Raw genomic sequence first — 57,671 nt, 5'->3', positions numbered from 1 at the left:
TAGGTGCCACTTTTGCCAGCGACGGCAAGGTCGATTTTGCCGTCGTCGTTTAAGTCCTCGGCAACGATCTGTAAACCACAGCCCACGTGACCTTCATCGATCGTGTGGCGGGTGAATTCACGTTTCTGTTTGTCCCAGGTGTAGTAGTACAGGCATGGCGGGTCGTTGCCGCCTGGGTCACGTCCGTTGTGTGCGTAGTAGCGTTTGCCGGAGATCAGTTCTGGTTGGCCGTCTCCGTTTAGATCGACCCAGTGCAGCGTGTGTGGTTGGCTGTAGCTATCGTCAATGTCATGCTGCTCGAACATCAATTTGCCAGTCGCTTTGTCCCGGCCGGTTTGTTCCCACCAGTACAGTCCATGGGCGTGACCGTTGCCGATAATGACGTCGCTATCGCCGTCTTGATCCAAGTCCGTGATGATCATTGGCAGCGAGCTATGTAGGTCCCAGTCAGCGTGGAAGGTCCAGGGCTGTGACCATGGGTTTTCGTCGGGTTGCTGATACCAACCTTGTCCAACCATCAGATCCAGTTTGCCATCATTGTTTAGGTCTCCGACAGCGACACCATGTCCGTTGCCGGAATCACCCAGCGCATGTCCCACCCAGGTTTCGGAGAGCTTGGCGGGTTTGATTTTGGAGTCCTTGTTGGCGGCGATTGCAGCCTGCAGTTTCTTATTGGCTTCTTGCGCGAGTTTCGAATCGCTGGGGACCTGACGATAAATCATCATCGGGGTGTTTTTCTTCCAGCTATTGACGATCCATTCTGGTTTACCATCTCCATCGATATCTTGTAGCAGCTGTCCCTCGTTTTGAGAGAAGCCGGTTTCAATGAGCGGTCGTTGCGGCCACTGCTTGCCCAGTCGCAAGGCTTCGCTGCCGGGGTTTTCGTACCAGTGCACTTGCGTTGGAATGAACGAGCCGGCGACGACATCAAGGCGTCCGTCCCCGTTAATGTCTAGCAGGTAGTCGCCGTTGCTTTGAATGTAGCCGTTCCAGTCTTCGATGGATCGCAGTGGGCGCCCGACCCAATCACCGCCTCGGAACCATTGGCGGCCCGCAACCAGGTCCTTTTTCCCGTCACCGTCCAGATCCCCTGCCGCGATTCCTTCATTGGCATCCAAGGCAAGCATTTTGACGCGAAAGGAAAGCGGGTGATTTCGAGCTTCGGGCTGCTGAGCTTGGCTGGGAATGGCAAGAGCGGTCGCAACAAATAGCAATGCCGCTGCAATGGTGCATCTCTGCATGCGGAATGTCCGGCAAGTAGAGGACGTCGTGTGGTGGGAAACCGACTGATTCATGAGCTAGGAGATTCCGGTGGGACACTGGGAGTGAGGTAGGGTTGGCCAAACCATTGTAATCAAATCAGGCTTGGGACGCACCGATGAGGGTGCGGTACCCTGGTTTGGTCAGGAAAGATCCTACGCGGGATTTGAACTGGAGGCCAAGACCGGCTTTGGGTTTCCACTGGGTGGACTAGAGGTCGATCGGCGTTGCGGTTGGATCAGCCTGGCGGCGGAAATGAATGCTCATTGACCATCAATGCCAGGCTGCCAGGGTTTCGTGCTGGTCGCGATTCCTGCCCATTCCGTACAGATTGCCGAGAACTGGAAGCCGTTTTAACAATCAGTGCGACATTCGGTGAAAAATCGAATTTTCACTCTACCGATGGCGCGTTGTTTTTCTAAAGTGGTGATTGGATTGCCGAAACATCCATCGGTGCACTTTTAGCCAAACGCTGCTCGATTCGCCCCAACCCCCACATCGTTCGACGTGTCATTGCTTAGAGATATTGATGGTGTAGCCTCCAATCGGAGTGAACCACTGCGCCGCAAGCAATCGAAGGACCAAGGTCCACAGGCCGCCAAATCGCGTCCTGAGGCGTCGTCCACCGCTGCCAGTCTTGCTGCACAGGATCTATTGTATGGTGAAGATCTGCAGGTCGGTGATTGTTGGACCACTGAGCCGCGTGAAATCTCCGCCGATGACGTCGTGCAGTTTGCCGGGCTAACGGGTGACCACACTTCGATTCATGATCCTGAAAGCTCCGATTCTCCCTTTGGTCGCCCCATCGTTCATGGCTTGCTAGGGCTAAGTGTCTTGGCTGGACTGGGCAGTACTTGTCCCAATGTTGCTACTTTGGCCTTCGTCGGAATTGGGAAGTGGAGTTTTGATGCTCCTCTGTTTCATGGCGAAAAAGTTCATGCCCATTGCCAAGTGATCAGCTTGGAAAGCCATGGCCGTCGAGCCGTCAAAGTCCTGTGGCTGCGGCAATTGATCAATGAAAGCGGCACCGTGGTGCAGCAGGGTGAATTTGAAACCCTGGTTGCGATGCGACATCGACGGTCGGGCAAGTCGCCCAATAAGCCGCGCTAACTGAGCCTGCACACGCTCTCTCTTTTTGACCGCGAACATGATTCGTGTCAGATGCGTCTAGATTCCTGTGGGTGGCCTGAAAACGCCGTTTTGGGGTCGGTTTTAGGCATCCCAGTGCTCAGTTTTATTGCTCCCTCTGCTCGGTTGAGCTCATGGTGAAAAAACAGAGGCCGTTGGTCGTCGACCGGTTCAGTGGGTAGGATGCCAGCTCTTCTAGGGTGCAGTAACCGCTACAGATCCTTTCATTAAACTGGTTCTATCTGGGGGGATGATCCTGTCAGGTGGCCGGTGGCGCCTCGGGGATGACAATCAAGGTATACTGTCACTGGTGAGAGACCATTCAAACAACGAGGCATTTTTAGTACGTGCGAGAACAACATACGGTCATTGATGACACTCCGGAACGCAGCGTTTTGGCTCGGCTTATTTTGCCACAGACGCATGTTCCAGAGGATCCCATTGAGGAATTACATGGGCTTGCCACGACCGCGGGAACGCAAGTGGTTGGCGAGCTCATTCAGCGCCGTGCCACCGTTGACCACGGAACCTATCTTGGCAAGGGGAAGGTTGAGGAGCTTCGTCTGTTGGTCGAAAAGACCCAAGCGGACGTGGTGATCTTTGAAAACGAACTCAACCCCGGACAGACGCGAAACTTGGAAAAAGCGATCGGTACCAAAGTGCTGGATCGAACCGAGTTGATTCTGGATATCTTTGCCGCTGGAGCTCGAACCTATGAGTCCCGCTTGGCCGTTGAACTGGCTCAGCTTGAGTACTCGTTGCCACGTTTGAAGCGTTTGTGGACTCACCTGTCGCGTCAGGCAATGGGCGTCGGCATGCGTGGTCCTGGTGAAAAGCAACTTGAAGTGGACCGCCGTCTGGCCCAAAAACGTATTCATGATTTGAAACAAGAGCTGGGCAAGGTTGAATCGCGTCGCGCCCGTCAAGTCGCTTCCCGAAAGGACGCGCCCACGGTTTCCTTGGTGGGCTATACCAACGCGGGCAAGAGCACCTTGATGAACGCGTTGACCGCTGCCGGTGTGCAGGCTGAAGACAAATTGTTTGCAACCTTGGACACCCGAACCCGACGCTGGCAGCTGCCTCATTGGGGAACGGTTCTGTTGAGTGATACGGTTGGATTCATTCGCGATCTGCCGCACTCGCTGGTGGCCAGTTTTAAAGCAACCTTGGAAGAGACCCGTTGTGCGGACTTGTTGTTGCATGTCGCTGATGCCAGCAGCCCCAACGTCTTTGATCAAATCAGTGCGGTCTATAAGGTGCTCAGTGAGCTTGAGATTGAAGAGAAAGACACGCTGCTGGTGCTGAACAAGATCGATGCGATCGATTCCCCGGCAATGTTGAATCGTGTTTTGGATCGCTATCCCAATGCGATTCCAGTCAGCGCTTGGGAAAGCAAAGGGCTGGGCTTGCTGACCGAAGCCGTTGGCGAAGCACTCAGTCGCGAGTTCCTGGAGCTACGAGTGACGATCGACCCGGCGGATGGCAAACTCTTGTCTTACTTGGCCGCGCGAGCCGAATTGATTTCGCAGCAGTTTAATTCTGATTCAGTCCTGTCACACATTCGAATCGCTGCGGCTGCGGTCGGACCCATTTATCAATCGGCCGTGAACGTTGAACAAATCCATCGAGGCACGGCGGGCGAAGAGACCGAAGAGTCCAGTGAACACACGCCCGCAATCAATGTGACTTCGCCAACGACCGAACAAGCCACGGACGTGGCTTAGGCTGTCCATACAAAGGTTAGAAAGCAGCGACGGTGCAAGCTTGGAATCCTAGCGGCAAACTAGCGGTAGTGACTGGTGCCAGTAGCGGCATCGGACGTTGCTTGACGACATTGCTGATACAGCAGGGGTGTCGTGTCATTGCGATTGCCCGGCGCCAAGAAAAGCTGCATTCGCTGGCTGATCAGCTCGCTGAATCCTCTGCCGAAGTAGCAGCGCTTTTGATTCCTCTGGTGGGCGATGTGACCAAGCCTGCCGATCGTCAGCGAGTGGTCGAGCGCATTGATGAGTTGGGCGGCCAGCTTGATCTGTTGGTCAACAACGCTGGCATCGGCGGCATCGGGCCGTTTCAAGAAGCCAGCCCGGAGCGTCTGCGGCAGATCATGGAAGTCAATTTCTTTGCCCCCGTCGAACTCTCACGTCTGCTGTTGCCCCGGTTATCGAGCGCTCAAGACGCAGTGCTATGTAACGTCGGCAGCGTGCTCGGCCACTGTGCGGTGCCTGACAAATCTGAATATTGCGCCAGCAAGTTTGCGATGCATGGTTGGACCGATTCGTTGCGAACTGAATTGGCGGGCAGTGGCGTGAGTGTGGTGCTTGTTAGCCCCAGTACCACGCGAAGCGAGTTCTTTGATTCCTTGGTCGAGACCGATTCCAAGATGGAATCAAAAAGTGTCGGCAGCTGGTCCGCCCAGCGAGTGGCTGGTGCTGCATTGGCTGCGATCAAGAAACGCAAACGTGAAGTCGTGTTAAGTGCTGGCGGCAAAGCCTTGGTCTATGCGGATCGCATCATTCCAGGAATCATCAGCCGCATTTTAAGCCGCAAGTAGCAGCGACATTCTGCCCGCTGAAACCAAGCCCATCGCGCAAACCTGCCCCAGTTAGCGCTTGCTAATCAACTCGAACGCAAGACTGGAAGGTCGACGGAATGGTTTGAGGGTGATCTGGGTTCGTAGGGTGCCGTGCTTGCACGCACCAATGAAATGGCATCGCAGAACTGGGCCGCAATAAAGTGGATGTTCCGCCTCCGCACCACCGGACTCGAAGATCTTTCATGCAGGGGTGCGTGCATGCACCCCTGCACCACACATTCAGCATGCCGCAGTGAAACACTGAGCAGCGGGGCCCCGTGTTCATGACTCGGACCGGCTGTTAGCGCATAAAAAAAGCGGCGCGAACGCCGCTTTTCCTTGAACTGATCACGACTAACCAATCATTGGGTTTTCGTCGTCGTTGGGTTCTTCAACACTTGGCGGTGCTGGGGAATCCTGAGGCAAGGCCTGCTCGGGAGCTGGCGGGGCGGGATGCTCCTCAACCGGTGCTGGCGAATCATAGCTTGGCTCCGCTGGCTCTGGTGTGGCTGGCGCTGGTGTGGCCGGCGTAGGAGCCTCTGGGGCAGGTGGATCATAACCAGGTTCGGTCATGGTCTGTCCCATCAGTTGTTCCAGCGAGGGAGCTTGTGGCTCGCCAAGGCCTGCCTGCGGTGGCAAGTCTTGTGGCGGAGCGGCTGTCATTCCCAGCGGATCCATTGGCAGTGGTGAACCGCCGCTTTGTGGTTCCGCATCGACAGGAACTCCGGAGCCCATCACTTCGTCACCACCTTCGAGCAGTGGGAAGGATTCTTCCAGGGTTGAAACACCTGGGCCAGCCAGTTCTTCCAAGGCTTCGCGTCGGTAATTGACTTCGGCTTCTTGGAACATTCGGAAACCGGTACCGGCAGGAATCAGGTGACCTAGGATCACGTTTTCCTTCAGGCCGACCAGTTTGTCGACTTTGCCTGCCAGTGCAGCTTCGGTCAAAACCTTGGTGGTTTCTTGGAACGATGCAGCGGAGATAAAGCTATTGGACTGAACCGCAGCCTTGGTGATACCGAGCAGTTGAGTACTGGCGGTGGCACGTTTTGGCCGCTTGCCCTTCATCGGTGTGCCGCCTTCGGCTTCGATCTTGGCATTGGTTTCTTCGAATAATTCCTTCGGAATGATCACGCCTTCGTTGTAATCACTGTCACCGGCCGCTGCGACCTTGATTGACTTGGTCAATTCTTGGTTGGCTTGGCGGAACTGGAATCGGTCGATCACCAGACCTGGCAGCAAGGTGGTGTCACCGGGCGATTCAACCTTCACTTTCCGCAACATGCGAGCGATGATGATTTCGCAGTGCTTATCGTTGATCTCAACCTTCTGTGATTGATAGACCTGTTGAATTTCGTGCAGCAAGTACTGCTGAACGGCTTCTTCACCACTGACACGCAGGATGTCGTGAGGAACCAGCGGTCCATCAACAAGGCTCTGTCCCGCTTTCACAAGGTCACCCGTGTGAACCAGGAAGTGCTTCCCGGTTGGGATCAAGTGTTCACGTTCGATGCCTGATTCGCTGCGAACAAGAACGGTTGTCTTGCCGCGTTTCTTCTCGGGCAAGATTTCGACTTCACCGTCCACTTCGGCGATAACGGCAGGATCTTTGGGCTTCCGAGCTTCAAAGATTTCCGTGACTCGAGGCAGACCACCGGTGATGTCCGAAACACCACCGCTGTCGCGTGGGATTTCAGCCAGCACGGTACCGGGATTGATGTCCTGGCCGTCCAAAACCGAGATTGACGCACGTTCGGGCAGGAACTGCACGTTCAGTGCTTTGCCGGTGTTGTCTTCAACAACGATTTGTGGGTGCAGGTCGCCTTTGTGTTCAACGACGATCATCCGCATTTGGCCACTGGCTTCTTTTTCAGTCCGGACGGTTTCGCCTTCGACGATGTCTTCAAAGCGAACTTTACCGGGGACTTCCGAAAGAATGGGGACCGAGTACGGGTTCCATTCGCAAAGCGTTTCACCTGGTTTGACTTGTTGGCCATCTTTCACCAACAGCATCGAACCGGTGGGGATGGGATAGCTTTCAAATTCACGACCGCGATCATCGACCAGGGCGATTTCGCCGTTACGAGTCAGGACGACCAAGCGACCTTCAGCGTTTTTAACCGCTCGAATTCGCGTCAAGCGAACTTCACCGGCCTTCTTGCTCTTGATGTCCGATTCTTGCATGGCTTTACTGACCGAGCCACCGATGTGGAAGGTCCGCATGGTCAGCTGAGTACCGGGTTCACCGATCGACTGAGCCGCGATGATCCCAACGGCCATGCCTTCTTCGACCATGGCACCGGTTGACATGTCCATGCCGTAGCAACGACGGCAGACACCCAGTGGAGCGTCGCAGGTCATTGGGGTTCGAACTTGCAGCTTTTCCAAGCCCATTTGTTCGATTTTGCGAGCGATTTCGGGAGTGATCATTTCGCTTTCAGAGACAATCACTTCGTCCGTCACGGGGTTGACGATCGACTTTCGGCTGACACGACCGTTGATCGAATCGGCCAGTCCGACTTCGACTTTTTCACCACGGTAAACGATCCCCTTGGTGATCCCTTGCGTGGTGCCGCAATCATCCATTGTGATCACAACGTTCTGTGCCACGTCGGCAAGCTTACGTGTCAGGTAACCACTGTCCGCAGTTTTCAACGCCGTATCTGCCAAGCCTTTCCGTGCACCGTGCGTTGAACTGAAGTATTCCAGTACTGACAGGCCTTCGCTGAAGTTGGCTTTAATGGGGGTCTCGATGATTTCACCGGTTGGCTTCGCCATCAGACCACGCATGCCGGCTAGCTGGCGAATCTGAGCGATACCACCACGAGCACCCGAGTGGCTCATCAAGAAGACGGGGTTGATGTACCATTCACCTTTACGGGTGTCGGACTCCATCGCCGCCATCATGTCTTCGGTGATCAGTTCACGCGCCTTGGTCCATTCGTCAAGGACCATGTTGTAGCGTTCGTCATCTGCCATTTGACCGCGGTCATAGGCCTTACGCAGTCGCATGACTTCTTTTTCAGCATCCTTGATGTAGTCCACCTTGGAATCTGGTGTGACCAAGTCGTCGGTGCCGAAGGACAAGCCACTGCGAGTGGACTCGCGGAAGCCCATCTGCATCATGTCATCGAGCAAGTGAATCGTGGGGCGACGGCCCAGTCGCTGATAGCAATCGCTAATCACCGCGGCCAAGTCACTACTACGCATGGCTCGGTTATAGAAGTCCATGCCGTCGGGAAGCATTTCGTTAAAGCGAACGCGTCCCGGCGTGGTTTCGATGATTTGTCCGTAAATGGAGTCTTCATCGGCTGGAGTTTTCAAGCGTTGGTGCCGTGGCAAACGCATCTTGATCTTGGCGTGCAAGTCGATCACGCCTTGAGCAAACGCGAATTCAACTTCGTCGTAACCGGAGAACACCATGCCTTCGCCTTTCTGGGCGGGCAGTTCGCAGGTCATGTAGTAACAACCCATCACGATGTCCTGCGAGGGACTCATAATGGGTTTCCCGTTAGACGGTGCAAAGACGTTGTTGGTGCTCATCATCAACGTGTGTGCTTCGACCTGTGCTTCGATCGAGAGCGGCAGGTGGACGGCCATTTGGTCACCGTCGAAGTCAGCGTTGAAGCCTTTGCAAACCAGTGGGTGCAAGTTGATGGCGTTGCCTTCGACCAAGGTGGGTTCGAAGGCTTGAATTCCCATCCGGTGCAAGGTTGGAGCACGGTTCAGCAGCACTGGGTGATTGGTGATCACCTGTTCGAGAATGTCCCAAACTTCCTCGTCCTTGCGCTCGAGCATCTTTTTGGCTGACTTGATCGTGTCGGCGTGACCGAGTTCTTTCAAGCGGCGGATGATGAAGGGCTGGTACAGTTCCAAGGCGATCTTTTTAGGCAAACCACATTGGTGCAGTTTCAGGCGAGGGCCAACGACGATGACTGAACGAGCGGAGTAATCGACTCGTTTGCCCAACAGGTTTTCACGGAAACGACCTTGTTTCCCTTTGATCATGTCGGTCAAAGATTTCAGTGGTCGGTTGGATGAACCGAGAACGGGACGCTTGCAGCGGTTGTTGTCAAACAACGCGTCGACGGACTGTTGCAACATCCGTTTTTCGTTACGGATGATGACTTCAGGAGCGTTCAGGTCGACCAGCTTACGCAACCGGTTGTTCCGGTTGATGATCCGGCGATACAGGTCATTCAAATCGCTGGTGGCGAAGTTACCGCTGTCTAGCAAGACCAGGGGACGCAGGTCGGGTGGGATCACAGGGATGACGTCCAGAACCATCCATTCGGGACGGTTGTCGCTATCACGGATCGATTCAACGATCTTCAAGCGATTGGTCAGGTCCTTTTTCTTTTGCTTGCTGCCGGTTTCTTCGAGCTCAATACGAAGTTCTTCGGAGAGCTGGACGAGGTCCAGTTTGTTCAGCAGTTTGCGAACGGCTTCAGCACCCATGTCGGCTTCAAACGAACCGGGGCCGTATTGCTGACGCGCGGCGCGGAACTCTTCTTCGGTCAGCAGTTGCTGAGCTTCCAGGTCCGTTTGACCGGGCTCGATCACCACGTAATCTTGGAAGTAAATCACTTTCTCAAGCGAACTGGTTTTCATGTTCAGCAGGTTGCCCAAGCGAGAGGGCATTGCTTTGAAGAACCAGATATGGACCACTGGAGCGGCCAGGTCGATGTGACCCATGCGTTTACGACGAACACGACTGTGAGTGACTTTGACGCCACATCGGTCACAGATCATGCCCTTGTATTTCATGCCGCGATATTTACCGCAGGCACACTCCCAGTCCTTTTCAGGGCCAAAAATTCGTTCGCAGAACAGTCCATCTTTCTCGGGGCGATAAGTCCGGTAGTTGATCGTTTCCGGCTTTTTGACTTCCCCAAATGACCAGCCTTTAATGTCCTGAGGTCTGGCCAGCGAAATCCGGACAGAGGCGTAATCGTTGATGCGATCATAGTTGCTGGTTTCGCCAATCGACATGATATGAAAGCCTTTAGCAGTTAGCGGTTAGCTAGTGATTCGTTGTTAATTCGCGAGGGATCGCCTGATCGTCGCGTCATTGGTTGTTTGCGTTTGTTCTGCGATCGTGGGTGTCGCGGATTTGATCGGTCTGGCTGACCGATCACGCTGACAGATCGCGGTGGTAAACGCAGCGTGGGCTGCTCAGCCACGGTGCCCGGCAAGTGGTTGGTGTTGCTTGCCGGGGCTTCGAATCAGTCTGCAACTAGATGGGTCGTTTCTCTAGTTGCATGTTCAGTGCCAGACCACGAATCTCGTTGGTCAAGACGTCGAAGCTGGCAGGGGTGCCGGCTTCCAGGGTGTTTTCGCCCTTGACCATTGATTCGTAGATCTTGGTACGCCCTTCGACATCGTCGCTCTTGACGGTCAGCAGTTCTTGCAGGATGTAAGCTGCACCGTAGGCTTCCAACGCCCAGACTTCCATTTCACCGAAGCGTTGGCCACCGAAGCGAGCTTTCCCGCCAAGTGGTTGCTGGGTGATCAATGAGTAAGGTCCGGTGCTACGTGCGTGAACCTTGTCATCAACCAAGTGGTGCAGTTTCAGCATGTAGATGTAACCGACGGTGGTTTCCTGTTCCATCGGAACCCCGGTGCGTCCATCGGTCAGGCGAACCTTCCCGTGACGTGGCAGGCCGGCTTCATCCAAGGCCCCGTTGATGTCCTCTTCACTGGCTCCATTGAACACAGGCGTGATGGATTGGAAGCCAAGTTTGGCTCCCGCCCAGCCGAGGTGAGTTTCCAGAATCTGACCCACATTCATCCGGCTGGGAACGCCCAGCGGGTTGAGCATGATTTGAATCGGAGTTCCATCGGGCAAGAACGGCATGTCAGCGATCGGCAGGATCTTTGAGATCACACCTTTGTTACCGTGACGACCGGCCATCTTGTCACCGACACTGATGGTTCGCTTGGTCGCAACGTACACCTTGGCCATCTGCAGCACGCCGCTGCGGAGTTCGTCACCACGCTTCATGCTGTTGAGCTTGCGATCACGTTGATCGATGGCAGTTTGAACATTGATCCATTGGCTGGCATAAACGTTGCGAACGGCATCCTGTTTGGCTTCGTCGCTGACCTGATCGATGATGTGATCGATACGGAACGTCGAAGCTCGTTCGGCAACAAACTTTGGATCTTGACCGTCAGCCAAAGGCGTGCCGGTGCTGTCGTTGAGTTTCTTGCCAGCGGCTTCATCGAGATCGCGGACCAGTGCTTCAAAGGTGCTGGCGATTTCGGCATTGCCGACTGATTCAACTTCTTTGAGCTCTCGTTCGAAATCTTTCCGATCTTCTTCGGACAAGCTCATGCGACGCGAGAACTTGTGAGTGTCGATGACGATGCCTTCGATGCCCGATGGCACTTCCAGCGAGTCATTCTTGACGTCTTCACCGGCCCGGCCAAAGATCGCGTGCAACAGTTTCTCTTCGGGAGTCAGTTCAGTCTTGCTTTTGGGGCTGACCTTACCGACCAAAATGTCGCCTGGTTTGACATACGTTCCGACTTGAACGATCCCGTTGTCATCCAAGTTACGCAGCGCTTTTTCGCTGACGTTTGGAATGTCCCGAGTGAACTCTTCGCGGCCGAGTTTGGTTTCGCGAACTTCAACATCGAAATCTTCGATGTGAATCGAGGTGTAGGTGTCGTTGCGAACGAGTTCTTCACTGATGATGATCGCATCTTCGTAGTTGAAGCCGTCGAACGACATGAAGCCTACCAGGACGTTTCGTCCCAGGGCCAGTTCGCCGTTCACGGTTGCAGCACCATCAGCGATGATTTGCCCTTCGCTGACTTCATCACCGGGGCGGACCAGTGGTTTCTGGTTTTGGCAGGTGCGTTCGTTGAGGCCCTGGTACTTTTTCAGTTCGTAGTGATCGCTGCCAACCTCAATGCGTGAGGAGTCAACATAGGTTACGGTTCCGGAGCGACGAGCGCGAATGACCATCGCACTGTTGCGAGCCACTTCGCGTTCCATTCCGGTGCCAACAATCGGTGGTTCTGCGACCAGCAACGGGACCGCTTGACGCTGCATGTTCGAACCCATCAACGCACGGTTTGCATCATCGTGCTCCAAGAAGGGGATCAGACCTGCGGAGACACCCACCATCTGGCTGGGCGCCACGTCCATGTAGTTCACCTGCGTTGGCTGAACGATCTGGAAGTCGCTTCGTACGCGAGCAATCATATTGGGGCCAGGGACCAGTGCTCCGTCCTTGACCTCGGTATCTGCCGGTGCGACGTAGGCGTCGTTTTCTTCGTCTGCACGCAACCAAACAACGTCTTGAGTGACTTTGCCTTCTTTCACGCAGCGATATGGCGTGATCAGGAATCCGTAGTCATCAACGCCGGCGTAAATGGCCAGCGAGCTAATCAGACCGATGTTCGTGCCTTCAGGTGTCTCAATCGGGCAGATTCGGCCGTAGTGAGAAATGTGAACGTCACGCACTTCAAAGCCCGCACGCTTCCGGTTCAGACCACCAGGGCCCAGTGCGGAGAGGCGGCGTTCGTGAGTCAGTTGGCTCAGCGGATTGGTCTGGTCAACCACCTGCGAAAGTTCGCCACGACCGAAGAAGAAATCGATTGCTGCTGAAACGCTCTTGGGGTTGATCAGCGAACGTGGCGTCATGTCTTGAGCATCTTTCACGCTCATCCGTTCTTGAACGGTCCGACGCAGTTTCAAAAAGCCTTTGCGAAGTTCTTCACTGGCCAGTTCATCGATGGTACGCAAGCGACGGTTGCCCAAGTGGTCAATGTCGTCGATTTCAGCGTCGCTTTCGGGATCAAACAATTCGATCAGATAGCGGATGGATTCGATGATGTCATCGGGACGAAGCGTCATCACGGATTCGTCGACGTTTAGACCGAGTTTTCGGTTCAGCCGGAAGCGTCCCACTTTGCCCAAGCGGTAGCGATTGTCGTCGTAGAATTTCTCTTCGAACAACAAACGTGCTTTTTCCAGTTGTGGCGGGTTACCGGGGCGCAGTCGCTGGTAGATTCGCAGCAACGCTTCTTCGTGGCTGGCGGTGTTGTCATCCAGCAAGGTGTTGAAGATCAACGGAACCTTGGGTGGATCGATGACTTGCATCGAAGTGACTTCGGCGGTGCAGATCGTTTCTGACAGCTCTTTGGTCACCCGATGGCCGGCTTCGATAATGATTTCGCCAGCGCGATCGTGACCGCTGGGGTACACGACATCGTCGACACTGATTTTGCCTTCCAGCTTGGCAGCGCTCTTGATGCTGGAAAGCTTCTCGGTGCGAGTGGGGTAGAACGCTTTCAGAATGTCTGCATCGGTGGAAAACTGCGGTCCCATTGCGCGAAGCAATGTTGTGGCTGCGAATTTACCGCTCTGGTCAATCCGGACCGTCAGGGCGTCTTTTTTCGTGACATTGAATTCGACCCAGCTACCGCGTTCGGGGATCACTCGGCACGAAGGCAGTTTGCGATCGGTGGTGGTGTCGGTGTCCCAGACAAAGTCAACACCGGGTGAGCGGTGCAGCTGGCTGACGACGACCCGTTCGGCACCATTGATGATGAATTCACCACCGCCCAACATGATCGGCATGTCGCCCAGGTAGACTTCTTCTTCGTGAGGCTCTTCGCGGTTCAGACGCAACCAGATGCGCAGAGGCATGCCGTAGGTCAAACGCAGTTGGCGGCACTCTTGGCTGGTGTACCGAGGTTTACCCAGTTCGTACCGCAGGTATTCCAGCGTGATGTTGCCATCGTAACTGGCGATGGGGAAAATCTCGCGGAGAACGCTTTCTAGACCGTGATCCTTGCGTTCAAGCGAATCGACCCACTCTTGCAAGAACTCCTTGTAAGAAGCGGTCTGCAACGCGGTTAGGTCGGGAAGTTCAAACTTACCTTGATCAGATCCGAAATAACGAACGGTTGTCGGTTCAAGGCGACGCTGTGACGTAACTGCCATCGGTGAAGGATGCTCCTAATGGACAACTGGAGAGCGGGACTCGCGGATCGCCAAATGGCGATGGTTCGACCAAACTAAAGGGTGGCTGACGTAGAAAGCGGCGGTGCAACACGCTGAGATTCGCAGACTGGAATCTGAAACTTCCGATTGATGTGTGAAATCGGATTTTGGGACATTGCGTTGCCGGTCAGCTGGGGGTCGAAAAAAATTCAGCCAGGAACCAAAAATGTTCGTGCAGGGAACATTCGTGCGCAGGACATTCCGCTTGGCATCATTGCCAAACCAACGTTGACGTGACATCCGCTGGCCGGCATCGTCGTGATGGCTGGCAAACGAAATCATTGACAATCCTTTGATGTAATCAGCGGGCGCAGAACGATCAAAATGGCCGAAACAACAATCCAAGGACAGGAATTCGTTTCCTGTTCCTTCGACTGCCCTCCGAGGCATCCGTCGATCGACATACACACTGAACTTCGTCACGCAATCGCTGTAAGGAAATGTTTTGTCGCTGACCTGCGTTCTCGTTAAAGAACTATTGAACTCACTGCAAACGTGCCGAAACTGATCTGTAGCAACTGACTGGCGATGCAATCAATCAAGCGAAATCAGGATGGCAATGGTTGGCTGGTGATTCGATCTTGTTCTTTAGGAACGCTGAATCGCAGTGTGAATGAATGTCCGTTGTTCATTCGTTCGGCGATGTCTGCACGCGTTGAAGTGAATTTCGCTATCGATCGCGGGGCACAACGAAAACGTCATCAATCCTCAACCCTTTTCACACTGCATTTGCGAAGGCGTGAATTAAAGTTGATCGGACCTCGACAATCGTTGAACGCTAAAGTGTCTTGTCGCTCGGTTGCCCAAACAGTTCTCAGTGAAGACGCAACCAAACTGCGTTCGCCGAAAGCATTGAAATGCGAAACGGACTGCAAACTGGTGACGGTCAATTCTTACGCAACAAAAGTGACGATGAACAATCGCAGCACTTTCGCGAGAAAAAAACGCTCTTCATCTGACGAAATATCGGACAAGCCCAGCACCGAGATCGCTTCAAAATTCAGCTACGGATACGTGCAGGCTCAGCGTCAGAGCACGGGACAGACGACTGGAACCTAGGCTTGACCCGGAAGATTATCACATTTTCTGGATTCCGGGAAGCCCAACCCAACAAACTGGCGCGGATTGTGCTGTGATTTCATTTTTGGCTTTCAAAAGACGAAAAAAGTCGCGTTTATGGTGTTTCAAACGCGCCTCAGTCGTGACTTACGGGCGCGCAGTCCGCTGATGCTGTCTTTTTTTTGAGAAATTTATTCTCGCTCGCCGCAGGTGGTCGCTGGAGACGCCAGATTGTCCCCGAAGAAATGCTTGCAATCCGGCCTGCAGACAGCGAAGTGCCTGCCAGGCAGTTCCTTTTCATCTCGTTACATGAACATGGACTGGAAAATCACCCAGCGTGCGGTCAGCAGGGTCATGATCAGGCAGCACCACCACGCCGCTGATTGAGCGAACGCGCGGCGCCGAAGGCTGAAGAGGATGGTCACAGCCACGCCAGTAACCGTGATCTTAAAGAGCGTCACGGCCGCCACGCTGTTTCCCAAGCCGTCACCCAGTAGGCCATTTCCCAGCGGGTTCATCTCTCGCATCATCCCAGCTTGACTGGTGACGATGGTGGAAACCAAGTCCAACAGAGACAGAATCCCAATCAGCAACACCGAGCGGCCAACGACTTTACGTGTCTCATCGTCGAACCAGTCTTGCAGCGTGATCTGCCGGTGCTGGAACAGGCCCCCACTCGGTGAGTTCGTGCTGCTGGCCGAACGGTTGCCCGGCGACTGGGCGGTGGAGAATCCCCTTGAAAGACCGCCGGCGAATTGGATCAGACGAGCGGATGCGACGGCGCTATCTGAAACGGTTTCCGGTTCGGCAGATTCCTGGCCAGAAAAAGTGAACAGCGGCGGCAGCTGAACCGTGGGCCGATTGTTCAAGAGGTGCCCGAAGGCCAGGACCACAAAGATCATGGCTGCGATCGTCAGTGGGAATGATAGTTTGGTAGCCAGCAGCATTGCCTTGGTCTGGCTGTTGGCTTTTTCTTCCGCGGTTTCTAGACGATCCAGCATCGCGGTCGCGCGCTCTCGTAACGCGGTCGACGGCTGGAAGCTGCTGGTGAACTGTTTCCAAGTCTCATTGGGGTGTGCCCCGGAGGCACCCGCCGGCAACTCAGCCTCCCCCAAGTGGCCGGATTTCAGTAAGCGAATCAGGTGAAAGTTACCTTCGTTGGGTTGCAGCAGCAGAGGGGACAGGCCTTGATGGATGATCACGACACCGCCGAGCTGAGCTCCGATCAAAGAGTCGTAAAGTTTCGCGGACTCCCTTTGAACGCGTTGTTCCAAACTGCGTGCGTTTCGCATGCCCCCTTGTTGGAAGCTTGCCGCTGCTGCATTGGGGCGGCGTTTTGCAGATGGTTTGGCAAGGCCACGTTTACTGTTGGGGTTCGGTTTGGCGAACGGTGCCTTCGTTGCAGAGCCTTGTAGATTGATGCCAAACCATTCTAGGTCGTAGTCGCTCTCGTTGATGCGGATGCCAGCGGGCAGCGGTTCAATGGCGTAGGGGGGGGCGATGTAGTGCCCGTCGATGAACAGCAGGCCGTGACCTTGCAGCGGCAGGCGAGGCTCGTTGACTTCGCTTTCCGTTGCCGGGGAGATGGAATTCGCGGACACGACTGTGCTGCTCAGCATGGCGGCCATGCAGGCAATGGTGGCGATTGCAACCAAGAATCGTTTTTGTGTTGTCCGAGGACGCGATGGTTGTTGGGGCTTCATCTGTGGTCGTGTCTTCATGTCACGTTTGCCTTTCTGGGGCCGCTGTGTCAGTGCTCAAGAACGGTGAGTACTTATGGGGTGGTCATTAACTGAAAGTACGCTCCGGTGAGCAACGCGTAAGCGATCAAGGTTTTGGGGCATCGGGAAGCGAAGGGCGGGTTCACGTCTCGAACACACTTAAGCATCAATTGCAATGTGATTGATGGCTAGCTTTGATCATGCCCGTTTTCTGACACTGTCACGTTTTGAAGCCATCGGTTTTGGGGAAAACTGGTGGCGATCAACTATTGAACGTGTGATCCGTCCCATTGAACTCAGGCAGGCCGTTTTGCTGCCAGATCGCCTGACGTTTGGCCGAAGGCTGAGTTTCGAGGGGCGTCCCTTTAAACCACGGTCGGGTGTCAAGGTTTCGGTGTCGTTTTTTTCTGCCGCCGGGTGGGGGGGCGGCAGAACGAGTTGATGCGGGTGTGTTGGAGGGGAACCGTCTAGTGTGACTTAAGTTGTGGTTAGCAGTTCAAGCCATCTTTCGCCGTAAATTGGCCATGCTGTTGAGTACCAAGCAGGTGGCGGAAGCCTGAAATGCGGATCCTCGGACGTTCGCCCAACAATCGGGCTGTAACGATGGTTTCAGTCAAACCAGCTGTTGGGTTTGATCTCAACCGGGTTGGGGGGGCAGCATGCAGGCCTAGCAAATGGCATCCGTTTGCTACTCGTTGGTTAGACGCGACACGTTTGGGAAACTTCCGCCGCAGAAACAGCAAGACGCCGCGCGGATTCTAAGAGATCCCCCCTGCAACGGACTCGCCAAGGACTGATAAACTGTCACGCTGCATGCCTCATGTGGAGGCGCAGCTTGGCAGAGTGATCGGTCAATGCAAAGAATCGGTCGGCGCAAAGAGAAGGGATGCTTCGTCATCTGTTGGTGTGTTCATCGATCGGCATCGGGATTGAGCCGCAGCTTGCCTCCCTGTCACGCGAGATAACTTCCTGGGAAAGAAACAAGTTCATGTCAGACAACGCACAGTCGTCGTGGTATCAAATTCAAAACGCAGCGGACATTCCATCGCCGGCGTTGTTGGTGTACCCCGATCGAATCAAACATAACTTGCAGCAAATGATTGCCTGGGGCGGCGTGGAGGTTCTGAGGCCGCACGTCAAGACTCACAAGATGTCACGTGTTGTGCAACTAAAGCTAGACGCTGGGATCACAAAATTTAAAGCAGCAACGATCGCCGAAGCCGAAATGACGGCAGCAGCAGGCGGGAAGGACATTCTGGTTGCGTATCCCTGTGTGGGGCCCAATCAGCAACGCTTGCTGCGTTTGATCAGCACCTTTCCAGAGACCGCGTTCTCGACCTTGGTGGACGATTTTGAAACTGCTCAGTCGCTTTCGCAGGCGGCAGCGGAAGCCAAGGTTGAAATCCCTGTCTACTTGGACCTGAACGTGGGGATGGATCGCACCGGCATCGCGCCGGGGCCGGCGGCCGAGGCTCTGTATGGCCAGTTGGCTGAATTGCCAGGATTAAAGGTGACGGGGCTGCATGTTTACGACGGGCACATTCATGGCACGGATGATCAGGTGATCACTCAGGCGGTGGATCAGGCGTTTGCCCCAGCATGGCAGATGCGCGCCAACTTGCTTGAACAGGGCTTGCCTGTTCCCCACGTTGTCGGTTGTGGGACAACGTCTTCCTGTTGGATGGCTGGTGTGGTTGATCGTCAAGCGCAGTCTGGCGGCGCGACCGTTCCGGTGGAAGTCAGCGCTGGGACATCGGTGTTGTGGGATGCGGGGCAAGACGGATTGAGTCCACCGATGGGCATTCAGAATGCCGCCGTTTTGTTGGCTCGGGTCATCAGTCGTCCGACCGAGAAGACGATTTGCATTGACTTGGGGCACAAGGCCGTTGCTTCAGAAATGCAACCGCCTCGCGTTGAGTTTTTTGGATTGCCCGACGCCAAGTTGATGATCCATAGTGAAGAGCACTTGGTGCTTGAGGTGCCCGATGCAGATCGCTTTCCTGTCGGCACGGTGCTCTATGGAGTCCCCACACATATCTGTCCGACCGTTGCCCTTCATGAAGTCGTCTACTGCGTCAATGGCGGCCAGGTCACCGAAGCCTGGCAGGTCGACGCTCGCAAACGCGTCATCACGATCTAAACCGCCCAGTGAACCGGCGGCGTTTGCTGCCGCTGACAGCTGGAGCTTGCCGATCGAACCCACGCCAAGTGGGTTTCGGATGGGGAATCTTGAGCAGGTTCGGTTGGCATTTTGAAAGCCACTGGTGTAGCCTTAGAGCGAGTTGTGGCAACGCTAGCGGTGCGACTTCTTCGTAGGCCCGGTGATCGCTGATCCTATTGCCGGCCAGACGCCTTCCTTTCCCCAGTGGGTATTATTGAATCATGCGAATCAAACTAGCTGCGATGTTTGCTGTTGGCATCGCTCTCTCATTGACACTGTCCAGCCCGTCACGGGCTGCCGAGCGACCGAACGTGATTGTCATCATGGCTGATGACTTGGGCTATGGTGATCTCAGCTGTTACGGGGCGACTGAGTTGCAGACTCCCAATATTGACAAGTTGGCCGCCGGAGGATTGCGTTTCACAGAGGGCTATTGCAGCGCGTCGACATGCACGCCCACCCGGTTCTCCTTTCTGACCGGAATGTATGCCTTTCGCCAACCCGGTGCAGGGATCGCTCCACCCAATGCGACCAGTTTGATTAAGCCGGGAACAGAAACCATTGCCTCGTTACTTTCGAAGGCTGGTTACAAGACCGGTGTCGTCGGTAAGTGGCACTTGGGCCTTGGCGAAGGCGAAGGTCCTGATTGGAATGGCCTGCTGAAGCCCGGTCCATTGGAAATTGGATTCGACTACTGTTACTTGTTGCCAACGACCAATGATCGTGTGCCCAGCGTGTATGTTGAAAACCATCGCGTGGTGGATCTGGACCCCAATGATCCACTTTGGGTGGGGCGAAAGAAGCCCAGCGAAGATCACCCGACGGGCATCGACCCCGAGGTGCGCAAGACTCTAAAGATGGATTGGAGTCATGGCCATAACAACACCGTTCACAATGGAATCGGTCGCATTGGTTTCTATACCGGTGGCCAGAAAGCGCGATGGCGTGACGAAGACTTAGCGGATGCGTGGGTAGACAAGTCCGTCGAATTTATCGAATCCAACAAGGACGAGCCATTCTTCTTGTTCTTTGCCTCACATGATTTGCATGTTCCACGGATGCCTCATGAACGTTTTCAAGGAAAGACCAAACTCGGTTTCCGTGGCGACGCGATTGTCCAATTGGATTGGTGCGTGGGCGAACTGACCAAGACGTTGGATCGACTGAAACTATCCGAAAACACCTTGATTGTGTTCTGTAGCGACAACGGCCCGGTGCTTGACGATGGCTACAAAGACGGCGCGATTGAACAGCTTGGCAAGCACAAGCCAGCCGGTGTCTATCGGGGTGGCAAGTACAGCATTTATGAGGGTGGGACTCGGACGCCGTTCATCACCTATTGGCCAGGGACCATTAAGCCCGGTCAAAGTGATCGAGTCGTTTGCACCGTCGATTTGCCAGCAAGCATGGCAGCGCTGGTGAATCAGCCGCTCGAAGGGCAAGCCTGCCCCGATAGCTTTAACGTCTTGCCTGCGTTGCTTGGCAAGTCGGATGCCGAAGGACGCGACCACCTGCTGCAACAGCCCAACAAAGGTCCGACCTTGGCACTGCGCGTCGGTGACTGGAAAGTGCTTTCGTACGCGAGCGCAAAACCGCATAAGCGATTGACCTACGCAAAAGGCGAAGGCAAGTACGAGCTCTATCACCTGGTCGATGATCCAGCCGAGAAAAATAATCTGGTCAAGAAGCATCCAGAGAAGCTGAAAGAGTTGCTCGAACAACTCGAAGCGATCAAAGCTGCCGGACACTCGCGCCCAGGCATTTAGGCAGTGTGCTTAGAGCACTGCTATTTAGGCAGTGTGCTTAGAGCACAGCTATTTAGGCAGTGTGCTTAGAGCACTGGCGATTGTTGTGCCGGCGTGCAGCCGGCACACATCATCTGGTCTTAAGACCGCTCGCTTGGCCGGGTGAAGGTCAAGCTAGCGTCTGAAGCCTGAGTTGAGGAACTTGCTGGAGCGGATGTTCCGGCTTTTCTGCACGCGGTTCCGAGCCGTGAAGTCATCCAGTTTGGGAACCGTCACGTTGGTTCGCGTGCCCATGATGCACAGCGCTCGTTCAAACGTCGGAAGCGGCCAGATCGGTGACTTGCGTCGTGAGTACTTTTCCAGCGACAGCACGAGTGATTCTTCCAGCCGCTTCTGATTGACCAACGCGACCACTTCATCGATGTACGCTTGCTGTTCATCGGTGGTCGCTTTGAGGTTCGCAATCAGGTAGTCACGCAGAGAGGGCTGCAGCGTGAGTTCGTCCACCGGGACGATGACACGAGGTGGTTCGGGGCGGTCAACAACATTGGGGCCATTGAATTGGATTTTCAGCTGCTGTGCGACCGCTGGCGACGAGGTTGAAAAGATGGCCAGCAACATCGCGATGGCAGGTAACCAGAAACGGTTTCGCTGGTTGGCTGCAGGCTCAGAGCGACTGCTTTGGTGGAACACGTCGTTTGGTTTTGATGCTTGCGTCATCGCCACTTCCTTGGGGTGACAGGTTGCAAGTGACACCTCAATCAGGCACCGTTTGCAGCCAGGTGGTCCGTTCTCATCAGTCAGGCTGAGCTGATGATGTTTGGGCTGAGGCTGTTTCACGCGTGAAACAGCCTTGGCCGATTTTGTCTCGGATTAACTTGTTCGGGTTGTAATGATTTCGACAGGAAGCTTGCTGTTTGTCCAGGCGAATCATTGCATTTGATTGAAGCGTCCGTCAATTGCCACCGTCGCCTTGTGAACCATGCCTTCGCAGCAAGTGTCATTGGCCGTTAGCCATGGGCTCCAACAGCCATGCAGTAGCAACTTTAGGCGGTTGCTGGCAAGCGAAGATCTGTGGTGCAGTTGGGTCTGCGTAGGCTGCGAAAGATGTAACACTGCGATCTGAGCTTCAGGCGTTTGGTTATTCGGAAAGTCTGCATGATCGTGGTTAGACGGTCGATGCATGGGATGAACTGAAGACTCTCTTGTAAGAAAGAGTGCCCAGAAAACGGCCATCAACACGATGGTCAGCGGGTTCATGGATGGGCCCGTCAGTCATCATCAATCGAATGGTTTGTCTTCCGCTGGTCGATCCGCAAAGCGTTTGCTGTGGATCGTAAGTGGAAACAAAGCACGTTTCTGCCTGCTAGGTGCCCAGAAGGAATTGGACAATGCATCGTTTGCTATGGATTGGATCATTGGTCGGATTGCTGTTCGTCAGCACCGGATGTTTGCGTCATCACACGCGTTGTGGATCGTCTTGCAGCACCGGAGCGTGCAGCAGTGGTGCCTGCAGCAGTGGATGTGCGACCGAAAGTTGCGGTAGTTGCGGCAACGGGGGTTGTTTGTCAGGCCTTTGCGGGGGTTGCCGGACAGGTTGCCAGGCTGGACCATTAGGATGGGGTCAAGGTGGACTTCGCTACAGCTCTTGTCTTGGCCAACAACAGCAAATCGGTCAGGGCGCTGGACAGGTCGCGTACCCGTATTACACGCTCCGTGGTCCTCGTAACTTCCTGGACCCCAACCCACCGTCCATCGGCCGCTAAGAGCCGACTAGGCAATCAAACGCCTAGGAAGGATGTCGTGTCGCGTTGGCAATCAACCTGGATTGCCAACCCCGACGACGAAGGTACAAATCGTTCGGTAAAGGACGCCCGTGTTTATCAGAAATGCGGGCGTTTGGTTTATCTGTGTCGAGTCCATTTCCTTTCACTAGATGAGTCAGTGCAGTGGCATCTGATTTCCGTTTGAAAGAACAGTTGCCGCGATTAGTCAACGACATCGTGGCCACGTACACTCCGGACGACAATGTGAATCACTTGGGGCATTGTCCGCTGCCCAACTATGAAGTGATTATCGAGATCCTGGCTGGTTTGACCGACATCCTGTATCCGGGATATCGCCGCCAAGTGGGGCTTCACGCAGGTAACATTGCCTATCACGTCGGCAGCACGATTGATCGGTTGCATGATCAATTGACCACTCAAATCGCCGCTGCATTGCGACACGACGATCGTGTGCGTTTTGCTGACTGTGAGCAGAAAGAGGCGGATTACGAAGCCAAAGGCCAAGCGATGGCGATTGCGCTCCTGGAGCGGATCCCAGCCTTGCGAGCCACATTGGCCACCGACGTTCAAGCTGCGTTTGATGGCGACCCCGCCTGTCACACGGCGGATGAAGTTGTGTTCTGCTATCCAGGGATCGAAGCGATCACGGTGTATCGCATCGCTCATGAGCTGGTTGAACTCCAGGTTCCCTTCATCCCTCGGATGATGACCGAGTGGGCACACAAGCAGACCGGGATCGATATTCATCCGGGAGCCACCATCGGCGAATACTTCTTCATTGATCACGGAACCGGTGTCGTGATTGGTGAGACCTGTGAGATCGGCGCCCACGTCAAGCTTTATCAGGGTGTGACCCTGGGGGCATTGAGTTTCAAGACCGATGACAGCGGTGCCTTGATTCGGGGCCAGAAACGGCACCCGACGATCGAGGATGGCGTGGTGGTTTATGCCAACGCAACGATCCTGGGTGGCAACACAACCATCGGGCGCGAATCAGTGATCGGATCGAGCGTTTGGATTACCAAAACCGTCTCGCCGCTGACGACCGTCGTCTTGGAAAAGCCTTCCCTGAGAGTTCGGGGGGCCAGCGAAGCGGCCCATCAGCCAGCCGATCAGGTCAATTTCCAGATTTAGCGGTGCGGCCGCTGCCGGTTGGCAGCTCTTAATAATGACTACCGAACATCAACCACTCGATTCGCTGGTGTTCGGCGAAGAAGAACATTCTGCTGTCGGTCGATTGACTAGAATGGGAATTCCCCGGTAAGGCAACGCGCATTTCGGTCGGCTGTCGCCGCCGTCGCATGGGGCGCGATTCGTCGCCCTGGCTGATGGTTTGAATGCGACGACTGGCTTCCCTTGACACGCCTTGTCGCAATCATCCCACCGACACTTTCCCGCCGATAATGAAGCGGCCAGTCAAACTGGTTGTCTCATTGTGATCCCGCCTTTGCAGCGAAAGTAACTATGTCCGCGTTGACTGCTTTTGACACCTCCTTTCCGACCCGCGTTGTTTTTGGCCAGGGAGTCTTCTCGCACTTAGGGCAGCTGGCAGCCAGCTTTCGACCGAAGTGCGTCCTGGTGGTCAGTGATGCTGGCCTGATTGATGCCGGGCACTTCTCAGCTGCCGTCGATCTGTTAACCAAGGCAGGCTTGCGGGTGGAGTCCTTTCATGACTTCGCCGAGAATCCGACCTCCGCAATGGTTGATGCTGGCGTCGCCAAAGCAGCAAAAGTGCAGCCTGATTTATTGATCGGTCTTGGTGGCGGCAGTAGCATGGATTGTTGCAAAGGCATCAACTTTGTCTATTCATGCGGTGGACGTATCCATGACTACCATGGCGTTGGCAAAGCAACCGCAGACATGTTGCCGATGATCGCGGTTCCCACCACATCGGGCACCGGTAGCGAAGCACAATCCTTCGCTTTGATCAGCGATGCGGAAACGCACGTCAAAATGGCTTGCGGCGACAAGCGAGCGGCTTGCAAAATCGCTCTGCTGGATCCAGAGTTGACCACCACTCAGCCAACCGGCGTGACAGCGCTGACGGGGATCGATGCGATTTCGCATGCCATCGAAACGTTTGTCACCAACAAACGCAATCCGATGTCGGTGACCTTTAGTCGCCGAGCCTTTGGCTTGCTGGCCAGTGGCTTTTCAAGCGTGTTGGCCGATCCAACGGACTTAGAAGCACGCGGTCGCATGCAGTTAGGCGCCTGCTTTGCTGGCATGGCGATTGAAACGTCCATGCTGGGAGCTGCCCATGCGACGGCAAATCCGTTGACGGCCAAGCATGACATCACTCACGGCCAGGCCGTCGGCTTGATGTTGCCCGCAGTGATTCAGCTCAATGGCAGCGCTCATGCCGATTGGTATGCGGAGTTGCTGCGCGAAGCGAACGTGGATGTGCCGGAATCAGAAGCGCCCAGCCGACTTGCAGAAAGGGTCACTTGCTGGTTGCAAGAAGCTGGCCTGGAAACCAGTCTCAACGCGCTGCAGATTCCCGAATCGGGAATTGATGAATTCGTTGAAGCCGCCTTGCAGCAATGGACGGGGAATTTTAACCCGATCCCGTTGGATCGTGACAAGACTCTGCAGCTCTATCGCAGTGTGGCATGACGTGGGCCGTGACAAACAAGCACGCAATCGTTTCGGCAGCCCAGTTTGTTAGGCAGCCCAGTTTGTTAGGCAGCCCAGTTTGTTAGGCAGCCCAGTTTGTTAGGCAGCCCAGTTTGTTAGGCAGCCCAGTTTGTTAGGCAGCCCTGCGTGGGACAGTCTTGCCACTCAGCAGGCCATCTTGCATTCTCAAGCAGACATCGGCTGATGCTGCGATCTCATCATCGTGTGTGATCATCAAGATCGACAGATTGTCGTCGGCGTTAAGTTCACTGAGTAGCTTCAGGATATCGACACCGGTTTCCGTGTCCAGGTTGCCCGTCGGTTCGTCGGCCAGCAGCAGTTTCGGATCGGTCATCAGAGCGCGTGCAATGGCCACGCGCTGCATCTCACCGCCGCTCATTTCGCTGGGGCGATGCTTTGCCCGGTGCAGCAAGCCGACTCGATCCAGCATGGCTTCGGCTCGTTGCTGCAGCTGGCGACGTTGTCCCAGGTAGTTCCACATGCTGCGTCCAATCATGGCTGGCGCGATCACGTTTTCGATGGCTGAGAGTTCAGGCAGCAAGTGGTAGAACTGAAAGATAATCCCGACGTCCGCATTACGATAGCGATCGCGTTGACTGCGTGACGCATTGTCAATGCGTTTGCCCTGAAAGTAGATTTCGCCCTGGTCGGGGCGATCGAGCGTTGCCAGCAAGTGCATCAGCGTGCTTTTTCCGCTGCCGCTACGGCCGACCAAGGCAGTGACTTTGCCCGTTTCGACATCCAGATCGACCCCGCGAAGCACAGGGACGGCAAGCTTGTCTTTGTGGTAGGTCCTACGCAGACCGCGAGCGCTGAGCACAATTTGATCTGGGGCAGTGGAATGAATCATGGCGTTGGGTGGGATAGCAATCAGTGAAGAAGCGGGTTGGTTAAGCACCAGGCGGCATCGCCTGGCATCACAACGTCATCATTCAAACCGCAATGCTTGCACGGGATGCATGCGTGCGGCTCGCATCGCTGGAAGCACGCTGGCCAGCACGGCGATTCCCACGGCACCTAACGTGACCCACACCAATGTTAAGGGACGGACGATGGTGGGAATGGTGTCGAAGTAGTAGATCGTTGGATCAAACACTTCTTGTCCAGTCATGACTTCAATCACGCCGGCAATCTCGTTGATGTTTTGCACAAACAACAAGCCTCCGACCAGTCCAGCACCACTGCCGACAAAGCCCAGCAGCACACCATAGGAAACAAAGATACTGCTAATGCCGCGGCCCGATGCGCCCAACGCTTTCAGCGTGCCAATGTCTCGCGTCTTTTCAACCACGATCATGAAGAAGGTGGCCAAGATTCCGAAGCCAGCGACGGCGATGATCAGAAAGAGCAAAATGTTCAGAATCGTCGTTTCCAGTTGAACCGCCGACAGCAAGGGGCCTTGCATGTCACGCCACGTTTGCACGTTGTAGGCAAATAACTCGGGTGGGAACCGATCGCGAATCTTATCGCGGACGGCATCCAAGTTCGCGCCCGCGGCGAGTTTCAGCTGGATCGTGGTGACTGAACGAACTCCCGTTTGTGGGTCGATCATCCCGCGAGCATCTTGCAGTTCTTTTAATGGGACGAAGGCGAACATGCTGTCATATTCGCTCATCTTGGATTCGTACAGGTCAACCACCGTGAAGGTCTTGTTCAAGACTTTGGTGTTGTCCGAGGCGCTGGGGAACATCAAGCGGACATCGTCGCCTGGCTGAGCATAAAAGTGGTCGATCACATTGCCATCGGCGTCACGTGCACGAACGCTGCAAGTCGAAATGCCCAAGATGATTCCTGGGAACTGATCTTCCATCGGATCGAGCGTGGCTTGCAAGGTGCCCGTTGAATCGTTTGACAGTGGGTTGGGGATGACTGGCGGAGCGTCGGCTGCCGCGAAACTGGGTGACAAGGCCGCTCCAAACGTTGGTCCCTGGGCGGCATCAATCGCCTCTTGAGATTGTGGTGCTTGCGGCTTTAAGGCCTCTTCTTGAGCGCGAATCTTGTCTTGCAACCGCTTGACATGGACCCAGTGCCGACGGTGTTTCCAGCCCGCATCGGCAAGCTCTTCGCGGCCCGGAGCATAGCCACCATCACGGAGATCAAAGGTGGCGTTCTGTTGGTTTTCAGGGTGCATCAGATACTTGCCAAAGTCGCTGACGCTATTGTAGGTCTCCGGGTCCAAACCGATCATGTTGACATGTCGGCCGATCTGTTGCCCACGGAATTCAATGCCCAGCATTGCTGGCACGCTGACACTGACACTTGAGCCAATGATTTCGTCGCCACAAATGCGTTTGATCTCGGCCAGATGGCCTTCGGGGTCCGGCAGACCACCGGTGGCATGGCAGTCAATGACAATATCGCCAGCCAGTCCGTGTAGACGATCATGCATCTCGGCAGCAAAGCCGCTCATCACGCTATTGACGATGACAAGCGTCGCAACCCCAAGGGTCACGCTGATGATGGATGCCAACGCGATGTAACGCGTGCGCAAGTAGCGAAAACAAAGTAACCAGCGGTACATCAAAGCCTTCCTTGGCTATGGAGACAGCAAAATTCGAAGCTGACAAGGATGGCGGAAGCACAAGGCATGCCTTTCGTTTCCGTCAGCCAACGCAGAGCGGACGAGAGTGTAGAGAAAAAACGGCATTCAAGTAAAGATGAACCCGCTTGCTGCCGACAAGCCGCTCCATGGCTGCAATTGTGGTAGATTGGGTAACCTGTGTGCCGATCTACACGCTCCCCATCCATGGTCCCATGAAACTCTACCCCGCTTTGATTTGTCTGCTGGTCCTGATCGCTGGCTGTGGTTCCCAAACGGACACTCCCACGGACACCCTGCAGAACGTGACCGTGCAGTTGAATTGGTTTCCCGAAACCGAGCACGGGGGGCTGTTTCAAGCACTGGCTGATGGCAGCTATGAAGCCGCCGAATTGGCCGTCACGTTGCGCCCCGGTGGGCCGGGGACCCAAACCGGTGTCGAGGTTGGCACCCAGCGAGCCCAGTTCGCGATTGCCAACGCCGATGATGTTGCCCTGTATCGACAAGGTGGCTTGGACGTCGTTGCTGTGATGGCAGCGATGCAGAATCATCCCCGCTGTGTGATCGCTCACGCGGAGAGCGGAGTGGAATCATTCGACGATCTACAAGGCAAGATCTTTCAGTGCCAAGCAGGTCGCTCCTATGTTGAATTCATGCGTGCGAAAGGTTTCTTAGAGGGCGTGCAAGAAGTTCCCTACTCCGGCAGCATCGCACCGTTCTTGGCGAACCAGCAAATGGTCGTTCAAGGCTATTCTTGCGCTGAACCGTTGCTGGCTGAGCAGCAAGGCGTCAAAGTGAAAACGCTGATGGTCAGTGACTTAGGTTTCAATCCCTATAGCAGCGTTCTGATCACCAGCGGAGAACTGATTCGAACCGATCCTGAACTGGTTCGCCAGGTCGTGCGATTGACGCGTCAAGGCTGGCAGGGCTACCTGCAAGATCCGGCCCAAGCCAACGCTGCGATTCTCAAGGCGAATGAGGAAGCCATGACGCCAGAGGTCTTGGAGTTTGGCGCAGGGGTGATGAAAGAGTTAGCCACGCCAGAGGGCACCAGCATCGATCAAGTCGGCAAGATGGAGCCTCAACGCTGGGAAACCCTGGTCCAACAACTTGCCGATTTAGAGCTTGTCGATCCACAGCAAGTGAAGCCGGAAGATTGCTACACGCTGGAATTTCTAGAGTAGTTGACCAGCAAGCAGGCTGTGATTTAGCTTGAAACGCCGCGAAACCCACTGGCACTGTTTCAACCGACTGGCTCAGCGTCCCAGATACGCGTCGATCTGTTCTGCTTTTCGTAGCAGGTAGGGAATGTGTTGTTCGGTCGCTTTGATCAATCGCGAGACTTGGCGCATTTGGTCTTGGAATTCTGCGGCAAACTTGCGCTGCTGTTCATCACGCCACGATTGCTCGAGGTGGTTCATCTGCGTGCCCAAGGCGGTTCCACGTTGTTGCAATTCGCTGACGAATCGATTCAGGTGGGCAGCAAATTGACGAAGCTCTTCGGGGTTGACGACGGCTTGATTCATGATGCATTCCTTCCTGCAAAGACGGGAAATGGCCGGAGACGTTTTCAGTCGGAGCCATTCAGAGGCGGCTCTTGCGACAGTTTGGAGTTCTTCAGAATGTTCTGTGATTGAATGATGGTTGAATCGCCAGATTGTGAACCGAGTCGATAGAGCAGTTCGCGATAATGAGTCAGTGAGGCAGACAGCTCTAACCGTTCTGCGGTTTCAAAGAGCAGCTTCACGGTTGCTAAACGCAGGGCTTTGGGAGCGGGCGTTTGACGACCAAAGGCCACCGCGCGAAGCTCTCGCATCGCTGCCAGATCGTCGCCCATTGCCAGTCGGCAGCGTCCTCGCAGAAACTTTGCTTGCGGAAAGTAACTATCGACTTTCAGCAACGGTTCGGTGGTTTCCAGCACTTGGTCGTATTGCTCGGCGTCCAGGTGAGCCTCCGCCATCACGAATCGAAACTCATGCAGCAGCGGGTTGCGTTTGATGCGAGCCTGGCAGACTTCGATGCGGCGCTGTGCCCAATCACTTTGGCTGCGTTGAAGTTCATGCAGCGCTTCAGGTGATCGAATTCGAGAGACCACCTCGGTGACTTCACGAAGTTGCTGCAGAGACCGAGCAAGGATGGCTTCTTCAAGTTCCCACAGCACTTCGGCATTATCTGGAAAGACACCTTGTGCGGTTTCGAGCAAACGCTTGGCTTCCAGCGGTCGCGCTTCAGATCGATAGATGGCAGCAAGTTCCAGGAAACCCTCTAGATCGGTGGGGTTCGTGCTGAGCTTGCGCTCCAATCGCTGGCGACGCTGCAAAAAATCATTGGTTCCGTCATCCGCGGCCACGCCATTGTTCAACGCTTGTCTTGCCTGATCTCGACCCGCAACGTGCCCTGACACCGGAGCGGAGGCCAGGTCGTCGGTCGGTTTGCGTTCGGTGTCAGACATAATCAAGCAAAACAGAGCAATGGGGCACAACGGCTAACTGTTTCAAGCGCCGGCCGTTTGTTGACCAGTCGGCGGGTGGTTTGATGATCGGTCAGATCGGAGGTGAAAAGCGATCTGATCATCTAGCAGGCAACAACGCTTTCCATCACCACTGGTTCGAGTGAGGATTCGCGTTGGGCCTTCGGGGGTGTTGTCTAACTCGCTTATCCCGAATCCAGCGCGTCAGCATTTGAAAAGTTCGAGCGCTCCTAATATAAGCAAAATGAACCCATTGTGTGGATCTTTCTTGCCTTCAGAACCCGCTTCTTGGGACATCCACGGTAAGACTGTCGGTCGGCACACAGATCAGTTCGGCCCGTCCATCGATCAGCCATCAATCAACCCAAGGCCGGAACCACCTTGCATCGTTCGATGCTGAGTTTTTTTCCAATGAGATAGGCGATGGAGACATTTCTCGGGAGGGCTCCCTCTGTCACTGAAAGGGGGGGTGATTCCTGCCCTGTCCTGCTAGCCAATTCCAGCCAGCCAATTCCAGCTAGCCGGTTTGCTCACTGGTTGGCAAGAAGTTCTCATGGCAATGGTGTGCCTGCGTTTTCAGGCTCGCATTCACACCTGCCCTGAGAGGCTTCCCACAATAGTCAGCTCGGGGTGTGTACACTCGCGACGCATGATGCAAACACCACCACAGGTTTCCATCACACGTCGCGAATTGTTTTGTTAGCTGTCGAATGATCAGGCGGTCGTTAATGACCGCCTGCGCTGTGAGGTGTCACAGCGTCTGGGAGTTGTCATTGGGCCTGATCGGGATTCGACGCGCAATGATCAACTAGCGCGGCAAACGCAGGCAGTTGTAGTAGAAGTTATGAATCGCTGTGTGAATCGGTGGTGCGTAGTAAGTGACTCTGGCGGTTCCACCGTTGGGGTTTTGGTAGACGCCTTTGTGCCAGCAGGTGAAGTGGCGCGGGTCCAATGGTGGATACGAAATCTGAGTGCGACCGACGTGAGCAGGCACGTAGCGAGGTGCTGGACTGGTCAGGCAGTGAGAGATTGCATTCAAGGATCGGCAGCCGTGGAGGTCGCCACAGAAGCTCTTTCCGCAGCGGCCGTGTCCAAGGCATCCATTTCCGCAGCGATTGCCCAAGCATCCGCGATTGCCCAAGCATCCGCCACAACCACTGTTGCAGCCGCCACTGTTGCAGCCACCATCGCAGGAGCCGACAGTGTCACAGCTTGCCCCACCGCAGTTTCCGTGACCGAAGCATCCTGCTTGGACCACTTGCTGGCGAACGGGTTGTTGTGCTTCGACAGAGCTTTGGATCGCGAAAATGGCGATCAGTGCAGCAATGGAAAGCAACGCTTTGCTCACGGAAAATGTCATTGGGTGGTTCCTCCGGGCCCTGATGATTTCAAAATGCGAACGCGATTGGTTTTGGTTTGGATTCCGACCGTCGCGTTCTCTGCCAAGGTTGGCAACGTTCCTGTTTTTTGGTTTGCATGGTGTTTGACCAAGCCGTCTGGCAGCTGATTCTTCCATGCACAGCAACAGGCGTCCGCTGGGGCGACGAAGGACACCTGTGATCACGGCGGGTGATCACCAATCAGTCGTTGTGCGGGGCGATTCCGTCAGACGGGTCACCGCCCAGCACGTCTGAAAAGTTGTTTCGACCGGACCGAGCGGTTGGGAACAGTCGCACCCGATTTGGCGGACCGACTGAACTATTGAGCAAGATTGATTCAACCGACATTGGGGGCACAATCGATAAACTTCTCCTATGCGGAGGGGCCGGCGGGGATTCGCTGGCTAGAAATTTCCTTCTCGGTGCCCTAAGTTGACGGCAACTGAGGCGGTGATTTCAGCCGATGGAGAGAGCTCTTGGGGTTTCAAATTGTGATTTTGAGACCGAAAAGGCTGCCAGGGCCGCCGCTCATTGCTTTTTCAGACTTGGGATTGGCTGGGCCGGTCCAGTTAACCAGCAGCGTTGGGACCAGCAGCGTTGGGACCAGCAGCGTTGGGACCAGCAGCGTTGGATCAACCTTGTGGCTGGTACGCTGAATCGACGTTTGGGGACCCCCGGGGACTCTCAAGTCGTTTGATGTTGTTTTTCATTTAGCAGATAGGATTGCTGACGAGTGGCAAAACGAGGCTCACGCGGAAAATCGAAACAGAACAATCAGTCACTTTTTGAGGCCATCAATGACAATGACATGATGGCCATTCCATTGCGGACTGCTGCTCAGGAACGGTATCTCAATTATTCGCTTTCAGTCATTACCAGTCGCGCGCTGCCCGATGTGCGCGATGGAATGAAGCCGGTGCAACGACGCATCTTGTATGCCATGCATCAGCAGAATCTCACTCATACCGCCAAGCATCGCAAATGCGCCAATGTGGTTGGGGTGGTGATGGGTAACTTTCACCCGCACGGTGACAGCTCGATCTATGAAGCCCTGGTGCGCATGGCGCAGCCGTTTGCGATGCGGATGCCGCTGGTCGACGGCAGTGGTAACTTCGGTAGCATCGATGGTGATAACGCGGCGGCGATGCGTTACACCGAATGTCGGATGACACCGGTGACGTCACAGATCCTGATGGATCTCTCCACACGGACGGTCGCTTACAAGCCCAACTACGATGGCACCCGCGAAGAGCCCGTTGTCTTGCCAAGTCGTCTGCCGAACTTGTTGCTCAATGGAGCGACTGGGATTGCGGTGGGAATGGCAACCAACATTCCACCGCACAACCTGCGTGAAATTTGCAACGCGCTGTTGAAGCTGCTGCGTGATCCAGAGATCAAAGATTACCAGTTGGTTGCCGCCGACGCGATTCAAGCCCCCGACTTCCCAACTGGCGGCGAGATCACCAATACCAAAGAAGAACTTCGCGAGCTTTATCGCATCGGCCAGGGGACCGTCAAAGTCCGCGGGACGATCAAGCAAGGTGAAAGCACGCGAGCCGGCAAGACGATTCAGATTGATTCGATTCCCTACGGAGTGAACAAAGCGCTGTTGGTCGAACGCATCGGTGAATTGGTCTTCAGCGGTAAACTACCGTTGGTGACCGAAGTTCGTGATTTGTCCACCGATGAGATTCGTGTGGATCTGACGCTCAAGAAGGACGCCGACGAAAACAAAGTCCTGGCGTTTCTTTACAAGCACACTGACTTTCAAAAGAACTTCAACGTCAACATGACGTGCTTGGTGCCTTACGAGAAACCCGATCAAGGCACGCCGGAGCGTTTATCGCTCAAGGAGATCTTGTGGCACTTCCTGCATTTCCGCTTGGAAGTGGTTACGAAGCGTCTCGAAAATGAATTGGCTACCTTGGAACGTCGAATTCATCTCTTGGAAGGGTTCGCGATGATCTTTGATGCGTTGGACATCATCATTCGCATCATTCGCAAAAGTGAAGGCAAAGCCGACGCGGCCGCCAAGATCATGAAGCGATTTCCAGCCGAGAAAGGCGGCTTAGACGCCGAGCAAACCGACGCGATCTTGGAATTGAAACTGTATCGCTTGGCACGCTTGGAAATCAATTTGATTCTTGACGAGCTAAACGATAAAAAGAAACGCGCTCGCCAGATTCGCAAATTGCTGAACGAAGACACCAAAGACACCAACGCCTCGGGACGCTGGAGCATTGTTCGCCAAGAGATCCAAGAATTGATCGATGGCTTCGGAAAGCTTCCCGAAGCGCGTCGCCGCACGGCGGTCAATCACGGTGAAGTCGAGATCGAATACACCGAAGAAGACTTTATCGTCGCTGAAGATTGCCATGTGTTGGTCACGCGTGATGGCTGGGTCAAACGTCAAAAACAAATCACGGATCCTGCCAAGAGTCGATTGCGGCAAGGTGATTCGGTTCTGGTCTGTTTGGCAGGCGATACCAGAGCAACGCTGGGGTTCTTTTCCTCGCTTGGCGTTTGCTACACCACTCGCTTCATTGACATTCCCGCTTCGACCGGTTTTGGTGAACCGATTCAAAAGCTTTTCAAAATGAAGGATGGGGAAAAAATCATCGCTGCGGTGTCCTTTGATTCCCGCTTGATCGCCAGCATCAAGGAGGCTCCGGACTACTATCCCGAAGCCCATGGATTGGCGGCATCAAGCAACGGCTACGCATTGCGATTCAGTTTGGAATCCTTTGCTGAACCATCGACTCGCAGTGGGCGTCGCTTTGCTCGCGTAACCGGTGGTGCCAGCATCATTGACATCGGTATTGTGAGTGGGACTGAAACGTTGATTTCAGTTTCCGCTCATTGCCGAGCGGTGCTGTGTCCGGTGGAGGAAATCAGTTATCTCTCTGGTGCCGGGAAAGGCGTGATGCTGATGCGTCTGGCTTCCGATGATCATCTGCTAGGCTTCAAAGTCAGCGAAGGTGATCGTGATTTGATGACGGTTGAAACCAATCGAGGTGCGCAGAAGAATATCTCCACGGCCAAGTACCGCGTCACCAGTCGCGGTGGTCGTGGCGTTGAACTGCAAAAGAATGGTCGCATTGCCAAAATTGTTTTGCCGCCTGCTGCAGCGCCACCGGCATTGGACGAGGAAGGCGGCGGATGATCTTCGCGCGTTTCCATTGACGAATGCTGGCAACTGGCGTGACAGTTGTTCCTAGACTGCCTTGTCCCTTTCTTGACACGACTTCTCCAGACAACGTTTTATGTCAACCTCTGCACCTGCGAAAAAGTACAACGCCGACGCGATTGTTGCCTTGGAAGGCCTGGATCCGGTTCGTAAACGCCCCGGAATGTATATCGGTAGCGTTGGTTCCGCTGGACTGCATCACTTGATCTGGGAAATCGTTGACAACAGTGTTGACGAGGCGATGAACGGGCACGCCAGCGAGATTGTGGTCACGCTGCACAAGGATGGGCAAAGCATTACCGTTAGCGACAACGGTCGTGGCATTCCGATCGACAAACATCCTAAAACGAAAAAGCCCGCGCTGGAAATGGTGCTGACCATTTTGCATGCCGGCGGCAAGTTTGAAGGTCAGAACTATAAAACCAGCGGTGGTCTGCATGGCGTCGGTGCTTCGGTGGTCAATGCGCTCAGCAAAGAAATGACCGCAGTGGTTCGCCGCGATGGCGCCCAGTACAAGATGGAATTCGAACGTGGTGTTGTGACTTCCAAACTGAAAAAGTTAAAGGCAGCCGTGCGCGGCACAGGCACGTCCATTACCTTTGCACCCGACCCTCAGATTTTCCCCAAGACGACTTTCGATAGCCAAGTCATTACCGCTCGGCTGGAAACCGCAAGCTTCCTGCATCGCGGCGTCAAGGTGACGTTCGTTGATGAAGTCAACAAGACCAAGCAAACGTTTCTGCACGAACAAGGCATCGTCGATTACTTGGCAAAGGTCCTGAAAGACCGCAAAGCCAGGCCCATTCACGAGCAACCTTTCAGTCATGCCGTCGATGATGAAATCCGTTTAGAAGGCGTCTTGCAATGGACCGAGAGCACCGACGAGCACCTTCGCAGTTACGTGAACGGGATTCCCACCGGGAGCGGCGGCACGCATGAAAATGGTTTCAAAGGTGCCATCACGAAAGCGGTGCGAAATTACATCGACACTCACAGTCTGACTCCGCGTGGCGTCAAGATCACGCACGAGGACATCCGTGAAGGCATTGTCGGCATCGTGTCGGTGTTTGTGGCTGATCCGCAATTCCAAGGGCAGACGAAAGATCGCCTCAATAACCCGGAAGTCCAAGCATTGGTCGAAGGGGCGGTTCGCGCTGAAATGGAACAGTGGATGAACAGCAATCGTTCGACGGCCGATGGCATCGTCGCGCGGATCATCGCTGCGGCCCGCGCTCGCGCCGCCTCGCGAGCAGCCTCTGCGGCTGTGTCCCGAAAAGGGGCTGGCAAGCGTACGATGTTGCCTGGGAAATTGAGCGACTGTCTGTCTAGCGGAAAGATGGAATCAGAGCTGTTTATCGTCGAAGGTGATTCGGCAGGCGGGACTGCCAAACAGTGTCGCGACCGCAACTATCAAGCGATTTTGCCGTTGCGTGGGAAGGTGTTGAACACGGAAAGTGCCACGCTAAAAAAGATCCTCGATAACCGCGAGATTCAAGACGTCATCAACTCATTGGGCTGTGGCATCGGTCCCAAAACCGACGTCAGTTCGCTGCGTTATGGACGCATTGTCTTGCTTGCCGATGCCGATAGCGATGGTCACCACATCACGACCTTGTTGTTGACGTTCTTTTATCGACACATGCCGCAGTTGATTGCTGACGGTCGCCTGTACATCGCTGTTCCACCGCTTTACCGAATCGATATCGGCAAACAGACTTACTGGGCAAAGGACGAAATCCACCGCCAAGAAATCTTGGAAGAGCACGGTGGTCGAGCGAAGCCCGAAATCACACGCTTCAAAGGCTTGGGGGAAATGATGCCCAAAGTGCTTTGGGAAACCACGCTCGATCCCGCACAACGCACCCTGTTGCGTGTCGAGGTCGATGACCAATTGGAAACCGATCGCGTGATTAGCGATTTGATGGGCCGAGATGCCTCGGCGCGTTTCCGCTTTATCATGGAACGAGCCGCTGACGCAGACGTCGATGTGTGATCTGCGCTGACGCGGTTTCTTTAGACGCACCGCCGCCATGGCATCCGTTACAATAGGAGTCTCCCGCCTCGTTGACTCCTCTTTGTCGCCTCTGCAATGAATGATCTCAGCTCTTTGACCATCGCTCTCTGGCGATGTCTGACGGTCGCTTTTCTATCCCTGGTTCTCTGCTCTGCAGTTCAGTCCCAGGATCAACCTCTGAAAACCGTCACCCGACATTACGGTCGCGGGCCGATGGGCCCGGTGCTCGCGGAGTATTTCCAGAAGCAAACTGATTCGGTGACGGCAAGCACGTTTGCGGAAATCAAAACGCTTCAAGACTGGACCGACCGTCGTCAACAGTACCAGCAGCAACTGATGTCCATGCTGGGGCTCGATCCATTGCCAAAGAAGACCGACTTGTCAGCGGTCGTCACTGGGACTGAAACTCATGACGGTGTGATCGCCGAAAAACTGTACTTTCAGTCCTCGCCTGGGCTGTACGTGACGGCCAACCTTTACCGCCCCGTGAATCAAACGAAACCGCTTCCCGCAATTCTCTATGTCTGCGGTCACGGCCGAGTGAAACAGGACGGCGTCAGTTTGGGCAACAAAACGTATTACCATCATCATGGCGCTTGGTTTGCACGCAATGGATACGTTTGCTTGACCATTGACACGATTCAACTGGGCGAGATTGAAGGACTGCATCATGGCACACACCATCTGGGAATGTGGTGGTGGAATAGTCGTGGATACACACCTGCCGGCGTGGAGGCCTGGAACTGTATTCGTGCGCTGGATTACCTAGAAAGTCGTGAAGAAGTCGATGCAGATCGAATCGGGGTCACGGGGCGCAGTGGCGGTGGTGCCTATTCATGGTGGATCGCTGCGATTGACCAACGGATCAAAGTGGCAGTGCCGGTCGCCGGTATCACAAGCATGCAAAATCATGTCGCCGATCACTGTGTGGAAGGTCATTGCGATTGCATGTTCATGCTGAATACTCAGCGTTGGGATTTTCCGATGGTTGCAGCTTTGGTTGCTCCGCGACCTCTGCTGATTGCCAATTCAGATAAGGACAGGATCTTTCCACTTGATGGCGTGGTCGACGTTTATCAGCAGACCAAGGAGATTTACGACTTATACGATGCCGGGAATCAGCTGGGCTTGCATCTCACCGAAGGGCCACACAAAGACACTCAGGAATTGCGTGTCGGCGCCTTTCGTTGGCTGAATCGATTCTTAAAGCAGGACCAGGAACTGCTGCAGTCGGTTGCTGTTCCATGGTTTGAAAAGTCCGATTTACGAGTCTTTGAAACTCTGCCAACCGACGAACGCGTGACGACGATCCATGAAACCTTTGTCCCGCTGGCCGAGCGACGGGAGATCGCGAAACTGTCGGATCTGCAACAACAGCAATTGATCGAACAAGTGCGCCAGCAGTGCTTTAGCGGTTGGCCTGATGCCTCGGAAAAAAAACAGCGAACCAAAGACCTACCGTTGAAAGTCGATGACGTCGCTACGGGATCACCAGCCTACAGAGTTGAACTGGTGACTCAGGAACCATTTCGACTCACGCAGATTTGTTTGGGAATGAAATCCGCAGCGTCCGACAAACCGGTCACGCTAATGGTGCTCGATCACCAGGATTGGCTCCAGTTGTTACCGCGATTGACTCAGTTGGAACCAGCGCTGGTCAGGGCACTGAGGTTGCCTGCCAGCCAAACCGAGGTCACGCCGGATGCAAAAGCAGCCAAGATTGTCATCGAGTTTGAACGCCTGTTGAAAAAGGGGCCAGTGGTGTTGTTGCTGGCGCGAGATGTCGGGCCAACACGCTGGACGGAAGATCAAAAGCTGCGCACACACATCCATCGCCGTTTCATGTTGCTGGGGCAAACTCCCGCAGCGATGCAGGTTCACGACATTCTGGAGAGCCTTCAAGCGCTGCGACGCATGCCAGAGTTTTCAGATCGTCCGTTTGAGTTGACGGCGGTTGGTGACGCAGCATTGATAGCCGCCTGTGCAGCGCTGTTTGACCCGGACATCCAATCGTTGGCATTGCAGCAGTTTCCAGAGTCCTACACCAAGGCGCCCGATATTCCGAACCTGGCGCGTGTGATTCGCTTGGCGGACTTAAAGCAACTGGCCGAGCGGCAATCTCAGTGATCGCCCGTTAGTTGCGGCATGGGATGATTGAATCGTCGCATCGCAACGAGGCAACCCTGACTGCAGTTGACCGTTAATATCGGAACAATCGCTCTATTCAGAGGGGGCAAAATGCAGGATGCGCCGAAAGCTCTTGCCAGAGAAAGGGCAGACCCTTGCGAGGTGATTTTGCGAGCTAGCGTTGATCTAGGTCTGGGGCGGCCCACGCTGCGCGCCAGCGGCGTTTCGAACGCTGTCTGGAATCATTGGTTCCTCGCTTATCTAAATCCAATCATGGCCGAGTACACTTACAACGTTGTCCAAAACGAGACGCCTGAGTTTTCCTATCGCCAGCAAGTTTCCGACGGGATGATGGCTGTCGTGATCATTGGGAAACGCCGCTGGCCGGTAAAGGTGCGTGAACGATACTCGTCAGGCTTCACGCTTGAGGTTCCGCGAAAGCTTGCCAAGAAGATTCAGGAAGAGACGCCCATTGATATGCTTTTTGACGGTCGCAGGATGAAGGTGATGCCGGAGTCATTGAGCAGGGGCGAGAAGAAGGAACGCTTGCTAGGGATTTCCACGCTGGAGGAGTATCCAGAGAAAGAGAAAATCTCTTTCGGACTGTGGCCGTTCAATCGAAGGACCGTGATGGCGGCTAGTCATTCGGACAGCGGTCTGATCTTTTTTGGCGGATCCATTTTGTTTGTGTTCTGTGTCTTGGCAATGCCGGGCGTTGGCGATGCATTGGGAACTTCGCAGCGGATCGAAGAGACTCTACATTACCTGGGCCGGCTGGCAGTAGACGTCGCTTACACTGCCCGGAGCTAGCTAGCGTGGCATTCGTCGCTGGCTGCCGGCGTCACAGTCCTGGTCCGTCGGCGATGATCTGACGGCTGGGGCATTTCTGGATCCAAGTCAGTACCTTCTTTTGAAACGCTTGGGCATCAGCGCCCACGCAGGCAAACTGATGCTGTGCCACCGGTTCGGTTTGCAGGCAGGCCTGGATGAGTTGCAACCAGTGCTTGAGATCGTCTAAAATAAGCTTTCGTTGTTCCTCCCCGATGGATGTTTCGGACAGCATCAGTGGTTGTGCTGCGGTTTTCCCCTCTGGTGATTCGCTGATTGCTTGGTTTCGCCGAGTCAGTTCCACCAACGATCCTTGGGCTGCTTTTAATTTTCGGCCCTGAAAGAAGACGCGTCTGAGCTCTGAATGCGCGTTGAATTGAAACACGGGATCTTGATCGCAGTACAAACTGAATGCGCCCGCTGATCGGAAACCCATCACAATTTCCCGCTGTTGGATGACAAGTCTTCCACGTATCGGCATGGCTGTGCCTTCGCGGAGCAAGTCTTCACGGTCTTTGGATTCTCTGGCCATGATCGAACCTATTGAGGCAGAAGCGACTCATGCTGAGCCCATTCAGATTGAGCCCATTCAGATTGAGCCCATTCAGATTGAGCCCATTCAGATTGAGCCACTGCAGATGCAGCCGACGTTTAAGGTCGAGCTGCCCTGGGAAATGGATGATGCCAAATTAAGGCTACGGAGTGTGATTGAAGATCACCAAGAATCCTTAGGCGCTGAATTCGCTGGCTGGGTCTTTGATTACAAGATTAAGAAAGAGAATCAGCGATTCTGGTCACCTCACTTGTCCATCCAGTTGTATCGCAATGAAGAGTCCGGTGGAAGCGATGCGTATTGTCGTTTCTCGCCACGTCCTGAAATCTGGACCATGGTCATGGCGATTTACATGATGAGCATGTGTTGTTTGTTCGCCGCATTGATGTTTGGATTCGTGCAATGGTCGCTGGAGCAAACCCCTTGGGCGCTGTTGGTGATTCCCATTTCCATTGCGATTGTCGCTGGCTTGCACACCGCCAGCATGGTTGGGCAAAGCTGGAGTCGGGATCAGATGTTGCTGCTTCGCGAGCGTTGGGAACGCACTGTTCAGTTAGCACGTGAAGTTCAGTCCCAGACGGTGGCTGCCGGTTCTTCGTTGCCCTAGGTTCTTCGTTGCCCTAGGTTCTTCGTTGCCGAGCTAGGCTAGCAGTTCTTTTTGGACGACGCCGTGAATGTCTGTCAGGCGATATTGGCGTCCTTGGTGCCGATAGGTCAAGCGTTCATGGTCCAGGCCCATCAGGTGCAGCATCGTGGCATTGAAGTCATGAACATGAACCGGGTTTTCGGCGATTGAAAATCCCAGTTCATCGGTCTTGCCAAACACCGTCCCGGGTTTGCTGCCGCCTCCAGCCATCCACAGCGAGTAGGCGTTTCGATGGTGGTCACGGCCTGCCTTCGTGCTTTCTCCGGTGCCGCTGCGAGACTGAGCCATCGGGGTGCGCCCAAACTCAGCCGACCAGACGACAAGTGTATCGTCCAGCATGCCACGTTGTTTCAAGTCCTTGATCAACCCTGCAATCGGTCGATCAACCTGCTTGCATTTGTTCTCTAAGCTGGCCTTTAGATTACCGTGGTGATCCCAGCCCTGGTCGAACAGTTGGACGAACCGCACGCCGCGTTCGACCAATCGCCTAGCCAGCAGGCAGTTGTTGGCAAAGCTCGGTTTGGCGGTGGATCCTGAGCCGCCTTTTCGCAGCGTTGTTCCATACAGCTGATGGGTAGCTTCGGTTTCAGAAGCGATGTCCATTAGTTCTGGCACACTGGTTTGCATGCGATAGGCGAGTTCATACTGCTTGATGCGCGTTGCGATCTCTGGGTCTTGGACGTCGGCCAGCGTTTGCGAGTTGATCTGGTTGACAGTGTCAATCACGCTGCGACGCGAGGCTGGTGAGACGCCGGGCGGATTGGAAAGGAATAAGACGGGATCGCCCTGAGAGCGAAATTCAACGCCCTGATGCATGGTCGGCAGAAAACCGCTTCCCCAGGCCGAATTGCCAGCGCCCAAAACTTGTCCGGTTATCAGCACCACATAGCCTGGCAGATTCTTGTTTTCGCTCCCCAGTCCATAAGTGACCCAGGAACCCAGCGAGGGACGACCAAAGCGGCCAAATCCTGTTAGCAAAAAAAGCTGTGCGGGCCCGTGGTTAAACTCATCGGTGTGTACTGAACGCACCATGCATAGTTCGTCAGCGACCGTTTGCAATTCGGGTAGCAAATTCGATAGCTCTGTCCCGGATTCTCCACAGGCTTTAAAGCCCCATGACGTTGGCGTGCCCATTAAGGTGGGGCGACTTCGAATGAAGGCAAACTTTTGTCCTTCGAAGAACTCGGCCGGGCAGAGCTCGCCATCACGTTCGGCAAGCGCCGGCTTGGGATCAAAGAGATCCAGGTGTGATGGCGATCCAACCAGGTGAATGTGAATGATGTTTTTGGCACGCGGTGGGAAGTGCGGTTGTGGGAGTGTGCCTCCAGCGGCCTCCCCTGCCCTGCTCTCTTCGCCAAGCATGCTACCGAGTGCATAGGCTCCGAAGCCAAATCCAGCCCGCTGGAGGATGTCACGGCGATTGGTTGGGACTGCAAACTTCATGGGAGACTCGACAGGTGTTTTCAGGCAAAGTGATGCGGCGTGTTGGTTGGCAGCGTTCAGTTCTGGGTGATCGTGACATCAAGATTTAGCAGTACGCTGGCGACGGCATACCATGCGGCAAGCTCTCGCTGGTCCAGGCCTTCCAGGGTTCCCTTCATGGGTGCGGGGACAATGGATAATCGTTGCTTGGCCAGTTTTTCGTCGGTGGCAATCCGTTCCCGTTCCGACTGGTAGAGACGGAGCAATGCATCACGAATCTGTGATGTGGGCGTTTGTAGCGTGGCGAGCTGAAATCCGTAACTGGCGATGGCGTCGGGGCTTTGGCTGGCAGCTTCACGCATCATGCGAGCGGCCAGCCCAATCGAGACTTCAGCGTAAACACGATCATTCAGCAGCGCCAGTGCCTGAAGCGGTGTATTGGTGCGCGGCCGTTTGACCGTACAGGCGGCTCGATCCGGTGCGTCAAAGGCGACAAAGTTAGGATAGGGAGCGCCCCGTTTCCAGACCACATACAAGCCCCGGCGAAAGCGATTCTGGTCATCAGCGGCTTTCCATTTGGGCTGGTTGCGACCGACCGCTCGCCAAATGCCATCGGGTTGATAAGGCATGATTGGCGGTCCGTCCTGGTCCTGACACAGTAATCCAGCCACGGCCAATGCGTTGTCGCGAATCGTTTCCGCAGGGAGTCGAAACCGTGGGCCGCGTGCCAAATAACTGTTGTTGGCATCCAGCTGTTGATGCTGTTCCGTTTGCCTTGAGTCACGGCGGAAGCTCTCTGACATGACCATGGTTTTCAAGACGGCCTTGACGGACCAGTCCTGACGTTGAAACTCCAAGGCCAGCCAATCCAATAATTCGGGATGCGTGGGGGATTGGCTTTGAGTGCCAAAGTCCTCCGGCGTGGCAACGATCCCGCGGCCAAAGATCTCTGCCCAGAAACGGTTGACCGTGACGCGAGCCAAGAGTGGGTTGGCTGGATCCACCAACCATTGCGCCAGGCCAAGGCGATTGGCAGGCGCGTTTTCTGGCAAGGCATGGAGCGAGGCTGGCGGGCCGGGCTCGACGGCGCCACCCAGTGATTGGTAATCCCCACGTTGCATCACAAAGGTCTCGCGCCGTTCCTGTTCAATCATCACCAACGTGGTCGGAGGTTTGATGGCATTGAGCTGTTGATCAATCGCGGCGATGTTTTGATCCAACGCAGCTAAGTCCGCATCCATGGACTCGAAGTGTTTCTGTAACTGTTGGCGTTGTTTGCCGGTCAGTGGTTGCTCGCTGCGCAAAAGGTTGGTGATCGCGGCAGGCAAAACCGGAGCCCTGGGGTCGCCAATCAAGAACGAAACTTTGGGACGCCCCAGTACCCTGCCCTGCCCGTAACGCTGGTCAAGTTCAACCACCAGCGTCTGTTGGGCCCCAGCGGCTAACGGTTTGGCCAACTGGTAGGTTGACCAGTGTTCCTTGGTGAACTGGGGAGCAATGGCCCAGGCAGTGGAGAGCTTGCCATCAACGGCATTGGCAAAGTCGTAATTGCCCTGCGAAAAGGAGGCTTGCTGGGGCATCAATGTGACGCGTTGTAATGCGTTGCTGGCTGCGTTTGGTTGGTCGCCGCCGGTGCGTAACGTCAGTTCATGTAGCACAAAGTTGGTTCTGGCTTTGTCACCGCGGCCGGGGCCTTTGCCGGGCAGTGAATCGTGTCGCAGTGCATCGAGTCGGACAGCCAGCACAGCGGCTTCTTGCGCGTTGTACTGGAAGCGATAGACCGTGTTTTTCTTTGGAATCGCTCCCGAAATCAGGACCGAGTTGTCATCCAGGATTTGATGGGTTTCGCCACCGGTTGTGGTGACTTTGGGACGCGGTGAGACCCAGCGTGGTGAATCGTATTGCTGCAGGCGTCGCTTGGTGTCGGTGATCCAGGCATCGAGCGAGCGTTCTTGGAGTCGCTTCTGCCGCTGCTGTTGAAGTGCTTGCCGTTCAGCCGTTAACGCTTCGTGTTGATTCGCTTGCGGGGCGGACAGGGGCAGCGGCATCGTGGGGCCATAAAAGTCCCAGGTCACGCCGCTGGTGTTTTTGACTTCTAAGGGCGTGTTGTTGAAGTACGCGAATAGTTGGTAGTAATCTTTCTGGGTAAATGGATCGTACTTGTGATCATGGCACTGTGCACATTCCATCGTGGTGCCCAGGAAGACTGTCCCGGTTGTGTTGACGCGATCAAACACTTGTTGCACGCGATTGGCTTCGGGATGCACGCCGGCTTCGACGTTGCAGGTGGGCGTGCGATGAAAGCCGGTTGCGATGCGGGTTTGTTCATCAGCGTCCGGCAGTAGGTCGCCAGCGAGCTGCTCGGTCACAAAGCGATCAAAGGGTTTGTCTTCATTCAATGCGTTGACGACCCAGTCGCGATAGGCCCAGGAGTCGCGCAACTGGTCCGCTTGGAAGCCGTTGGAATCCGCGTACCGGGCTAGGTCCAACCAGTGTCTGGCCCAGTGCACTCCGAAAGCATTGCTGGCTAGCAGTTCATCGACCAGCCGTTCGTAATTTTTCTCGCTGGGGTCGTTGGCAAACTGCTCCGCTTGCTCAATCGTCGCAGGCAATCCGGTTAACGCCAGGGAGACACGGCGAGCGATGGTGCGTGGATCAGCTGGCGGATTGGCGCTTAGATCCATGGCTTTCAACTGCTGTGCAACAAACAGGTCCACCGGGTGCGTTTGAGTGGACTGAGCGAGAAGTTGTTGATCGACTTTGGGTGCAGCATAGGCCCAGTGTTGGGCGGGCGTCACGTGCTCCGGCATCACAGCACCTTGTTCAATCCAAGTCCGCAAGGTGAGGATTTCACGTTCGCTTAACGCCGCTCCATCAAGCGGCATGATGTCGCCGGCTGAATCGTCGGTCACTCGGCTCAATAGCAGCGACGTGCTTGCATCACCGGGGGTGACAATCGGTTCGTCACTGTCAGCCACACCCAGAAAGTCAGCGCGGGTGTTGAGCGCCAGCGAGGCCTCTTGGTTCTTTTGCCCATGGCAGCGATTGCAGTGTGTTTGCAGAATCGGCTGCACGTCTCGTTGAAAGTTGATCTGCCGCGACTTGTTTTCAGCGACGTCGTTTGGTGGTGCGGCCAGCAAGACGGCAGGTGTCACCAGCGACCAACAGCAGAGGAACACGCTGCATAGCAAACCGTTGGCGATCGTGACGCTCGATGGGAACGTTGTCGGCTGGGGAAGGTACATCCGGGAACGCATCGGCAACTGAGATTTAGAGGGGATGGCTGCCAACAAGGCGGGGCAGACGGCGGGAAAGGAGCGACAATCATTTTAGACGATTGTTGTCTCTGATTCAGGATCGATTGAACAAAAGGCCATGAAGCGGAAAACAATCAGGAAAGCCTGCCGGTTGGGGGTGGTTTTGCGAAGCGGCCCGAGGGGGCGTCGATCACACGGCCGTTGCTGACCGTGACGCATTCCTCGTGCAGTTTCTCGGTTTGTGCGTCCGGATTGTTCGGTGGCAAATAGCCGCAGGAATAGACGACCCGCCACCAGGGAAGCGTTTCGCCGTGCTTGGACAGAAAGCGTCCTGCCATGCGGGCCGCGCCGGGACGCCCTGCCGCCGCGGCAAGGTCACCAAAAGTGATCACATGCCCCCGATCGAGCTCTTTCAGAAAACCAGCCATTTCAATTTCAAAGTCCGTCATGATCTCGCGGTCGATGGTGGTTAGAATGGGCCTGGATGGCGCTTCGTCGATTGTCGACATGACTTGGTTTGGCGGCAGACGATGCGCACTGCTCTTTCTGATTTGACACAAGGTTTTGATTCGTGAAACGACGCCAATTTTTGAATACACATCTTACCGCAGCGGCTGGTGCTCTCTTAGCCCCCACTGTGATTCCCGGCCTCAGCGAACTTGCGTTGGCGGATGAAAAACCGACCAAGATTCGACAATCGATCATGGGCTGGTGTTTCAATCCAATGGACACGCTGAAGCTTGCTGGGCATTGTAAGCGAATTGGCTTGGAAGCGATGGAAGGCATCAATTCCAAATGGTATGCCCAAGTCACCGCGATGGGGCTCAAGATCTCGTTGACCGGAAGCCATGGCTTTGCCGATGGACCGATCAACCGCGATAATCACGCAATGGTTGAAGCGAAGTTGCGCGAAGGCATTGATCTGGCTGCAAAGTTTAACGCTCCCAACGTGATCACGTTCACTGGAATGAGTGAGAAAGGGATCAGTGATCAGGCCGCCAAACAGAATTGCCTCGATTGCTGGAAACGTGTGATTCCCTACGCTGAAGAAAAAGGCGTCGGAATTGTGCTGGAACATCTCAACAGCAAGGCTCACATCAATCCAGATGGCACCGTTCATCCGATGAAAGGACACCCGGGTTATTGGGGTGACGATGTGCACTTATGTGCCGATCTGGTCAATGCCGTTGGCAGCGACAAATTTAAACTGCTGTTTGATATTTATCACGTTCAAATCATGAACGGCGACTTGATCTCGAATCTGCAAAAATACCAGAGCATCATTGGTCACTACCACACCGCCGGTAACCCCGATCGCCGCGAACTCGATGAACGCAACGAGATCAATTACCCCGCTGTGATGCGGGCCATTCTGGCAACCGGTTACAACGGCTACGTCGCTCAGGAATTCATTCCCACCAGTGACGATCCCGTCCAGTCGTTGCAGCAAGCGTACGACGTCTGCAACGTCTAGTTTCGTTATCGCAGTAACCGTTGCGGCAGGTTCCAGTTGGATGACGACGCTGAACTCGACATGATCCGCGTCGCCGGTGGTGGCGTGGTCAGAAGCCGAGTCGCTGGTGCTTGCCGATCGGCGTTGTCACCGCTGGGGGCACTCGCCGAGTCGTCTGAGAGTCGAATCAACACTGCCTTGCGAGCAACGTGTGGAGCTTCGCTGCCAGCACTGGAGACAGGACCTTGAACCGTCTGTCCCGCTTTCTCAGACGCTGCTTCGGCAAGTAACAGGTCAGCCAAACTCTCTGTATGATTCGGCACTGGTTTGGCAGGTAAACGCTGTGAGACCGTTTTGGCCGTTGCGGTTTGGGATGCCCGAGCCGGTGCTTGTTGCTCTGATTGACTCACTCGGTTCAGATCGACGGTGGCAGTCCGGTGCGTGGGCTGTTGGGGAACAGGCACCGAGATGGGACGCACGGGATTGAGTGTTTTGGCGTTCTTGATGCTGCCGAATTGAATGTTCGCTGAACGCGGCTTGGCAGCAGCGACTGTCTGTGTGAAATTCGGCAACGGTGGCAGCGGTGCGATCGCGTCGGCAATCACTTGCTTGCCCGCTTGTGGCTGGGCGCGAACCGTTTCCGAGGCAGTTGCGTTGGTTTCAGCAGGAATCTGGCGCCGAATTGGAAACTTGCGGACTGCCAGACGCTTCAGTTGAGGCATCTCTTTAGCGATCAATGGATTCTTGCGAACCATGCCAATGTTCTTTACCGGCGGCGCGAAGATCGTGTTTTGATCGCGGTGATTGACTTCCGCGGTTCGCACATGATAGGACGTCGAGCCATTTGGGATTTGCTGGGTGCTAGCCTGCAGTGGCGACAGGGGTGCCACTTGGGAATCCGGCGCTTGAATGGATTGTGACGTCGCCAGTTCGGCAAATAAATTGACCTGCGTTGGCTGCGTGGTTCCAGCAATGATTGATGTGGGGACCGGCGCAAGCTGTTGAGCTACCGCTGGGTCAATCAGCGGACGCAAACCGACAGCCTGTTCGGTTGCGCGTGCAGAATCTGTTTGTAAAAGCAAACCGATCGCCAGTGGTGCAGCGCAGGCAGTGGTTGCCAACAGCGCAGCGGCGAGTGATTGATGGGAGAAGTGACCGGGCATACGACGCATCCTTGCAAGTCTGCCAAGCGAATGGAGGAATGGATTGGGATCGACTGGGCAGAAAACGGGAGGTCGTTTTTGGGAAGTGCCCGACGATCTTGGAGGTACACCTGAGTTCGGCGTTGTCATTGCAATGGGGCGAGGTGAATCCCCGCCACGGAAATAAAATCGTGGGGCCAGCCTCGGGCAATACCGTCAATCGTGGCTACGAATACAAGCTTGCCATCCGGATTGATGCAAGTGATTTCTACGACCGCAACAAACGGACTCAAGCCGATAGAAGAAAACTGCGTCCCCCCACATCCAATGGTGTCGCAGGATATCGATCAGGATGTCATGGAAGACATTGCGGGTTAGGTGCAGCCTGAGCATCGTAGGGACTGCTCCAACGTTGTGTCTTGCCTCTCATGGAATTGGAATTTCGCCTTCGGTGGGGTGAAATCACCACCTGAGGAGGATTCCGATGTCTCGAAAGAAACGCCGTTCGTTTAGTGATGCCCAGAAAGCTGATGCAGTTCGCCGGCACGTGGAAGATCACGTCCCAGTCTCTCAGATCGCCAATGATCTGGATATTCAACCCACCATGATCCACAACGGGGCAGAACCGGGGACGGTTGATCAGCCAGCCAGCGAACCACCGGTTGCGGAACCTGAGGACCAACCACCGAAGTCGAATGCTTTGTTTCATCTGATTTACGGTCGCAACAATCCGCCACCCTCTCAGTCGAAGCTTCCCGGTGATCAATCACAGCTGCTTGAGTTTCAAGAGTTGATGAACGATCCTACACCCATCAACGAATTGGATCTGGATAGCAAGATGGGATATGTAGAGATTGCCAAGCTAGCTGCTAAAGACGACAAGCAAGCGACGGCGATTCTCCAAAAGCACATTTCCGAAGTGATGAAGCAAGAGCAGATTTCCTACGCCCAGTTCAAGACGGTTACCAGTGGGCTAGTGAACTTGGGCCGACGCTACCAGGTTTATCCGGAATTTCGCGACAAGCAGACGCTGAAGTTTATTGAATCGCATATCGACCTTGGTGATAAATTGCCGCCGGTGGAGGGTTACGGAACTCGGTTTGATGATCCCAACGAAGAGTTGTCTCACGCTTCGATCTGTGGATTGCATGCCGCTGGTCAGGACATTGAGCGTTATGCTGGGACTCATGCAGATATGGTGCAGACGCTTCAAAATGCCCCCAAGCATCAACACCATCAAAACATCAAACAGACCTTGTCACCCTTTCAGAAGAAGGATGAAAGCGGATCGTTTATCGAACAAGGCTCTAGCATTGATTTGAATCAACCTGCTTCGAAGAAGGGCTTCAAATTCGATGCCACTCAGCGAACAAAAGTCCGGAACGATCTGTTCGATGGTTTGAATGCAGTGAAGCAGTTTTCAAACGATTAAGATCGTTTCTTCGTGCTAAATGGGTTCGCCATCACTGGGCATGCGCCAATCGCCTCGCGGTGAGAGGCTGACGGAGCCGACTTTGGGGCCATCGGGAACGCAGTTGCGTTTGAATTGGTTGCGATAAAAACGACTGATGAAGGTGTCCAGCGTGGCGGCAATCGCTGCCTGTTCATACGGCTGGTCGAACGATGCTTGTTGTGCCAAGTACAGAATCTTGTCGCGACCAAACCCATTGCGAACAAAGTGATACAAGAAAAAGTCATGCAATTCGTAATTGCCAATCGATGCCTCGGTGTTCTGTCGAATCTGCCCGTCGGCAGTGGGCGGCAGCAGCTCTGGCGAGATGGGTGTCTCAGCGACTCGGTACAGCACATCACGCAGCGGTTGGTCAAACAAATGGTCGGCGGCGTGACGGATGAGAAACCGGACCAACGTTTTCGGGACCGAGGTGTTCACGTTGTACATCGACATGTGGTCAGCGTTGTAGGTTGACCAACCGAGTGCCTGTTCGCTTAGGTCGCCCGTGCCTAGCACAAACCCGCGACTCATCAGTAGCAGTGTTCTTGTTCTTGCTTGGACGTTTTCGAACGTTAAATCGCCAGCATCATCGGGAGTGGCATTGAGCGCTTGCTGCAAGGATTCGACCGTCGTGCTGTCGTCGATCGGGATGCCTAGCGGTGAGTGTTTTAGCGACAGAAAGGTGTCCAAGCACTGTTGGCGGATATCGATTTCTTCGCCACTGATCCCGGTGATTTCAATCAAGCTCTGAGCGCTTTGCAGAGTGTGTTTTGTCGTGCCAAAGCCAGGCATGGTGATGCCACGGATTGACGAGCGTGACCAGCCGGCCGCCTGGACCGCTTGCAAGGCGACGAGCAACGCCAGGGTACTGTCAAGTCCACCGGAGACTCCGATCGACAAGGTGCTGTCCTTGGGCAGGCAAGACAACCGCTTGACCAAACCAGCTGATTGAATCGCCAGGATTTCGGCACAGCGAGCTGCCAGTGCTGCGCTTGCGGAGGGCACAAAGGGATGCGCATCAACATGCCGCATCAGTTGGGTCGGTGCTGGCTGGACTTGGCCGGCTTCGTGCAGATCGATGATCCGGTATTCCTCTTCGGCGTCGCCAGCAGCGACGTGAAATGATCCAGTTGTGCGCCGGTCATGCGATAATCGCTGTAAATCGATGTCCTGGGTCACGGAGGTTTCTGCAACCCATTCCGGGGTCAGACCATCGCCAATCCGTCTGCTCTCGCCCAGTAAGCGACCGTTTTCGGCAATCAAGCAGTGCCCGCCAAAGACTAGGTCTGACGTCGATTCACCGCTTCCTGATGAAGCGTAGGCATACGCCGCCAGACAACGACCGCTTTGCGATTGCACCAGTTGACGCCGCCAGTCTGCCTTGCCAATCGTTTCATTGCTGGCGGACAAATTGACCAAGACATTGGCACCGGCAACTGCCGCGCGACTGGACGGGGGAATCGGCATCCAAAGGTCTTCGCAAAGTTCAACGCCGATGAGTGCTTGGCCGACGCGAAACAAGAGATCTGTTCCAAAGGGAACTTCCCAGTCAGCGAGCGTGACCGTCTCGGGGTCCGCTGGTCCGGCGGGGTGGAAATGACGAGCCTCGTAAAACTCGCGGTAGTTCGGTATGTAGCTCTTGGGAACAATGCCTGCCAGTTCACCATCGGCATACACTGCCGCGACATTCATCAAGCGATCTTGGACAACCAGTGGCAGCCCCACAACGTAAATCGCCCGTTTGCCTTCGCTGGCCAGCACCAGACGTTCCAGTTGTTCGCTGGCATGGGACAGTAAGGCTTGATTGGCGAAGAGGTCTCCGCAGGTGTAGCCCGTCAATGCCAGCTCGGGGAGCACGACTAGGTCGGCATCCTGCGGCGACAAGGCCTTCAGGATGGCATCTGCGTTGGCGCCGGGGTTGCCGACGTGAGTGGCAGGCGAAATCGCTTGGATGCGGAAGATTCCGTGTTCGAAGTCGGGACCAATCAATGCTGTGCCGGGTGAATGAGTGAGTGAAGGGTGCGAATCACGCTCCGAATTGTATCTGCTTTTCTTCTCAAGACACGCCCCACCGCGTCCGGTTCACTGTCTGATTGCCAGAACGAGGCACGATGGTAGCGGTTGCCAATGTTCGTTTGCAACCATGCGGGAACGCTCGCGTCGCTGACCGTCAGACCCATCCGCACGAATCCTGTGGTCATGCGACGCCTAGTTGCTTGTCCGCTTGATTACACAGTATAGTAGTGCTGACATGTGCATTTCGCCTGACCGATATCCCTTTCCTTTTTCCGGTCAGATCCTGACAGCCATTGTCTGATAACGACCCCATTTTTTGACACTGAGTGAGAACCATGATCCGAATTTTGACTGCTTCGCTTGCTGTGATGATGACTGCTTCGATCGCCCTGGCCCACTGCCAAGTCCCTTGTGGAATCTATGGAGATCAGCGTCGCTTTGAGTCCATGTTGGAAGACGAGCACACCATTGCCAAAGCTCAGGCACAAATCAACGAAGCCACCGGCGCGAAAGCCTCCGCTCAGGTTGTCAATCAAACCGTCCGCTGGGTGATGACCAAAGAAGATCACGCCACCAAGATTCAAACGACCATTGCGTCTTACTTCATGGCTCAACGCATCAAGCCCGGCACGGAAGGGTACGCAAAGAAACTAGCTGCCGCTCACGCCGTGATGGTCGCCGCGATGAAGTGCAAGCAATCGGCCGATCCCGAAACAGCCAAGGCGCTTGAGAAGTCTATTTTTGACTTCTATCGCGCTTACGAAGGCAAAGAGCCAGTCTTCGAGCACTCTCACTGATCTGGATATCAGCCGGTTTTGGCGTTAGCTGGTTGGCGGTTGGCGTTGCCAACCACTTCACCCTCACCTCGCTGACGCTCGACTCTCCCGCCAGCGGGAGAGTTCAGTCACGAATATCAGCCGGTTTTGGCGTTAGCCACGGTTTGGGAATCGATGTTGGCTGGCAGGCCGGTGGCTTACGCCATGGCCGCGATTACTTGTTAAGAGACATCAGATACGCCAGTAAGTTAACCCATTGATCGGGCTTGATCGTTGCTGCCAAATTATTCGGCATTGGGGACAGATTGCTCTGCCGAATGACTTCTATCTGGTCATTGGCGATGGTGATCTCTTTCGCTTGGCTATCGACGACGATCGTTTGCTGTCCCTCACGACGTTTGATCAAACCGGTGATCACACGCCCATCGTCTAGCAATAGGGTGCTGCTGCGAAACGCCACATCAACGTTGCGATTGGGTTGCAGGACGTCTTCGGCAATTCGTTCCCAGCCGCGGCCCGCGATGCCGTCTAGGTTGGGACCGACTTGGCCGCCCTGCCCTGCGACTTGATGACAGTTTGCGCAGTGTTGTTTAAACACCGCCGCCCCCGCTTGTGCAGTGCCGGGGGACTGCCGCGATAACGTCAAGATTTTTTCAGTGAACTGTGTGATCGCTTCGTCGCGTGGTTTGGCGTTGCTTGCCAGAGTTTGTAAGTCGGCTTTGATCTCCGCCGCTGCAACAACACTCCACTGCGCGTTTGTTTCTGGATCAGCGATAGCCAAGGCGGCAATCTTACCGGTTTGGCCCAGCGTTAGCAGAACCGCCGCTCCGGCCTGGTCTGCTGAAAGTGCTTTCGCGATCGCTTTCTGATTTTCGAACGACACCACCGATGTGACGTCGCCAAGTCCCTTGCAGATTTCTGTCATGGACGCTTGCTTGTCGATCACTTTGGGGAGCAACTGGGAAACCTCGGCGACGGTTTGGCGTGACAGGGCTTCGATCCCCAAGCATTTGACCATGCCGTGGGTGATCGCGGTGTGTGAGCGGACACTGGCGGCGCGAGCATACAGCTCTCTGTCCGCCGCTCGATGGCTTTGCATCATCAGATTCGCGAAGTGACGGTTGGGACTGTCAAGTTGCCAATCAATCGTCAGTTGGGCAGCACGGAGACGACGCTGGTGCAGCGGCTGAGGATTCAGTCCCTGAAGTGAAAACTGGCCGACGGCAATCCATGCGTAGGCGGTTCCTGGATCCGCATCAACCACTTCAATGAACGCCTGTTTCCCAGCGTTCTCGCCGGCCTGAATGACAACTGGAGTCGCGGTGTCGGTGCGTGGCGCAGCAGCGGTGGCGATGACCTGTTGTGTTTGTTGATCGATCAGGCGAACCAAATTCTGATTGCCGGCGGGCTTGTCGGGGAAACCGTCGTGACCGGCAACCAGGAATGACAGTTGGGGTGGCAGAGTAAATGGCTGACTACGGCGAATGCCTCGACGTGTTTCGCCGGCCGGCAAGCTGCTGATCAACAAGTGCGGCCCTGCTCCGTCGCTGCTATGACGGCGGCGCGTTGGCGACCACGGATCGGGGCCCGTGTCATCTTGTTCCGCGACATGGCTCCAGCCAACCACGTCAGCCTGACTGGGGTTTAGCTTTCCCGTTTCAGAATCGACATCAAGCAGAGTGTTGACAACGTCGTTCGCCCAGCTGTTCCAGGAAGCTGGCATCGTTGCTTCGCCTTGTTGTTTTGCTCCCTGTTGAAGGGCCGTCAGCAGTTCAGCCTGCAATGCTTGGTTTTCGCCGCAGAACTCGCGTGCCTGATCGATCAGGGCTGTCAGTTTGGATTGGCTCACATGGCTTGCCGCCGTGCGGACGACCGTCTTGAGGTCGATGTCTGATGACTGTGAGACAAGCGAGAGATGCGTGGCCAGATGATTGGCAGCGGAATCGGTTTTGATCGCCAAGCAAACCGAAACAATGTTCGCTTGGTCGATGGGGTTCTGCGTTGATTCAACGCTGGCGAACTGAGACGCAATTTCTAGTTGCCGGCGCAATCCCAGTCGAAGCGCATGCCGAACGTGCGAGTCGGCGGAAGGATGTTGACGCAGGCAATCCAGTACAGCCTGTGGTGTCACCGTTTTTGAGTGCGTTTGTACCGCCCCTGCAGCAGCGAGCACGACGTTGGCATTCGCATCTTGGAGGCCTGTTTCGATCCACTCTTGAACGTTGTCATGGACCAGTGATGGAGAGGCTGCGATGGCACGCAGTGCATGTGTCCGTCGCAGCACGCTGGGCGAATTCAGCAGCGCTGTGATCTGTGCGGTCGCCAAGTGGCCGGTGCGTTGCAGGTACCATAATCCGCCAATGGCGGCCGCGTCGTTGTCGGTCGTGTCAACCAGTTGTGCAACCGAGGCCGCTGCCTTGTCTTTGTATTCGTCAACCAATACGTCACAGGCCGCCATGCGTTGTGGCAAGTTTGGGTGCCCGAGTTGAGCCACCCAGTCTTGCAAGGTACTGGGTGTCTTTGGCTGTTTTGACTTGGGTTGCTTTGTTTCTGAGTGGCCTTTGTAGACCACTCGCCAAATTCGACCGCTGGTGCGATCGCGTCCGGGGTGATCCAGTGGCACTTCATAATGGCCAATGATGCGATTGTAAAAATCAGCGATATACAGTGCGCCATCGGGCCCCACTTTGACATCAACGGGACGAAACCATGGATCATCACAACTCAGGAAGTCTTCTTCGGCAATGGCTTTGAACGAGCCATCGGTGAACTCCAAGCGATTGCGATTCACGCGGCTTGTCATGACGTTGCCGCCGAAACTATTGCCTTGATATTCGGCTGGAAATTGCGGTGCGTTGTAAATTGCGATGCCTGCAATCGCCGTGCTGCCGTGAAGATGATCCATGACTGCGGGCGTGAACCCCATGCCATCATGTGGTTTGCCAAAGCTGGGGCTATAGCCGTCGCGAAGCAGCAAACTGACTGGCTTGGTATGGCAGTCAGCGCTGAACAGATTGCCCAATGGGTCGAAGCACAAACCAAATGGATTGACTTGCCCATTGGTAAAGTGCTCGATCCGCGAACCATCAAGTTTGACGCGAAAGGTGTTGCCCGATTGCATGTGGACTTGGTTGCCATCGCCACCGGTCACGTGGCTTTGATTATTAAAGCCGTGGCAGCAATACAGCCAACCGTCAAAGCCACGCCGCAAACCGTTGACCATCCCATGCGTGTCTCGACTGGTATCGAACGGTCCATACAGAACTTCTCGTTGGTCGGCTTTGCCATCGCCGTCGGTGTCACGCAGATGAAGCAAGTTCGGAATGCTGAAGCAAATGGCTCCGTACCCCAATGGGTAAAGACCGATTGGAATGTTTAAGTTGTCTGCAAACTGCACCGCTTGCTCGCGATAGCCGTCTCCATCCAGGTCGGAAAGCACCGTGATGCGATCCGATCCCTGGCCCAGTTTTGCGGGGTACGGATATTCGGCGCTGCTGGTCACCCAAAGATTGCCTCGCGCATCAAAGGCTAGATTCATGGGTTTGGCAATCGCCGGTTCTGCCGCCACCAGTTGAACTTCAAAGCCATCAGGGACTCGAAAGCTGGCGAGTTGCTGCTGCGGTGTTTGAGGTTCAGTGGTCCGAACAGGCTTGGCGAATTCGTCTGGTTCAGCGGAGTGGAGTTGGATACCACTGATCGTCAAACTGATCCAACCGATTGCGCAAAGAAGTCGGCTGAGGGAAAGCTTGCGGAGGCGGGCGGCAGGCATGTGCAATGTTCGGGCAGGAAAGGGAGGCGACGGCCAGGAGTTGGTGGGGAGGCCGCGCATTTTACACCAAGCTGCCCATCAGCCTGGCGGTTGGCCGATCAGGTTTTTTCGGGCCGCCTCGTTCGAAATCGGGTTCAGCAGCGGAGCGATGCAAAAAGTAGGGCTCAGATTGGCCAGGCGAGGGGTGGGGCGAAAGTTTCTCTGGTGTTTGCTGGACATTTCTCTACAATGAGACGTAGGAATGCCTCCCTTCCGCCGCAACCCGATCGGGTGCGGTCCCGCCTCTGATTTCAGGATAACGTCGTTGTGACACAGACCCGTGTTCATGTGATTGCGGCTGCTCGGTTTCTGGTGAAAATGCCAGCTCGCAGTGGCCAATCTTCAAACGCTCGAAATGAAACCTCGTGCCTGGCCCGCATGGTGTTTGCTTTGGTCGCGGCGGTCGGTTGCGGTGCGCTGTCCACCGCTGGGGCTGAGGACACACCCCAGCAGGCGGCACGGCAACAGGAGAACTTGCAGGCCTGGAAGGCCAATGGTCTGCCGCTGATGCAGGCTTTCTGTGTCGATTGCCACAATGCAGACAACGCGGAAGCTGGATTGGATCTGACGCCTTATGAAACGCTGAGCGACCTGACGGCGGCAGAGATTCGACGAGTCACAGAAATGGTGCAATTCGGCGCCATGCCTCCCGTCGATGCCGAGCAACTTGAGATTGAGGATCGCAAACAGCTGGTGCAAGCGTTGGAGTCCACGCTTTATTCGGCGAGTTGCGATCTGACTCCCAAAGCCGGCAAAGTCACCGTCCGGCGGCTCAATCGTAGCGAATACAACAACACCGTCCGCGATCTATTCGGCCTGGATTTGCGGCCCGCGGAGACGTTCCCATCGGATGAAGTGGGAGCCGGATTTGATAACAATGGCGATGTGCTCTCTCTGAGCCCGATGTTGGTCGAAAAGTACATGACCGCCGCCGAGGACGTGTCCCAGAAAGTGATCATCGATCCTCGAGAGTTGCCGCGGTTGGATCTGAGCGTCGCTCCGGATCGGATTCCCGTTTTTGGCGACTACAAAATTGGTAGCTTCAACGGTCGGTTCTTGACCGAAGAAGCGTTCGCGTTCTTTGACGTCGATGCTCCTTACGCAGGCCGTTACACGTTCAGTGTGCGAGGTGGTACCAGCGAAGACAGTCAGGATCCTGTTCGCGTTGCCATTTGCAACGCCGATGGCAAAGTCATCGGTGTTGACAGTTTGAAATACTTTGGCGGCGGCGGCGGTAGTGATAGCATGCGTGAGGACGTGCAGCTGGAAAAAGGGAAGCAGCGATTGCTGCTGATCCCCGTGTTCGATGAACGCGAATTGAAGGTCAATGAAACGGTTTTGGACGTCGCCAAATCACTCGATGCCAAGCGAGCGAGCGAAATGCTGAAGGCTTTGGAAACGCCACAAAAGCCAAGTGGCCGATTCGATCGCGGCGAATTTCCGTTCATGTTTCGCAGTTTCCAAGTCAATGGCCCGCACAGTTTTCCAACAGAGGCCTATCCGCCAAAACAG

Annotated in this window: 34 protein-coding genes (2 of these 34 cut by a window edge); 17 read left to right on the top strand and 17 right to left on the bottom strand. The window is 55.0% G+C overall.

Translation table 11 applies throughout. The features are described from left to right. Positions 1–1,127: the 5' portion of an FG-GAP repeat domain-containing protein gene (locus SV7mr_RS18040; RefSeq protein ID WP_419188484.1), read on the bottom strand. 19 nt of this gene lie to the left of the window's left edge; only the first 1,127 of its 1,146 coding nucleotides appear in the window; it begins with the start codon at positions 1,125–1,127; its stop codon lies off the left edge, out of view. Between the two features lie 640 nt (positions 1,128–1,767). On the opposite strand from SV7mr_RS18040, the gene SV7mr_RS18035 reads away from it, so the two are divergent. From SV7mr_RS18035 to SV7mr_RS18025, 3 genes are all read left to right on the top strand, one after another. Next, positions 1,768–2,370 (top strand): MaoC family dehydratase, encoded by a 603-nt coding sequence (locus tag SV7mr_RS18035; protein WP_145275341.1) that lies wholly within the window; start codon positions 1,768–1,770, stop codon positions 2,368–2,370. A 365-nt stretch (positions 2,371–2,735) separates the two neighbouring features. Then, positions 2,736–4,112, top strand: coding sequence for a GTPase HflX (gene hflX, locus SV7mr_RS18030; protein ID WP_145275338.1), 1,377 nt, complete (start codon positions 2,736–2,738; stop codon positions 4,110–4,112). Positions 4,113–4,144: 32 nt separating this feature from the next. Then, on the top strand, positions 4,145–4,939 hold the full coding sequence (locus tag SV7mr_RS18025) for an SDR family NAD(P)-dependent oxidoreductase (protein ID WP_145275335.1): 795 nt from the start codon (positions 4,145–4,147) through the stop codon (positions 4,937–4,939). Positions 4,940–5,314: 375 nt separating this feature from the next. Here SV7mr_RS18025 and rpoC read toward each other — a convergent pair whose 3' ends face one another. From rpoC to SV7mr_RS18010, 3 genes are all read right to left on the bottom strand, one after another. Beyond that, a complete protein-coding gene (gene rpoC, locus SV7mr_RS18020; RefSeq protein ID WP_419187562.1) occupies positions 5,315–9,952 on the bottom strand; it encodes a DNA-directed RNA polymerase subunit beta' in 4,638 nt (1,545 codons plus the stop codon). A gap of 244 nt (positions 9,953–10,196) precedes the next feature. Next, the gene (rpoB, locus tag SV7mr_RS18015) at positions 10,197–13,919 is read right to left on the bottom strand and encodes a DNA-directed RNA polymerase subunit beta (protein ID WP_145275332.1); all 3,723 of its coding nucleotides are present in this window, start codon (positions 13,917–13,919) and stop codon (positions 10,197–10,199) included. 1,424 nt (positions 13,920–15,343) lie between these two features. Next, a complete protein-coding gene (locus SV7mr_RS18010) occupies positions 15,344–16,759 on the bottom strand; it encodes a DUF5658 family protein (RefSeq protein ID WP_145275329.1) in 1,416 nt (471 codons plus the stop codon). Between the two features lie 988 nt (positions 16,760–17,747). Here SV7mr_RS18010 and SV7mr_RS18005 point away from each other — a divergent pair. Both SV7mr_RS18005 and SV7mr_RS18000 read left to right on the top strand, forming a co-directional pair. After that, a complete protein-coding gene (locus SV7mr_RS18005) occupies positions 17,748–18,899 on the top strand; it encodes a D-TA family PLP-dependent enzyme (RefSeq protein WP_145275326.1) in 1,152 nt (383 codons plus the stop codon). 242 nt (positions 18,900–19,141) lie between these two features. Then, positions 19,142–20,686, top strand: coding sequence for a sulfatase family protein (locus SV7mr_RS18000; protein ID WP_145275323.1), 1,545 nt, complete (start codon positions 19,142–19,144; stop codon positions 20,684–20,686). Positions 20,687–20,839: 153 nt separating this feature from the next. Here the strand turns inward: SV7mr_RS18000 and SV7mr_RS17995 are convergent, their stop codons facing one another. Further along, entirely contained in the window at positions 20,840–21,385 is a 546-nt protein-coding gene (locus tag SV7mr_RS17995; protein WP_145275320.1) for a hypothetical protein, read from the bottom strand. 1,229 nt (positions 21,386–22,614) lie between these two features. Here SV7mr_RS17995 and SV7mr_RS17985 point away from each other — a divergent pair. After that, positions 22,615–23,586: a serine O-acetyltransferase gene (locus SV7mr_RS17985; protein ID WP_145275312.1), complete on the top strand. Its 972-nt coding sequence runs from the start codon at positions 22,615–22,617 to the stop codon at positions 23,584–23,586. Between the two features lie 339 nt (positions 23,587–23,925). Next, entirely contained in the window at positions 23,926–25,068 is a 1,143-nt protein-coding gene (locus SV7mr_RS17980) for an iron-containing alcohol dehydrogenase (protein ID WP_419188483.1), read from the top strand. A gap of 133 nt (positions 25,069–25,201) precedes the next feature. Here SV7mr_RS17980 and SV7mr_RS17975 read toward each other — a convergent pair whose 3' ends face one another. Continuing rightward, positions 25,202–25,939: an ABC transporter ATP-binding protein gene (locus tag SV7mr_RS17975; protein WP_473163651.1), complete on the bottom strand. Its 738-nt coding sequence runs from the start codon at positions 25,937–25,939 to the stop codon at positions 25,202–25,204. Between the two features lie 78 nt (positions 25,940–26,017). Next, positions 26,018–27,610 (bottom strand): ABC transporter permease, encoded by a 1,593-nt coding sequence (locus SV7mr_RS17970; RefSeq protein WP_145275306.1) that lies wholly within the window; start codon positions 27,608–27,610, stop codon positions 26,018–26,020. A gap of 233 nt (positions 27,611–27,843) precedes the next feature. Between SV7mr_RS17970 and SV7mr_RS17965 the strand changes: the two genes are divergently transcribed. After that, positions 27,844–28,812: an ABC transporter substrate-binding protein gene (locus SV7mr_RS17965; RefSeq protein WP_145275303.1), complete on the top strand. Its 969-nt coding sequence runs from the start codon at positions 27,844–27,846 to the stop codon at positions 28,810–28,812. A gap of 72 nt (positions 28,813–28,884) precedes the next feature. Here the strand turns inward: SV7mr_RS17965 and SV7mr_RS17960 are convergent, their stop codons facing one another. From SV7mr_RS17960 to SV7mr_RS17950, 3 genes are all read right to left on the bottom strand, one after another. Continuing rightward, complete coding sequence (locus SV7mr_RS17960) at positions 28,885–29,154, bottom strand: WXG100 family type VII secretion target (protein WP_145275300.1); 270 nt, start codon at positions 29,152–29,154, stop codon at positions 28,885–28,887. A gap of 44 nt (positions 29,155–29,198) precedes the next feature. Next, positions 29,199–30,080 carry a tetratricopeptide repeat protein gene (locus SV7mr_RS17955; RefSeq protein WP_145275297.1) on the bottom strand — a complete coding sequence of 294 codons (882 nt, stop codon included), beginning with the start codon at positions 30,078–30,080 and terminating at the stop codon, positions 29,199–29,201. Between the two features lie 826 nt (positions 30,081–30,906). After that, positions 30,907–31,458, bottom strand: a complete 552-nt coding sequence (locus SV7mr_RS17950; protein WP_145275295.1) for a hypothetical protein — start codon at positions 31,456–31,458, stop codon at positions 30,907–30,909. Positions 31,459–32,210: 752 nt separating this feature from the next. Here SV7mr_RS17950 and SV7mr_RS17945 point away from each other — a divergent pair. From SV7mr_RS17945 to SV7mr_RS17930, 4 genes are all read left to right on the top strand, one after another. After that, on the top strand, positions 32,211–34,640 hold the full coding sequence (locus SV7mr_RS17945; protein ID WP_419187561.1) for a DNA gyrase/topoisomerase IV subunit A: 2,430 nt from the start codon (positions 32,211–32,213) through the stop codon (positions 34,638–34,640). Positions 34,641–34,740: 100 nt separating this feature from the next. Further along, positions 34,741–36,657 (top strand): DNA gyrase/topoisomerase IV subunit B, encoded by a 1,917-nt coding sequence (locus SV7mr_RS17940; RefSeq protein WP_145275292.1) that lies wholly within the window; start codon positions 34,741–34,743, stop codon positions 36,655–36,657. Between the two features lie 96 nt (positions 36,658–36,753). Beyond that, a complete protein-coding gene (locus SV7mr_RS17935; RefSeq protein WP_419187560.1) occupies positions 36,754–38,805 on the top strand; it encodes an alpha/beta hydrolase family protein in 2,052 nt (683 codons plus the stop codon). A 273-nt stretch (positions 38,806–39,078) separates the two neighbouring features. Beyond that, positions 39,079–39,615 (top strand): hypothetical protein, encoded by a 537-nt coding sequence (locus tag SV7mr_RS17930; protein WP_145275287.1) that lies wholly within the window; start codon positions 39,079–39,081, stop codon positions 39,613–39,615. Between the two features lie 31 nt (positions 39,616–39,646). Here the strand turns inward: SV7mr_RS17930 and SV7mr_RS17925 are convergent, their stop codons facing one another. Further along, positions 39,647–40,165, bottom strand: a complete 519-nt coding sequence (locus tag SV7mr_RS17925; RefSeq protein WP_145275284.1) for a hypothetical protein — start codon at positions 40,163–40,165, stop codon at positions 39,647–39,649. Here SV7mr_RS17925 and SV7mr_RS17920 point away from each other — a divergent pair. Then, complete coding sequence (locus SV7mr_RS17920) at positions 40,164–40,793, top strand: hypothetical protein (protein WP_145275281.1); 630 nt, start codon at positions 40,164–40,166, stop codon at positions 40,791–40,793. The genes SV7mr_RS17925 and SV7mr_RS17920 overlap by 2 nt on opposite strands. 33 nt (positions 40,794–40,826) lie before the next feature. Here the strand turns inward: SV7mr_RS17920 and SV7mr_RS17915 are convergent, their stop codons facing one another. The 3 genes from SV7mr_RS17915 to SV7mr_RS17905 form a co-directional block, all read right to left on the bottom strand. After that, entirely contained in the window at positions 40,827–42,275 is a 1,449-nt protein-coding gene (locus SV7mr_RS17915) for a DUF1501 domain-containing protein (protein WP_145275278.1), read from the bottom strand. A 56-nt stretch (positions 42,276–42,331) separates the two neighbouring features. Next, a complete protein-coding gene (locus SV7mr_RS17910; protein ID WP_419187559.1) occupies positions 42,332–45,511 on the bottom strand; it encodes a PSD1 and planctomycete cytochrome C domain-containing protein in 3,180 nt (1,059 codons plus the stop codon). Positions 45,512–45,645: 134 nt separating this feature from the next. Further along, positions 45,646–46,020: an MGMT family protein gene (locus SV7mr_RS17905; protein WP_145275275.1), complete on the bottom strand. Its 375-nt coding sequence runs from the start codon at positions 46,018–46,020 to the stop codon at positions 45,646–45,648. Positions 46,021–46,082: 62 nt separating this feature from the next. Between SV7mr_RS17905 and SV7mr_RS17900 the strand changes: the two genes are divergently transcribed. After that, complete coding sequence (locus SV7mr_RS17900) at positions 46,083–46,985, top strand: TIM barrel protein (protein ID WP_419187558.1); 903 nt, start codon at positions 46,083–46,085, stop codon at positions 46,983–46,985. Positions 46,986–46,990: 5 nt separating this feature from the next. On the opposite strand, the gene SV7mr_RS17895 is transcribed toward SV7mr_RS17900, so the two are convergent. Then, positions 46,991–48,127 (bottom strand): hypothetical protein, encoded by a 1,137-nt coding sequence (locus SV7mr_RS17895; protein WP_145275272.1) that lies wholly within the window; start codon positions 48,125–48,127, stop codon positions 46,991–46,993. A 463-nt stretch (positions 48,128–48,590) separates the two neighbouring features. Between SV7mr_RS17895 and SV7mr_RS17890 the strand changes: the two genes are divergently transcribed. Then, positions 48,591–49,538 (top strand): transposase, encoded by a 948-nt coding sequence (locus tag SV7mr_RS17890; protein WP_145275269.1) that lies wholly within the window; start codon positions 48,591–48,593, stop codon positions 49,536–49,538. 15 nt (positions 49,539–49,553) lie between these two features. Here the strand turns inward: SV7mr_RS17890 and SV7mr_RS17885 are convergent, their stop codons facing one another. Next, positions 49,554–51,545: an NAD(+) synthase gene (locus tag SV7mr_RS17885; protein WP_419188482.1), complete on the bottom strand. Its 1,992-nt coding sequence runs from the start codon at positions 51,543–51,545 to the stop codon at positions 49,554–49,556. A 365-nt stretch (positions 51,546–51,910) separates the two neighbouring features. Here SV7mr_RS17885 and SV7mr_RS17880 point away from each other — a divergent pair, with 365 nt between their 5' ends. Further along, the gene (locus tag SV7mr_RS17880; protein WP_145275263.1) at positions 51,911–52,372 is read left to right on the top strand and encodes a superoxide dismutase [Ni]; all 462 of its coding nucleotides are present in this window, start codon (positions 51,911–51,913) and stop codon (positions 52,370–52,372) included. A gap of 193 nt (positions 52,373–52,565) precedes the next feature. Here the strand turns inward: SV7mr_RS17880 and SV7mr_RS17875 are convergent, their stop codons facing one another. After that, entirely contained in the window at positions 52,566–56,120 is a 3,555-nt protein-coding gene (locus tag SV7mr_RS17875) for a PVC-type heme-binding CxxCH protein (protein ID WP_419187557.1), read from the bottom strand. A gap of 306 nt (positions 56,121–56,426) precedes the next feature. Here SV7mr_RS17875 and SV7mr_RS17870 point away from each other — a divergent pair, with 306 nt between their 5' ends. Then, positions 56,427–57,671, top strand: the start of a protein-coding gene (locus SV7mr_RS17870) for a DUF1592 domain-containing protein (RefSeq protein WP_145275256.1). Its footprint extends 1,317 nt past the window's final position; 1,245 of the gene's 2,562 nt are visible here — the first part of the coding sequence; it begins with the start codon at positions 56,427–56,429; its stop codon lies off the right edge, out of view.

Origin of the sequence: Stieleria bergensis (assembly GCA_007745635.1) — a bacterium.
Lineage (GTDB): Bacteria > Planctomycetota > Planctomycetia > Pirellulales > Pirellulaceae > Stieleria > Stieleria bergensis.
The sequence above is the reverse complement of the archived record's forward strand: the minus strand, read 5'-3'. Positions and strand labels throughout refer to the sequence as shown.

Coding starts and splice junctions, on each gene's coding strand:
- SV7mr_RS17935 (WP_419187560.1), top strand. CDS start 36,754: ATGAATGATCTCAGCTCTTTGACCATCGCTCTCTGGCGATGTCTGACG.
- SV7mr_RS17920 (WP_145275281.1), top strand. CDS start 40,164: ATGATCGAACCTATTGAGGCAGAAGCGACTCATGCTGAGCCCATTCAG.
- SV7mr_RS17975 (WP_473163651.1), bottom strand. CDS start 25,939: ATGATTCATTCCACTGCCCCAGATCAAATTGTGCTCAGCGCTCGCGGT.
- SV7mr_RS17950 (WP_145275295.1), bottom strand. CDS start 31,458: ATGACATTTTCCGTGAGCAAAGCGTTGCTTTCCATTGCTGCACTGATC.
- rpoB (WP_145275332.1), bottom strand. CDS start 13,919: ATGGCAGTTACGTCACAGCGTCGCCTTGAACCGACAACCGTTCGTTAT.
- SV7mr_RS17925 (WP_145275284.1), bottom strand. CDS start 40,165: ATGGCCAGAGAATCCAAAGACCGTGAAGACTTGCTCCGCGAAGGCACA.
- SV7mr_RS17970 (WP_145275306.1), bottom strand. CDS start 27,610: ATGTACCGCTGGTTACTTTGTTTTCGCTACTTGCGCACGCGTTACATC.
- SV7mr_RS17955 (WP_145275297.1), bottom strand. CDS start 30,080: ATGTCTGACACCGAACGCAAACCGACCGACGACCTGGCCTCCGCTCCG.
- SV7mr_RS18000 (WP_145275323.1), top strand. CDS start 19,142: ATGCGAATCAAACTAGCTGCGATGTTTGCTGTTGGCATCGCTCTCTCA.
- SV7mr_RS17965 (WP_145275303.1), top strand. CDS start 27,844: ATGAAACTCTACCCCGCTTTGATTTGTCTGCTGGTCCTGATCGCTGGC.
- SV7mr_RS17930 (WP_145275287.1), top strand. CDS start 39,079: ATGGCCGAGTACACTTACAACGTTGTCCAAAACGAGACGCCTGAGTTT.
- rpoC (WP_419187562.1), bottom strand. CDS start 9,952: ATGTCGATTGGCGAAACCAGCAACTATGATCGCATCAACGATTACGCC.
- SV7mr_RS17910 (WP_419187559.1), bottom strand. CDS start 45,511: ATGCGTTCCCGGATGTACCTTCCCCAGCCGACAACGTTCCCATCGAGC.
- SV7mr_RS18005 (WP_145275326.1), top strand. CDS start 17,748: ATGTCAGACAACGCACAGTCGTCGTGGTATCAAATTCAAAACGCAGCG.
- SV7mr_RS17940 (WP_145275292.1), top strand. CDS start 34,741: ATGTCAACCTCTGCACCTGCGAAAAAGTACAACGCCGACGCGATTGTT.
- SV7mr_RS17960 (WP_145275300.1), bottom strand. CDS start 29,154: ATGAATCAAGCCGTCGTCAACCCCGAAGAGCTTCGTCAATTTGCTGCC.
- SV7mr_RS17995 (WP_145275320.1), bottom strand. CDS start 21,385: ATGACGCAAGCATCAAAACCAAACGACGTGTTCCACCAAAGCAGTCGC.
- SV7mr_RS17915 (WP_145275278.1), bottom strand. CDS start 42,275: ATGAAGTTTGCAGTCCCAACCAATCGCCGTGACATCCTCCAGCGGGCT.
- SV7mr_RS17905 (WP_145275275.1), bottom strand. CDS start 46,020: ATGTCGACAATCGACGAAGCGCCATCCAGGCCCATTCTAACCACCATC.
- SV7mr_RS17890 (WP_145275269.1), top strand. CDS start 48,591: ATGTCTCGAAAGAAACGCCGTTCGTTTAGTGATGCCCAGAAAGCTGAT.
- SV7mr_RS17880 (WP_145275263.1), top strand. CDS start 51,911: ATGATCCGAATTTTGACTGCTTCGCTTGCTGTGATGATGACTGCTTCG.
- SV7mr_RS17875 (WP_419187557.1), bottom strand. CDS start 56,120: ATGCCTGCCGCCCGCCTCCGCAAGCTTTCCCTCAGCCGACTTCTTTGC.
- SV7mr_RS18010 (WP_145275329.1), bottom strand. CDS start 16,759: ATGAAGACACGACCACAGATGAAGCCCCAACAACCATCGCGTCCTCGG.
- SV7mr_RS17895 (WP_145275272.1), bottom strand. CDS start 48,127: ATGCCCGGTCACTTCTCCCATCAATCACTCGCCGCTGCGCTGTTGGCA.